The sequence below is a fragment of the Parazoarcus sp. PS-13 R2A genome (assembly GCF_057621855.1).
The window spans coordinates 57,106-113,399 of the sequence record NZ_JBYEXN010000001.1 but is presented as its reverse complement, the minus strand read 5'-3'; the positions used below and the strand labels follow the sequence as shown (position 1 = coordinate 113,399).

Annotated in this window: 54 protein-coding genes and 1 riboswitch (2 of these 55 only partly in view); of the genes, 25 read left to right on the top strand and 29 right to left on the bottom strand. The window is 65.0% G+C overall.

Features of this window, described 5'->3' with window-relative positions; genetic code table 11:
- From AC22G6_RS00525 to AC22G6_RS00510, 4 genes are all read left to right on the top strand, one after another.
- On the top strand, positions 1-447 hold the 3' portion of the coding sequence (locus AC22G6_RS00525; RefSeq protein ID WP_108950447.1) for an ABC transporter permease subunit. The gene continues 648 nt to the left of window position 1, outside the view; 447 of the gene's 1,095 nt are visible here — the last part of the coding sequence; the start codon falls outside the window, past its left edge; the stop codon is at positions 445-447.
- Positions 444-1,217, top strand: coding sequence for an ABC transporter ATP-binding protein (locus AC22G6_RS00520; RefSeq protein WP_108972366.1), 774 nt, complete (start codon positions 444-446; stop codon positions 1,215-1,217). Before AC22G6_RS00525 ends, AC22G6_RS00520 begins: the two co-directional genes overlap by 4 nt.
- Positions 1,207-1,941, top strand: coding sequence for an ABC transporter ATP-binding protein (locus tag AC22G6_RS00515; protein ID WP_108977068.1), 735 nt, complete (start codon positions 1,207-1,209; stop codon positions 1,939-1,941). Before AC22G6_RS00520 ends, AC22G6_RS00515 begins: the two co-directional genes overlap by 11 nt.
- Before the next feature lie 93 nt (positions 1,942-2,034).
- Positions 2,035-2,427 carry a rhodanese-like domain-containing protein gene (locus AC22G6_RS00510; RefSeq protein WP_108950445.1) on the top strand — a complete coding sequence of 131 codons (393 nt, stop codon included), beginning with the start codon at positions 2,035-2,037 and terminating at the stop codon, positions 2,425-2,427.
- Positions 2,428-2,461: 34 nt separating this feature from the next.
- Here AC22G6_RS00510 and AC22G6_RS00505 read toward each other — a convergent pair whose 3' ends face one another.
- Entirely contained in the window at positions 2,462-3,994 is a 1,533-nt protein-coding gene (locus AC22G6_RS00505) for a choice-of-anchor I family protein (RefSeq protein WP_487365157.1), read from the bottom strand.
- An 81-nt stretch (positions 3,995-4,075) separates the two neighbouring features.
- Complete coding sequence (locus AC22G6_RS00500) at positions 4,076-5,263, bottom strand: multidrug effflux MFS transporter (RefSeq protein ID WP_487365156.1); 1,188 nt, start codon at positions 5,261-5,263, stop codon at positions 4,076-4,078.
- 319 nt (positions 5,264-5,582) lie between these two features.
- Positions 5,583-5,682: riboswitch (guanidine-I (ykkC/yxkD leader) on the top strand.
- A 58-nt stretch (positions 5,683-5,740) separates the two neighbouring features.
- Between AC22G6_RS00500 and AC22G6_RS00495 the strand changes: the two genes are divergently transcribed.
- From AC22G6_RS00495 to atzF, 7 genes are all read left to right on the top strand, one after another.
- Positions 5,741-6,817, top strand: a complete 1,077-nt coding sequence (locus AC22G6_RS00495) for a putative urea ABC transporter substrate-binding protein (protein ID WP_487365155.1) — start codon at positions 5,741-5,743, stop codon at positions 6,815-6,817.
- Positions 6,818-6,906: 89 nt separating this feature from the next.
- Positions 6,907-7,722 carry an ABC transporter permease gene (locus tag AC22G6_RS00490; protein WP_108950441.1) on the top strand — a complete coding sequence of 272 codons (816 nt, stop codon included), beginning with the start codon at positions 6,907-6,909 and terminating at the stop codon, positions 7,720-7,722.
- The gene (locus AC22G6_RS00485; protein ID WP_487365154.1) at positions 7,719-8,507 is read left to right on the top strand and encodes an ABC transporter ATP-binding protein; all 789 of its coding nucleotides are present in this window, start codon (positions 7,719-7,721) and stop codon (positions 8,505-8,507) included. The genes AC22G6_RS00490 and AC22G6_RS00485 overlap by 4 nt, the downstream gene beginning before the upstream one ends.
- Positions 8,508-8,517: 10 nt before the next feature.
- Positions 8,518-9,249, top strand: a complete 732-nt coding sequence (locus tag AC22G6_RS00480) for an urea amidolyase associated protein UAAP1 (RefSeq protein WP_487365153.1) — start codon at positions 8,518-8,520, stop codon at positions 9,247-9,249.
- An 11-nt stretch (positions 9,250-9,260) separates the two neighbouring features.
- On the top strand, positions 9,261-9,899 hold the full coding sequence (locus AC22G6_RS00475) for an urea amidolyase associated protein UAAP2 (protein ID WP_487365152.1): 639 nt from the start codon (positions 9,261-9,263) through the stop codon (positions 9,897-9,899).
- Positions 9,900-9,986: 87 nt separating this feature from the next.
- Positions 9,987-13,589 (top strand): urea carboxylase, encoded by a 3,603-nt coding sequence (uca, locus tag AC22G6_RS00470; RefSeq protein ID WP_487365151.1) that lies wholly within the window; start codon positions 9,987-9,989, stop codon positions 13,587-13,589.
- On the top strand, positions 13,586-15,406 hold the full coding sequence (gene atzF / locus AC22G6_RS00465; RefSeq protein ID WP_487365150.1) for an allophanate hydrolase: 1,821 nt from the start codon (positions 13,586-13,588) through the stop codon (positions 15,404-15,406). Before uca ends, atzF begins: the two co-directional genes overlap by 4 nt.
- A 37-nt stretch (positions 15,407-15,443) precedes the next feature.
- Here the strand turns inward: atzF and AC22G6_RS00460 are convergent, their stop codons facing one another.
- Both AC22G6_RS00460 and AC22G6_RS00455 read right to left on the bottom strand, forming a co-directional pair.
- Positions 15,444-16,943 carry a YifB family Mg chelatase-like AAA ATPase gene (locus AC22G6_RS00460; protein ID WP_487365149.1) on the bottom strand — a complete coding sequence of 500 codons (1,500 nt, stop codon included), beginning with the start codon at positions 16,941-16,943 and terminating at the stop codon, positions 15,444-15,446.
- A gap of 88 nt (positions 16,944-17,031) precedes the next feature.
- Entirely contained in the window at positions 17,032-17,289 is a 258-nt protein-coding gene (locus tag AC22G6_RS00455; RefSeq protein WP_487365148.1) for an accessory factor UbiK family protein, read from the bottom strand.
- A gap of 289 nt (positions 17,290-17,578) precedes the next feature.
- Between AC22G6_RS00455 and AC22G6_RS00450 the strand changes: the two genes are divergently transcribed.
- From AC22G6_RS00450 to AC22G6_RS00440, 3 genes are all read left to right on the top strand, one after another.
- A complete protein-coding gene (locus AC22G6_RS00450; RefSeq protein ID WP_487365147.1) occupies positions 17,579-18,343 on the top strand; it encodes a TorF family putative porin in 765 nt (254 codons plus the stop codon).
- Positions 18,344-18,419: 76 nt separating this feature from the next.
- Positions 18,420-18,758, top strand: a complete 339-nt coding sequence (gene glnK / locus AC22G6_RS00445; protein ID WP_108950432.1) for a P-II family nitrogen regulator — start codon at positions 18,420-18,422, stop codon at positions 18,756-18,758.
- A 13-nt stretch (positions 18,759-18,771) separates the two neighbouring features.
- Positions 18,772-20,154, top strand: a complete 1,383-nt coding sequence (locus AC22G6_RS00440; protein ID WP_487365146.1) for an ammonium transporter — start codon at positions 18,772-18,774, stop codon at positions 20,152-20,154.
- Between the two features lie 148 nt (positions 20,155-20,302).
- On the opposite strand, the gene purU is transcribed toward AC22G6_RS00440, so the two are convergent.
- Entirely contained in the window at positions 20,303-21,178 is an 876-nt protein-coding gene (purU, locus tag AC22G6_RS00435; RefSeq protein ID WP_487365145.1) for a formyltetrahydrofolate deformylase, read from the bottom strand.
- 20 nt (positions 21,179-21,198) lie between these two features.
- On the bottom strand, positions 21,199-21,810 hold the full coding sequence (thrH, locus tag AC22G6_RS00430) for a bifunctional phosphoserine phosphatase/homoserine phosphotransferase ThrH (protein WP_487365144.1): 612 nt from the start codon (positions 21,808-21,810) through the stop codon (positions 21,199-21,201).
- A gap of 166 nt (positions 21,811-21,976) precedes the next feature.
- Between thrH and AC22G6_RS00425 the strand changes: the two genes are divergently transcribed.
- Both AC22G6_RS00425 and AC22G6_RS00420 read left to right on the top strand, forming a co-directional pair.
- Positions 21,977-23,179 (top strand): HD-GYP domain-containing protein, encoded by a 1,203-nt coding sequence (locus AC22G6_RS00425; RefSeq protein ID WP_487365143.1) that lies wholly within the window; start codon positions 21,977-21,979, stop codon positions 23,177-23,179.
- 80 nt (positions 23,180-23,259) lie between these two features.
- A complete protein-coding gene (locus AC22G6_RS00420) occupies positions 23,260-23,883 on the top strand; it encodes a hypothetical protein (protein ID WP_487365142.1) in 624 nt (207 codons plus the stop codon).
- 21 nt (positions 23,884-23,904) lie between these two features.
- Here AC22G6_RS00420 and AC22G6_RS00415 read toward each other — a convergent pair whose 3' ends face one another.
- From AC22G6_RS00415 to AC22G6_RS00395, 5 genes are all read right to left on the bottom strand, one after another.
- Positions 23,905-24,801: a DMT family transporter gene (locus AC22G6_RS00415; RefSeq protein ID WP_108950426.1), complete on the bottom strand. Its 897-nt coding sequence runs from the start codon at positions 24,799-24,801 to the stop codon at positions 23,905-23,907.
- Positions 24,802-24,968: 167 nt separating this feature from the next.
- On the bottom strand, positions 24,969-25,844 hold the full coding sequence (locus AC22G6_RS00410; protein ID WP_487365141.1) for a DUF6279 family lipoprotein: 876 nt from the start codon (positions 25,842-25,844) through the stop codon (positions 24,969-24,971).
- A gap of 61 nt (positions 25,845-25,905) precedes the next feature.
- Positions 25,906-26,958, bottom strand: a complete 1,053-nt coding sequence (locus tag AC22G6_RS00405; protein WP_487365140.1) for an FAD:protein FMN transferase — start codon at positions 26,956-26,958, stop codon at positions 25,906-25,908.
- The gene (gene gshB, locus AC22G6_RS00400) at positions 26,955-27,911 is read right to left on the bottom strand and encodes a glutathione synthase (RefSeq protein ID WP_487365139.1); all 957 of its coding nucleotides are present in this window, start codon (positions 27,909-27,911) and stop codon (positions 26,955-26,957) included. The genes AC22G6_RS00405 and gshB overlap by 4 nt, the downstream gene beginning before the upstream one ends.
- Before the next feature lie 228 nt (positions 27,912-28,139).
- Entirely contained in the window at positions 28,140-28,607 is a 468-nt protein-coding gene (locus AC22G6_RS00395) for an Lrp/AsnC ligand binding domain-containing protein (protein WP_487365138.1), read from the bottom strand.
- A gap of 181 nt (positions 28,608-28,788) precedes the next feature.
- On the opposite strand from AC22G6_RS00395, the gene putA reads away from it, so the two are divergent.
- The 7 genes from putA (at position 28,789) to AC22G6_RS00360 (ending at position 38,570) form a co-directional block, all read left to right on the top strand.
- Positions 28,789-32,457 (top strand): trifunctional transcriptional regulator/proline dehydrogenase/L-glutamate gamma-semialdehyde dehydrogenase, encoded by a 3,669-nt coding sequence (putA, locus tag AC22G6_RS00390; protein WP_487365137.1) that lies wholly within the window; start codon positions 28,789-28,791, stop codon positions 32,455-32,457.
- Between the two features lie 142 nt (positions 32,458-32,599).
- Positions 32,600-33,694: a branched-chain amino acid ABC transporter substrate-binding protein gene (locus AC22G6_RS00385; protein WP_108950420.1), complete on the top strand. Its 1,095-nt coding sequence runs from the start codon at positions 32,600-32,602 to the stop codon at positions 33,692-33,694.
- Between the two features lie 188 nt (positions 33,695-33,882).
- On the top strand, positions 33,883-34,797 hold the full coding sequence (locus AC22G6_RS00380) for an ABC transporter permease subunit (RefSeq protein ID WP_108951500.1): 915 nt from the start codon (positions 33,883-33,885) through the stop codon (positions 34,795-34,797).
- Positions 34,797-36,128, top strand: coding sequence for a high-affinity branched-chain amino acid ABC transporter permease LivM (gene livM / locus AC22G6_RS00375; protein WP_487365136.1), 1,332 nt, complete (start codon positions 34,797-34,799; stop codon positions 36,126-36,128). Before AC22G6_RS00380 ends, livM begins: the two co-directional genes overlap by 1 nt.
- Positions 36,125-36,949 (top strand): ABC transporter ATP-binding protein, encoded by an 825-nt coding sequence (locus AC22G6_RS00370; RefSeq protein WP_487365135.1) that lies wholly within the window; start codon positions 36,125-36,127, stop codon positions 36,947-36,949. Before livM ends, AC22G6_RS00370 begins: the two co-directional genes overlap by 4 nt.
- Positions 36,949-37,665 carry an ABC transporter ATP-binding protein gene (locus AC22G6_RS00365; RefSeq protein ID WP_108951499.1) on the top strand — a complete coding sequence of 239 codons (717 nt, stop codon included), beginning with the start codon at positions 36,949-36,951 and terminating at the stop codon, positions 37,663-37,665. Before AC22G6_RS00370 ends, AC22G6_RS00365 begins: the two co-directional genes overlap by 1 nt.
- Positions 37,662-38,570 (top strand): DMT family transporter, encoded by a 909-nt coding sequence (locus AC22G6_RS00360; RefSeq protein WP_487365134.1) that lies wholly within the window; start codon positions 37,662-37,664, stop codon positions 38,568-38,570. Before AC22G6_RS00365 ends, AC22G6_RS00360 begins: the two co-directional genes overlap by 4 nt.
- Here AC22G6_RS00360 and AC22G6_RS00355 read toward each other — a convergent pair whose 3' ends face one another.
- Entirely contained in the window at positions 38,571-38,876 is a 306-nt protein-coding gene (locus AC22G6_RS00355; RefSeq protein ID WP_487365133.1) for a hypothetical protein, read from the bottom strand.
- A gap of 184 nt (positions 38,877-39,060) precedes the next feature.
- Complete coding sequence (locus tag AC22G6_RS00350; protein ID WP_487365132.1) at positions 39,061-40,299, bottom strand: Eco57I restriction-modification methylase domain-containing protein; 1,239 nt, start codon at positions 40,297-40,299, stop codon at positions 39,061-39,063.
- Between the two features lie 229 nt (positions 40,300-40,528).
- Here AC22G6_RS00350 and AC22G6_RS00345 point away from each other — a divergent pair, with 229 nt between their 5' ends.
- Positions 40,529-41,047: an N-acetyltransferase family protein gene (locus AC22G6_RS00345; protein WP_487365131.1), complete on the top strand. Its 519-nt coding sequence runs from the start codon at positions 40,529-40,531 to the stop codon at positions 41,045-41,047.
- Positions 41,048-41,100: 53 nt separating this feature from the next.
- Here AC22G6_RS00345 and AC22G6_RS00340 read toward each other — a convergent pair whose 3' ends face one another.
- Positions 41,101-42,000: an LOG family protein gene (locus AC22G6_RS00340; protein ID WP_487365130.1), complete on the bottom strand. Its 900-nt coding sequence runs from the start codon at positions 41,998-42,000 to the stop codon at positions 41,101-41,103.
- Between the two features lie 246 nt (positions 42,001-42,246).
- Here AC22G6_RS00340 and AC22G6_RS00335 point away from each other — a divergent pair, with 246 nt between their 5' ends.
- Positions 42,247-43,128 carry a dienelactone hydrolase family protein gene (locus AC22G6_RS00335; protein WP_487365129.1) on the top strand — a complete coding sequence of 294 codons (882 nt, stop codon included), beginning with the start codon at positions 42,247-42,249 and terminating at the stop codon, positions 43,126-43,128.
- Here AC22G6_RS00335 and AC22G6_RS00330 read toward each other — a convergent pair.
- From AC22G6_RS00330 to AC22G6_RS00260, 15 genes are all read right to left on the bottom strand, one after another.
- Positions 43,116-43,319 (bottom strand): hypothetical protein, encoded by a 204-nt coding sequence (locus AC22G6_RS00330; protein WP_487365128.1) that lies wholly within the window; start codon positions 43,317-43,319, stop codon positions 43,116-43,118. The genes AC22G6_RS00335 and AC22G6_RS00330 overlap by 13 nt on opposite strands.
- A 52-nt stretch (positions 43,320-43,371) precedes the next feature.
- The gene (locus AC22G6_RS00325; RefSeq protein ID WP_199917150.1) at positions 43,372-43,920 is read right to left on the bottom strand and encodes a Gx transporter family protein; all 549 of its coding nucleotides are present in this window, start codon (positions 43,918-43,920) and stop codon (positions 43,372-43,374) included.
- On the bottom strand, positions 43,901-44,287 hold the full coding sequence (locus AC22G6_RS00320; protein ID WP_487365388.1) for a NusG domain II-containing protein: 387 nt from the start codon (positions 44,285-44,287) through the stop codon (positions 43,901-43,903). Before AC22G6_RS00320 ends, AC22G6_RS00325 begins: the two co-directional genes overlap by 20 nt.
- On the bottom strand, positions 44,287-45,159 hold the full coding sequence (rapZ, locus tag AC22G6_RS00315; RefSeq protein ID WP_487365127.1) for an RNase adapter RapZ: 873 nt from the start codon (positions 45,157-45,159) through the stop codon (positions 44,287-44,289). The genes AC22G6_RS00320 and rapZ overlap by 1 nt, the downstream gene beginning before the upstream one ends.
- 172 nt (positions 45,160-45,331) lie before the next feature.
- Positions 45,332-46,252, bottom strand: coding sequence for an MBL fold metallo-hydrolase (locus AC22G6_RS00310; RefSeq protein ID WP_487365126.1), 921 nt, complete (start codon positions 46,250-46,252; stop codon positions 45,332-45,334).
- Entirely contained in the window at positions 46,249-46,440 is a 192-nt protein-coding gene (locus AC22G6_RS00305) for a DUF1289 domain-containing protein (protein WP_487365125.1), read from the bottom strand. Before AC22G6_RS00305 ends, AC22G6_RS00310 begins: the two co-directional genes overlap by 4 nt.
- Complete coding sequence (locus AC22G6_RS00300) at positions 46,437-46,643, bottom strand: DUF1289 domain-containing protein (RefSeq protein ID WP_487365124.1); 207 nt, start codon at positions 46,641-46,643, stop codon at positions 46,437-46,439. Before AC22G6_RS00300 ends, AC22G6_RS00305 begins: the two co-directional genes overlap by 4 nt.
- A gap of 12 nt (positions 46,644-46,655) precedes the next feature.
- Positions 46,656-47,591 carry a hydroxymethylglutaryl-CoA lyase gene (locus tag AC22G6_RS00295; RefSeq protein ID WP_487365123.1) on the bottom strand — a complete coding sequence of 312 codons (936 nt, stop codon included), beginning with the start codon at positions 47,589-47,591 and terminating at the stop codon, positions 46,656-46,658.
- Positions 47,592-47,627: 36 nt separating this feature from the next.
- Positions 47,628-49,316: an AMP-binding protein gene (locus tag AC22G6_RS00290; protein WP_487365122.1), complete on the bottom strand. Its 1,689-nt coding sequence runs from the start codon at positions 49,314-49,316 to the stop codon at positions 47,628-47,630.
- A 64-nt stretch (positions 49,317-49,380) separates the two neighbouring features.
- Positions 49,381-51,387 (bottom strand): acetyl/propionyl/methylcrotonyl-CoA carboxylase subunit alpha, encoded by a 2,007-nt coding sequence (locus AC22G6_RS00285; RefSeq protein WP_487365121.1) that lies wholly within the window; start codon positions 51,385-51,387, stop codon positions 49,381-49,383.
- A gap of 130 nt (positions 51,388-51,517) precedes the next feature.
- On the bottom strand, positions 51,518-52,306 hold the full coding sequence (locus AC22G6_RS00280) for an enoyl-CoA hydratase/isomerase family protein (protein ID WP_487365120.1): 789 nt from the start codon (positions 52,304-52,306) through the stop codon (positions 51,518-51,520).
- 48 nt (positions 52,307-52,354) lie between these two features.
- Positions 52,355-53,962, bottom strand: coding sequence for a carboxyl transferase domain-containing protein (locus tag AC22G6_RS00275; RefSeq protein ID WP_487365119.1), 1,608 nt, complete (start codon positions 53,960-53,962; stop codon positions 52,355-52,357).
- A 385-nt stretch (positions 53,963-54,347) separates the two neighbouring features.
- Positions 54,348-54,605 (bottom strand): MoaD/ThiS family protein, encoded by a 258-nt coding sequence (locus AC22G6_RS00270; protein ID WP_487365118.1) that lies wholly within the window; start codon positions 54,603-54,605, stop codon positions 54,348-54,350.
- Positions 54,602-55,663, bottom strand: coding sequence for a WD40/YVTN/BNR-like repeat-containing protein (locus AC22G6_RS00265; protein WP_487365117.1), 1,062 nt, complete (start codon positions 55,661-55,663; stop codon positions 54,602-54,604). The genes AC22G6_RS00270 and AC22G6_RS00265 overlap by 4 nt, the downstream gene beginning before the upstream one ends.
- Positions 55,664-55,967: 304 nt before the next feature.
- Positions 55,968-56,294: the 3' portion of an isovaleryl-CoA dehydrogenase gene (locus AC22G6_RS00260; RefSeq protein ID WP_487365116.1), read on the bottom strand. Its footprint extends 855 nt past the window's final position; the window shows 327 of its 1,182 coding nt (coding positions 856-1,182); the start codon falls outside the window, past its right edge; it ends in the stop codon at positions 55,968-55,970.

Genomic DNA, 56,294 nt, shown 5'->3' with positions numbered 1-56,294 from the left:
GCCGCGATGCGCGATGACGAGCTCGCTGCCAAGGCCATCGGCATCAACACCCGCAACATGAAGCTGCTCGCCTTCTCGCTTGGCGCCACCTTCGGCGGCGTGGCCGGCTGCCTGTTCGGCGCCTTCCAGGGCTTTGTGTCGCCGGAGTCCTTCTCGCTGATGGAATCCATCGCGGTACTGACCATGGTGGTGTTCGGCGGCATGGGCAACATTGCCGGCGCCATCGTCGGCGCCTTCGCGCTTGCCCTGCTGCCCGAGATCCTGCGTGACGTCGCCGTGCCGCTGCAGCAGACGCTGTTCGGCCACGTCCTGCTCGACCCTGAAGTCCTTCGCATGCTGCTGCTTTCCCTTGCCATGATCCTGATGATGCTGCTGCGCCCGTCCGGTCTGATTCCGGCCCGCGCACGTTACGCCCACCCCGAAAACCTGCACCGGGACACCCAATGATTACGCTGCTAGACGCCCGCAATGTGGGCAAGCGCTTTGGCGGTCTGCAGGCGCTCACCGATGTTTCGCTGACCATCCGCAAGGGTGAGGTCTACGGCCTGATCGGCCCCAACGGTGCGGGCAAGACCACCTTCTTCAACGTGCTGACCGGCTCCTACATTCCCGATGGCGGCGAATTCGTGTTCAACGGCAGCGAACTGCCTTCGGGCAAGCCGCACAAGATCGTCGGCCGCGGCATTGCCCGCACCTTTCAGAACATTCGCCTGTTCCGCGATCTCACCGCACTCGAGAACGTCATGGCCGGCCACCACATCCGCACCAAGGCGGGCGTGTGGGGCATCCTGACGCAGAACCGCTTCACCCGCGAGGAAGAGCGCCTCACCACCGAGCGTGCCTACGAGATGCTCAAGTACGTCGGCATTGAGCGCTTTTCGCAAACCGTGTCAAAGAACCTCTCCTACGGCGACCAGCGCCGACTCGAGATTGCCCGCGCCCTGGCCACCGAGCCGCAACTGCTGGCGCTGGACGAACCCGCTGCAGGCATGAACGCCACCGAAACCGCGCAGCTCAAGGTGCTGATCGAGCAGATCCGCCATGACGGGGTCACCGTGATGCTGATCGAACACGACGTGAAGCTGGTGATGGGGCTGTGCGACCGTGTCGCGGTGCTCGACTTCGGACGCAAGATCGCCGAAGACGTGCCTGCCGAAGTACAAAGGAACGAAGCCGTGATCAACGCCTACCTGGGGGGTGGCAAGCATGCAGCATAAGCCCTCCTCACCCCTGCTCCAGCTGAAGAACCTGCAGATTGCCTACGGCGGAATTCACGCGGTAAAAGGCATCGATCTCGAGCTGGCCAAGGGCGAACTGGTGTGCCTGATTGGTGCCAACGGCGCCGGCAAGACCACCACCCTGAACGCAATCGCCGGTCTGCTCCCGCTTGAAGGCGGCGACATCCTGTACAACGACGCGTCAATCAATTCCCTGCCGGCACACAAGCGCCTGCGCCAGGGCATCGCGCTGGTGCCCGAGGGCCGTGGCATCTTCACCCGCCTGACGGTGGAAGAAAACCTGCGCATGGGCGCCTACAGCCGCAAGGACAACGACGGCATCGAGGCCGACCTGGAAAAGGTCTACACCATGCTGCCGCGGGTCAAGGAGCGCCTGGAGCAAGTCGCGGGCACGCTGTCCGGTGGCGAGCAGCAGATGGTGGCCATTGGCCGCGCCCTGCTGTCGCGCCCCAAACTGCTGCTGCTCGACGAACCCTCGATGGGTCTCGCGCCGCTGGTGGTGGAAAAGATTTTCGAAGTCGTGCAGTCGGTCGCCAAGGAAGGCGTCACCATCCTGCTGGTGGAGCAGAACGCCAACCTGGCGCTCGAGTTTTCACAGCGCGGCTACGTGATGGAATCGGGCAAGATCACCCTTACCGGCAGCGGTGACGAACTGCTGGCCGACCCCAAGGTGCGCGCAGCCTATCTCGGCGAAGCCGCCTGACGGACGCAGCGGGACGTGCAGGACGCGTCCCGTTCGCCACCCGCTTCATTCGAACAACCGAATATAATTCTCCGCTAAAGGAGACAGATTCGAATGAAACACCTCAGCCCCAAAGAAGCCTTCGCCCTGCTGCAGGCCGACCCGCAAGCGCTGCTGATCGATGTGCGCAGCGAGATCGAATTCCTCTTCGTCGGTCATCCCGTGGGTGCCATCCATGTCTCGTGGAATGACGGCCCCGACTGGGAGATCAACCCGCACTTCGTCGGCGAGGTCAAGAAGCTTGCCGGACATGGCGGAGAACGCCCGGTCGTGCTGATCTGCCGCAGCGGAAACCGCTCGGAGGCGGCAGGCAACGCGCTGATCGAGGCGGGTTTTTCCAATGTATTCAATGTCAGCCACGGCTTTGAGGGCGAACTCGACGACAGCCATCACCGCAACGCGGTAAACGGCTGGCGTTTCGACGGCCTGCCCTGGCAGCAGTGCTGAGGGGGACGCGCCCCCTCCTTGCAGCGCGCAGGCTTCAGCGCTTGCGCCGAATCACCCCGAGCAGGCCCAGCGCAGTCAGCACCAGCGCGACGCCGCCCGGCTCCGGCACCAGGTTGATGCGGAACAGCGAGGTGGTATCCGAGCCTTCACTCGACACCGCCAGGAAATAGCCGCCATCGCGGCTGAAGGCGACCAGCCCTTCCGGCGCCAGATCGCCCGGACTGACGATGAAGTCGAGAAAGCTGGACTGCAGCGGGTCGGTGATGTCGTAGATCGCAATCACTGCGGTTGCCAGCTTTTCCAGCGTACGTTCAAAGCCGATGAAGGCCAGCATCCGGCCGCCCACATCCATCAGGGCCAGGCCCTCGGGCTCCGGGCCCTTGTTGTCGCTGCGACCATCGTCGAAGATGTCCGGAAAACGCTCGCCGAGCAGCCGCTCGAAATCGTCACCACTGTCGAACACCAGATCACCATTGGCGTCGCGGATCGAGAACGAGCGACTGCCGTATGAGTACAGCGCTTCATGCTCGCCGTTGGCGTTGAGTCCGTCGAACGGCGAGATGGTGAGTCGGCCGAGGTTCTCGTCCTTCTTCAGCTCGGCCGCATCCGGGAAGATGCTGGGGTCGAGCTTCACGCTCTTGTCCTTGATGCGCACCTCCTCGTCACGCGTGTCGCCTTCGTTCGCCGTAACCAGATAGGTCTGCCCGCCCGCGACATAGGTCGCAATGGTGTCGGGCATGTACATCCCCTTGACCGGCACGCTGCGCACGGCGACGCTGCCGTCCTTGTCGGAAGGGTCGATCCCCTGGCCCGGCAGGCTGTAATCCTTGGTGCCGAGGCTCTTGACCTCGGTGAAGGTGTTCGTTGCGAGATCGAGAATGCCCACCGCGTTGGCTTCCTGCAGGCTCACATAGGCCTTGCTGCCATCGGGCGAAACCGCGATGTATTCGGGCTCGAGATCGACGGCGGCCGTCTTGCCGGGAAACAGCCGCACGCTGTCGCTGCCAGCCACACCCGCGAAGCCCGCAGTGGCGACGACCGTGCGGCTGCTCATGTCGATGACGCTCACGCTGCCGGCCGGATCTGTCGAGCTCGGATCCGTCATCACCGCGCGCTCGCCTTCGTTGGCGACAAGCAGACGCGAACCGTCAGGCGTGAAGGTCACCATGTCGGGCAGCGCGCCGACCTGGATACGCTCGGCCGCGGCAAAGGTGTTGCTGTTGAAGAGCTGCACAACGCCGGGCTGGGTGTGATCCGGTGCGGCAATTGCGACCGCAGCCACGCCATTTCTGATCGCGACGCTATTGACGTCGCCCAGCGCGGACAGGTCGATGTGGCGAATCAGCGCGCCAGTGCGGGCATTGAGTACATCGACGCCAGCCACACCCGCCACCCACAAGGTATCGTTGAGCGGGTCGTAGGCAGGAATCTCGGCTTTCTGCCCTGCGGCATTGCCAGCCGCATGATCGTAGGACCAGACCTTTTCCCACAGTACCGCCGGCGCAGCCAGCGCGGGCATGGACACGAGGCCGGCGCACAGCAGCGCGGCACGAATTGTTGTACGCATTCGAATCTCCCTGTCGTTTCTGTCACCGCACTCGCAGTCAGCCTGCGAGTATCGTCACGGCGTATTACAGGGAGATAACAGTCACACCGGCAGTACCCGGCGGCGCCAGGTCAGAAAGCCGATCAGGGCCAGCGCCGCGAACATGCACATGCCGGCGGCAAGGGTGACCGGCGACTTCCACAGCAGCGGCCCAATCACCCCTGCGGTGCACGCATTCATGCCCACCTGCACGAAGCTCTGGCAACTGGAGGCCATACCCCGGCGTTGCGGAAAGAGGTCGAGCGCAAGAATGCTCATGCTGGGCATCGCCAGCGCCATGCCCACGCCATAGATCGAAATGGGAAGAACCAGCAGCAGGCGCTGCGCGGGCTCGCTCGCGGCAAGCAGCACGCTGCCCGCAGCCGCACCGAGCATGATGGCGAAACCGACCGCAATCGCGCGCGTGGGAGACCAGTGCCCGGCCACCCGGCCGGACAGGCCGGAACCGAACATCATCCCGGCCACCACGGGCACGAAGAGCCAGGCGAAATCCTGCGGCCCGAGCCCGAGGTGCGTCATCACGAACACCGGCGCCGACAGCACGTAGATGAAGAAACCGTTGAACATCAGCGCCACCGAAAACACCAGCAGCAGGAAGTCAGGGTTGCTCAGTACGCCACGATAGGCGCGCACGAGCGAAGCCGGATGAAGCGGCTGTCGCGCCTCCTCGGACAGGGTCTCGGGCAGGTAGCGCCAGGTCAGCGCACTCAGGGCCACGCCGAAGAAGCCGAGGAAGACGAAGATGGCACGCCAGTCGGCCACCGCGAGCAGGAGACCACCAATCAATGGTGCGATTGCGGGCGCGATGCCAAAGATCATCATCACCCGCGACATCAGCCGCTGTGCCTGCGGGCCTTCGTGAATATCGCGAATCACCGCCCGCCCCACGACCATGCCGGCACCACCGCACAGGCCCTGCACCGCACGTCCCACCCACAGCCATTCGATGCTCGGCGCCACGGCACACAGCATCGACGCGACCGCAAACAGGGCGGTCGCCCAGATCAGCACCCGCCGCCGCCCGAAGCGGTCCGCGAGCGCACCGTGCCACAACACCATGAAGGCAAAGGTCGCCATGTAGGCGGTCAGCGTCTGCTGCACTGCGACCTGCGTCGCGCCGAGCGACGCCTCCATCTGCGGAAACGCCGGAAGGTAGGTGTCGATGGCAAACGGGCCGATCGCGGCAAGCGCGGCCAGTACCCAGGCCAGCCAGGGAGAGCTTGAAGGCATGAAGGTTGTCGTTATTCGATGATCGGCCGATCGCAGGGCCCAGGGCAGGCAGAACGGAACGCCTGCGCAACGCCCTTTCAGCACACGGGGGCACCGTACGGGAAGGCGTCATGATACGCGGGGACTACCCTCTTCGCGCCACTCAGTTCCGCACCATTCCAGTGCATGAATCCCAAAGCTGGTGCGCAGAATCGACCTCATAGAACCAGAACGCCTTCAATGTTCCTTGAGATCGCGCCATATGCAGGTGGCACGGTTCTGGCTTTATTGTTTTTGTGCAGGAGCGGTTCGATTCACCGAACTTCACGCGCCACAATTTGAAATAGATGACTAGGGTTCCGGCCTGCGCGAGCAGGTGTCTGGTCCGAGAGTTATCGACCTCTTTCGAGGTTACACGGCGGGACAAAAGCCCGGGAGAACGAAGCATCTCGTGATGCGCCGCTCCCGCCCGAACCGTTAACCGAACAGGAGGTTTTCATGCGCAAGTCCCGCCTTTTCTCTGCCGCCGCAGCAGCCCTGCTCTCCCTCACGATGGCGGTCTCCGCCCCGGTCCAGGCTGCGCCCAAGAAAGACTTCAAGGTGTGCTGGACCATCTACGCCGGCTGGATGCCATGGGAGTACGCCGCGTCGTCCGGCATCATGGAAAAGTGGGCGAAGAAGTACGACATCAAGGTCGATGTCGTGCAGGTCAATGACTACATCGAGTCGATCAACCAATACACCGCAGGCAGTTTCGACGGCTGCGCCATGACCAACATGGATGCGCTGACGATCCCCGCAGCAGGCGGCGTCGATACCACCGCACTGATCATCGGCGACTTTTCCAACGGCAACGACGGCATCGTCATCAAGGGCAAGGGCAAGACCGTTGCCAGCCTCAAGGGCAAGCCGGTCAACCTGGTCGAACTCTCCGTATCCCATTACCTGCTGGCACGCGCCCTGGAAACGGCGAGCATGAGCGAGCGCGACACCAAGGTGGTCAACACCTCGGACGCCGACCTCGTCGCCGCCTTCGCCACCTCCGGCGTGGATGCCGTCGTCACCTGGAACCCGCTGCTCGCCGAAGTGGCTGCCACGCCGAACGTCACCAAGGTGTTCGACTCAAGCAAGATTCCCGGCGAGATCATCGACCTGATGGTGGTCAACAGCAAGACGCTGGCCGAGAACCCCGCGCTCGGCAAGGCGCTGACCGGCGCCTGGTACGAAGTGATGTCGGTAATGAGCGCCGACACCCCGGCAGGCAAGGCCGCGCGTGAGCACATGGCGGCAGCCTCGGGCACCGACCTCGCAGGTTACGAAGCGCAACTGGCGGCAACCAAGATGTTCTATACCGCACCGGAAGCCGTCGCCTTCGCCACCAGCAAGTCCCTGCCGACCACCATGACCAAGGTTGCACAGTTCAGCTTCAAGCATGGCTTGCTCGGCGAAGGCGCACGCAGCGCAGACGCCATCGGCATGAGTTTCGCCACCGGCACGACCGGCGACGCGAAGAACATGAAACTGCGCTTCGACCCCAGCTTCATGAAGATGGCCGCCGACGGCAAGCTGAACTAAGCACAGCCGACGCCCTGCCTCGCGTTCGCCCACACGGCCACCGCCGTGGGTGCGAACGCCGGCACCCAGCCCTATCCGGAACCCTCAAGATGCGCCTCATCAATCGACGCCCCGGTCGCAGCTGGCGAGTGAGTCTGGCGATCCTGCCATTCGCACTGCTGCTGATCGCCTATCTCGCCGGCTCGGCCACCCGACTGGCGGAGAATCCGCAGGACAAGCTCTTGCCCAGCGTGGTGCAGATGGCCGCCGCAGTGGACCGCATGGCCCTGACCGAAGACGTGCGCACAGGCCGCTACCTGTTGTGGGACGACACCGCTTCCAGCCTCAAGCGCCTGGGCATGGGCCTCGCGATTGCCGCAACGCTCGGGCTCTGCCTCGGCGTGCTGTCGGGCACGCTGCCAATGTTCGGCATCTCGCTGTCACCGCTGCTCACGGTGCTGTCGATGATTCCACCACTGGCCATCCTGCCGGTGCTGTTCATCGTCTTCGGCCTCGATGAGTTCTCCAAGGTCATGCTCATCGTGATCGGCATCACCCCGGTCATTGCCCGCGACATCGAACAGCGCGCCCGCGAGATTCCGGTCGAACTGCTGATCAAGGCGCAGACCCTGGGCGCCAACACCTGGACGCTGATCCTGCGCGTGGTCCTGCCGCAGCTGCTGCCGCGCCTGCTGATCGCACTGCAACTGGTGCTTGGCTCGGCCTGGCTGTTCCTGATTGCGGCCGAAGCCATCGCCTCGACCGATGGTCTGGGCTACCGCATCTTCCTCGTCCGGCGCTACCTGGCCATGGATGTGATCCTGCCCTACGTGGCCTGGATCACGCTGCTCGCCTGGCTGATGGATTTCGGCCTGAAGCGCCTCACCCGCGCCGCCTTCCCCTGGTACGAAGGAGGTCGGGCATGAGCTACATCCAGGTACGCAATCTGTGGCAGACCTACGGCAATCAGGTCGTGCTGGAAAACCTGCGGGTGGACATCGAAGAGGGCGAGTTCTGCGCGCTGGTGGGCGCATCGGGCTGCGGCAAATCGACCTTCCTGCGCATGCTGCTCGGCCAGGAGGCGCCCAGTCGCGGCACGATCCTGCTCGACGGCAAGCCACTGGCCACCGAGCCCGACGCCAGCCGCGGCATCGTGTTCCAGCGCTATTCGGTGCTGCCGCACCTGAGCGTGCTCGACAACGTCGCCCTCGGGCTGGAGCTGCCGCGCGCGCCCTTCCTCGGTCGCCTGTTCGGCCGCGCCAAGGCCGAAGCCCGCGAGCAGGCCGCAACCCTGCTCAAGCGGGTCGGACTGGGCCATTCGCTGGACAAGTATCCGAGCCAGCTTTCCGGCGGCATGCAGCAGCGCCTCGCGATTGCCCAGGCGCTGATCATGAAGCCGCGCATGCTGCTGCTCGACGAGCCCTTCGGCGCGCTCGACCCCGGCATCCGCAAGGACATGCATGCGCTGCTGCTGGAGCTGTGGCAGGAAACCCGGCTCACGGTGCTGATGGTGACCCACGACCTGTCCGAGGGCTTCACGCTGGGCACCCGCCTGCTGGTGTTCGACAAGGTTCGCCACGACCCGCACGAGCCCGGTGCCTACGGCGCCCGCATCACCTACGACATTCCCCTGAATCTCGACCGCCACGCCACCCGCGAGGCCGTCGCCGCGCTGCCGGAGCATGTCACCGGCGCGCTCAAGACTGCATGAAGAGGACACCATGACCACACACGCCTCCCCCCTGCCTTACCCCGCGCTCGCCGAAGAGCTGCTGCCCGGCGGCGGCCACCGCTCCTTCGTGCTGCGTCGCGGACGCCTGCTGCGTGTCACCGACATCGAAGGCGGCGCCAACGTCAGCCTGCTGCTGTTCAACGCCCACGAGAAGACCGAGCGCCTCAACCTGCCCGACTCGCTCAAGTGCCAGCACACCGCCAAACTCAGCCGCGGTCACTGTCTGTACTCCGACATGGGCCGGGTGCTCGCGGCGATCACCGAGGACACCGCAGGCTGGAGCGACAGCCTGGGCGGCGTGCTCGATGCCGCCGAGGTGAAAGCGAAGTACGGCGATGGCCCGTACCAGACCCTGCGCAACGCGTGCCACCGCAACGGCACCGACAATCTGCTGGTCGAGCTCGGCAAGTGGGGCATGGGCGTGGAAGACCTGCTGATGGTGCTCAACCTGTTCTCCAAGGTCACCGTCGATGCCGCAGGCGGCATGCACTTCGTGCCCGGTAACAGCAAGGCCGGCGACGTCATCGAGCTCTATGCGCCGATGGACACCCTGGTGGTGATGACCGCCCTGCAGCATCCGATGGACCCGTCGCCCGTGTATGCACCCAAGCCGGTGGAGCTGACCTGGATGCAGGCCGAAGCCAGCGTCGCCGAGCACTGCCGCAGCTCCCGCCCGGAAAACGAGCGCGGCTTCATCAACACCGAAAACCTCTATCTGTGAGGCGACCCGACATGAGCACCCTGACCTCCAGCACACTGAATCCCGAAGCTGCCGTCGCCCGCCACATCATCCCGGCAGGCGAACCCTGGGTGGGCGAAGTCAAGGCCGGCCAGACCGTCCGCCTGCTCGACCTCGAAGGCAACCAGGCGGTCGACACCCTGTTCTACGGCGTCGCCAACCCCAAGGAGCGCTACGACCCGCAACGCACCCTGCGCCGCCAGGCCAATGTCTATCTGACCACCGGCAGCGTGCTGTACTCCAATCTCGGACGCCCGATGCTCACCATCGTGGCCGACACCTGCGGTCGCCATGACACCCTGGGCGGCGCCTGCGCGCAGGAGAGCAACACCGTGCGCTATGCGCTCGACAAGCTGCACATGCACGCCTGCCGCGACAACTTTCTGTGCGGCTGCCTGCACGACGGCCGCCTGGCCAAGGGCGACATCGGCGCCAACATCAACTTCTTCATGAACGTGCCGGTCACGCCCGAGGGCGGCCTCACCTTCGAGGACGGCATCTCGGGCGCCGGCAAGTATGTGGAGCTGCGCGCCGAGATGGACGTGATCGTGCTGATCTCCAACTGCCCCCAGCTCAACAACCCCTGCAACGGCTACAACCCGACCCCGGCCGAAGTGCTGATCTGGGACTGAGCCAACGAATCACCCGGAGGACGACCTCCGCGGTTCCGATCTCCGGCGGGACGACCCGCCACAGCTCGACAAGAATCGGGTGAGACCATGTTCAACAAAGTCCTGATCGCCAACCGCGGCGCCATCGCCTGCCGCATCCTGCGCACGCTGCGCCAACTCGGCACCGGCGGCGTGGCCGTCTACTCGGAAGCGGACGCCGCCAGCCGCCACATCATCGAAGCCGACGAAGCCCACAGCCTGGGTGAAGGCGCCGCCGCCAGCACCTATCTGGCGGTGGACAAGATCCTCGCCGTCGCCCGCGACACCGGTGCCGGCGCCATCCACCCCGGCTACGGCTTCCTGTCCGAGAACGCGGCCTTTGCCGAGCGCTGCGAAGCCGCCGGCATTGCCTTCATCGGCCCCACGCCCGAGCAGCTGCGCGTGTTCGGCCTCAAGCACACCGCACGCGCGCTGGCCAAGGCGCACGGCGTGCCGATGCTCGAAGGCACCGAACTGCTTGACTCGGTGGATGACGCCCTCGCTGCCGCCGACACCGTGGGCTACCCGGTGATGCTCAAGAGCACTGCCGGCGGCGGCGGCATCGGCATGCGCGTGTGCCGCAGCGCCGAAGAACTGGCACAGCAGTTCGAGGCCGTGCGCCGATTGGGCGAAAACAACTTCTCCGACTCGGGCGTGTTCATCGAGAAATACATCCAGCGCGCACGCCACCTGGAAGTGCAGATCTTCGGCGACGGTGCGGGCGAGGTCATCGCGCTCGGCGTGCGCGACTGCTCGGTGCAGCGCCGCAACCAGAAGGTGCTCGAAGAGACCCCGGCGCCGAACCTGCCTGCGGGCATGGCCGAAGCGCTGTGCGAGGCGGCGGTCCGTCTCGGTCGCGCGGTCAGTTACCGCTCTGCCGGCACCGTAGAATTCGTCTATGACAGCGAGGCCGGCGCCTTCTACTTCCTCGAAGTGAATACCCGGCTGCAGGTCGAGCACGGTGTCACCGAACAGGTGTGGGGCGTGGACCTGGTCGAGTGGATGGTAAAGCTGGCCGCGGGCGACATGCCGCCGCTCGCCGCGCTCGCCGCCACACTCAAGCCTCAGGGCCACGCCATCCAGGCCCGGCTCTACGCGGAAGACCCCGGCCGCGACTTTCAGCCCTGCCCCGGCCTGCTGACCTCGGTGAGCTTTCCGGCGGCAGACGGACGCGCGCTGCGCATCGACACCTGGGTCGAGGCCGGCTGCGAGATTCCGCCGTATTTCGATCCGATGATCGCCAAGCTGATCGCCCATGCCTCCGACCGCGACGCGGCGATTGCCGGTCTCGATACGGCCCTGGCGGAGAGCTGGCTCTACGGTGTGGAAACCAACCGCGACTACCTGCGCCAGATTCTGGCCGACACGCCTTTCGCCTGCGGCCAGCCCTGGACACGCTGCCTCGAGGGCCTGCGCTACCGCAGCCACAGCATGGAGTTCATCACCGCCGGCACGCAGACTACGGTGCAGGACTGGCCCGCCCGCCTCGGTTACTGGGCCGTCGGCGTGCCGCCGTCGGGGCCGATGGACGACCGCGCGCTGCGCCTGGGTAACAGCCTGCTAGGCAACGACCAGGGCGCAGCCGGGCTCGAGATCACCATGAGCGGCCCCATCATCCGCTTCAACTGCGATGCGGTGGTTGCCGTCACCGGCGCCGACATTGCGCTCAGCCTCGACGACACACCGCAACCGATGAACACCGCGATCTTCGTACCCGCGGACGGCCGGCTGGTGTTCGGCACCATCGCCGGCGCGGGTGCGCGCAGCTATCTGTGCGTGCGCGGCGGCGTCGATGTTCCCGATTACCTCGGCAGCAAGAGCACCTTCACCCTCGGCCAGTTCGGCGGCCATGGCGGACGCGCGCTGCGCGGTGGCGACGTGCTGCACCTGTTCCCGCTCGCCGACGCCGCGGCCGGCGCCAGCCTGCCTGCCGCGCTCACGCCGCCGCTGCAGCCCGCACGCGAGCTGCGCGTCATTTACGGCCCGCACGGCGCACCCGAGTATTTCCGCCAGGAATATATCGAGCGCTTCTTCGCCACCGACTGGGAGGTGCATTTCAATTCCAGCCGCACCGGCGTGCGCCTGATCGGCCCCAAACCGGACTGGGCACGCGACAGCGGCGGCGAGGCCGGCCTGCATCCGTCCAACATCCACGACAACCCGTATGCGGTCGGCGCGGTGGACTTCACCGGCGACATGCCGGTCATCCTCGGCCCGGATGGCCCCAGCCTGGGCGGTTTCGTGTGCCCGGTGACGGTGATCGAAGCCGACCTGTGGCAACTCGGTCAGCTGAAAGCCGGCGACAAGGTGCGCTTCATTCCGGTCAGTCTGGAAACGGCTCGCACACTGGCGCAGGCACGCGACACCGAAGCCGCCGGCCTGGCGCAGCCCTGCCCGGCCAGCTCGGACGCGATCGCGTTGGCCTCGCCCATCGTGCTCGACATCGGCAGCGACGACACCCGGCTGGTCGCGCGTGTCTCGGGCGACACCCATGTGCTGCTCGAAGTCGGCCCACCCGAACTCGACCTGGTGCTGCGCTTCCGCGCCCATGCGCTGATGCAGGCCATCGAGGCGCTGGCGCTCGACAGCCTCATCGACCTGACCCCGGGCATCCGCTCGCTGCAGCTGCACTACCGCCCGGAGACCCTGCCGCTGGCCACCCTGCTCAAGCGCGTGGCGGCACTGTGGACCGCAGTGTGCGAACGCGACGATCTCGAAGTGCCGTCGCGCGTCGTGCATCTGCCGCTGTCGTGGGACGACCCCGCCTGCCAGCTGGCGATCGAGAAGTACATGACCACGGTGCGCAAGGACGCGCCATGGTGCCCGAGCAACCTCGAGTTCATCCGCCGCATCAACGATCTGCCCAACCTTGAAGCCGTGCAGCGCACCGTGTTCGAGGCCAGCTACCTGGTGATGGGGCTGGGCGACGTGTATCTGGGCGCGCCGGTGGCCACACCGCTCGACCCGCGCCATCGCCTGGTCACCACCAAGTACAACCCGGCGCGCACGTGGACCGCGGAGAACTCGGTGGGCATCGGCGGCGCCTACATGTGCATCTACGGCATGGAAGGCCCCGGCGGCTATCAGTTCGTCGGCCGCACGCTGCAGATGTGGAACCGCTACCGCGCGGTCGATGCCTTCGACGGCAAGCCCTGGCTGCTGCGTTTCTTCGATCAGGTGCGCTTCTTCCCCGTCGCCGCCGACGAGTTGCTGCGCATCCGCCGCGACTTCCCCCTCGGACGCTACCCGGTGCAGATCGAGCACACCACGCTGAAGCTGGCCGACTACCAGGACTTCCTCGCCCGCGAAGCCGAGGGCATCGCCGACTTCCGTACCCAGCAGCGCGCCGCCTTCGATGCCGAGCGCGAACGCTGGATCGCGACCGGCCAGGCGCATTTCGACGCAGAGGAAGTCGCCCCCGACATCGGCGAAGACGCGCCGCTGGGCGAAGGCGAACATGCGATCGAAAGCCATATCGCCGGCAACCTGTGGCAGGTCAAGGTCGAGGCCGGCGAGCGCGTGTCCGAGGGCGACACCCTGGTCATTCTCGAATCGATGAAGATGGAGATCCCGCTCACCGCGCCGCGCGACGGCATCGTCAAGGAAGTCCGGGTGCAGCCCGGCTCACCGGTGCGCGCCGGCCAGCGCGTCCTGATCCTGGAGGAAGCATGAACACCCTGTTGCCCAAACACCCGTACGACTTGCGCATCGATGCGCTGCTGGCCGCCTATCGCGACGGTAGTCTCAAGCCGCGCGACCTCATTGCAGCACTCCGTGCGCGCTCGGCCGAGCTGAATCCGGAATACAGGCTCTTCATCCACCTGCTCGACGAGACCGAGCTCGAACCTTACCTCGCCGCGCTCGACGAGCACTCGCCGGTGGACCTGCCGCTGTACGGCATTCCCTTCGCGATCAAGGACAACATCGACCTCGCCGGCGTCCCCACCACCGCGGCCTGCCCGGCCTTCGCCTGCACGCCGTCACGCTCGGCGACGCTGGTCGAACGCCTGATCGCGCTCGGTGCGATCCCGCTCGGCAAAACCAACCTCGACCAGTTCGCCACCGGGCTCAACGGTACCCGCTCACCATACGGCGCTTGCCGCAACTCGGTGCTGCCCGGCTATCCGTCGGGCGGATCGAGTGCAGGCTCGTCACTGGCGGTGGCGCTGGGTGTCACCAGCTTCTCGCTTGGCACCGATACCGCCGGTTCGGGCCGGGTGCCGGCGGCGCTCAACAATCTGGTCGGCACCAAACCCACCCGCGGCCTGCTGTCGGCGGCGGGCGTGGTGCCGGCCTGCCGCACGCTGGACTGCGTCACCTACTTCACCGCGACGGCCCGCGAGGCCTCGCTGCTGATGGCGCTGACCTCGGTGCCCGACGCGCGGGACAGCTACAGCCGCAGCAACCCGTCGTGGAACCATGGCAGCGCGTTCGGCAGCCCGCGGCCGTTCCGGTTTGGCGTGCCCCGTGACGAGGATCTGGTCTTTTTCGGGTGCTCGGAAGGGCCCGCACTCTTCGCGGACGCGATCGCGCAGCTTGAAGCCATCGGCGGCGAGCGGGTCGAAATGGACTTTTCGCCCTTTCTGGAGGCCGCCCGTCTGCTCTACGAAGGGCCGTGGGTCGCCGAGCGCTATGCGGTCGCCGGCGCGCTGATCGAGCGCGATCCCGATGCCGTCCTGAAAGTGATCCGCGATGTACTGGCAAAGGCGCCCGGCGCGACCGCGGTCGACACCTTCACCGCACAGTACAGGCTGCAGGATCTCAAGGCCGTGTGCGACAGCGTGCTGGCGGGCCTCGACTGCGTGCTGACGCCCACCATCGGGCGTCCGGTCACCCTCGCCGAACTCGAAGTTGAACCCGTACTGCGCAACAGCGAGCTCGGCTATTACACGAATTTCATGAACCTGCTCGACTATGCAGCGGTTGCCGTACCGACCGGCTTCATGCGCAACGGCCTGCCCTGGGGCGTAACCCTCTTCGGCCGCGCCTTCACCGATCAGTACCTGCTCAGCCTCGCCGACGCGGTACAGCGCAATCATGCTCTGCCGCTGGCTGGCGGACACGACAGCGCCTTGCCGGCGCTGGCTTCGGTCGCGCAGCACGACCGCCTGCGTGTCGTCGTGTGCGGCGCCCACCTGAAAGGACTTCCGCTCAACCACCAGCTCACCTCGCGTGGTGCCCAGTTGATCGAGCGCACCGTCAGCAGCCCGCATTACAAGCTCTATGCACTCGCCGGCGGCCCGCCGTTCCGGCCCGGCATGGTGCGGGTTGCGCAAGGGGGCGCCGCCATCGAAGTCGAAGTCTGGGAACTGCCAGCTGCCGAACTGGGCACCTTCCTGGCGGGCATCCCCGCCCCGCTCGGACTGGGCAAGGTCACGCTCGCCGATGGCCGTCAGGAAACCGGCTTCATCTGTGAGCCGAGCGGTATCGAGGGCGCAACCGACATCAGCCATTTCGGCAGCTGGCGCCGATATCTGGAGAACCGATAGACGCCGGGACCTGAGCCCCGACGGACACTCCGTACGCTCAGTGCGAAGCCAGCCCCCGCCGGTACTGAATGGCTTCTGCCATGTGCGCGGCGCCGGGCTGTGCGACTTCATTCAGGTCGGCGAGCGTGCGCGCAACCCGCAGCACCCGGTGATAGGCTCGCGCCGACAGATTGAGGCGGCTCATGGCCTGTGCCAGCAAGGCCGCCCCCGCCGCGTCAGGCACGCAGCAGGCATCCACCTGCGCCGGCGCGAGCGCGGCGTTCGGCATGCCCTGACGCTCGACCTGCAACGCTCGCGCCCGAAGCACCCGGGCGCGGACAGCTGCACTCGACTCGCCGCGGGACGCTTCGGCAAGGTCCTCGTAGGACACCGCCGGCACTTCGACCACCAGATCGATACGATCGAGCAGCGGACCGGAAAGGCGCGCACGGTAGCGGGAGATCTGCGTCGGCGTGCACGTGCACGCCCGGGTCGGATGACCTGAATAACCGCAGGGGCAGGGGTTCATTGCCGCGACGAGCTGGAATCGTGCGGGAAACTCGGCCCGCCGGCGCGCGCGCGAGACCGTGACATGACCGGTTTCAAGCGGCTCGCGCAGCGACTCCAGCACCCTGCGGTCGAACTCGGGCAATTCATCGAGAAACAGGACACCGTGATGGGCCAGGGACACCTCGCCCGGTTGCGGGATCGCCCCGCCGCCCACCAGTGCCGCAGCCGATGCCGAGTGATGCGGGGCGCGAAAGGTGCGCCGCCCCCAGTTGGCGGCGTCGAACCGGCCTGTGAGTGAATGCACGGCTGCACTCTCGAGTGCCTCGGCTTCGGTCAGTGGCGGCATCAACCCCGGCAGGCGCTGTGCCAGCATCGACTTGCCGGTACCGGGCGAGCCATACATGAGCAGCGAATGCCCGCCGGCTGCAGCGACTTCCAGCACCCTGCGAGCCTGGAACTGCCCCCTGACATCGGCCAGATCGGGCGCAAGCGCGAAACCGTCGCCCACCGCGGGGGGCGGGTGCGCAGACAAGGACTCGAGCCCGTTCAGATGCGCGCACACGGCCAGCAGGGATGTGGCGGGCAGCACATTGACACCGCGCGCCAGCGCCGCCTCGTCGGCATTCTCGAGCGGCAGCACCAGCGCGCGCTGGTGGCGCCCGGCAGCCAGCGCGGCTGCAAGCGCCCCGCGAATTCCGCGCAGACTGCCATCGAGCGAGAGCTCGCCACAGAATTCGTGCGCATCCAGCCCGGTGCCCTTGACCTGCCCCGACGCGACCAGGATGCCGAGCGCAATCGGCAGATCGAAGCGCCCGCCCTCCTTCGGAAGGTCGGCCGGCGCGAGGTTTACCGTGATCCGTCGCTGTGGGAACTCAAACTGGGAGGTGATGATGGCCGCACGCACCCTGTCGCGGGCCTCGCGCACTTCGGTGTCGGCCAGGCCGACCAGCGTGAACGCGGGCAATCCATTCGAAAGGTGCACTTCGACCGTGACTTCGGGTGCATTGAGCCCGTCAACGGCGCGGGTGCGCACGAGCGCGATAGACATCCGGACCTCCAAAACTGACCGGGCGTCAGTCTAGCGGAGATCCCGATAATGACAATAGAATTAATTCGGCAGCTGGCGCTTCGGCTGATCAGTCCGGTGTGCTGTCCCGCTCGACTGCGTCCGCTTCGAGCACGGCAACCCGCGCCTCGAGTTCTGCCAGACGCTGACGCGCGTGGGCAAGCATCTCGCGCTGGACCTCGAACTCCTCACGCGTCACGAGATCGAGCTTGCCGAAAGCACCGGAGAGCACCGCCTTCAGATTCTTCTCGATATCGCGCGCCGGACTGTTAGCTGCGAGTTCGGAGAGTTTGGACCCGATTTCATCGAAGATACGTGGATTTGCCATGGAGATCACCGCCTTTATTACGAACAGAACATCAGTCTAGCACGCGCGCCGGACGGTGCTTTTGCAGCCGATGCGCGAAAGTGGCGCACGATTACTTGCCACAACGCACCAATATGGTGCATAAAGTGATTCCATGCCTCATTTGTGCACATTCCTCCACTGAGTCATAACGGATACAGTCAGTAGAAACGGTCCAAAGCCCAACAACAGAAAGGGATTCAGCAAACTGGCACGGTGTGTGCATTGGTTGGCTCACCAAAACACAACCCTACTCCTTCAGGAGCGAACCATGCGCAAGAGCCTCATCGCAACCGCCGTTCTGGCTTCCCTCACCTTCGTCGGTGCTGTGCACGCCGAAGAAGAAAGCCCGTTCAGCGGCAACATCTCGCTGACGACGGATTACGTCTTCCGCGGCATCAGCCAAACTCAGGGCAACCCGGCCCTGCAGGGCGGTTTCGACTACGCGCACTCCAGTGGTTTCTATGTCGGCACCTGGGCGTCGAACGTCGGCTGGGTCGACGATGTCGCCAAGTCGCAGAACAGCATGGAATGGGACCTGTATTTCGGTTTCGCCAATGAAGTCGGTCAGCTCTCCTACGACGTGGGCGCAGTGCGCTACTTCTACCCGGGCAGCGGGATCAGCGGCGTGTCCTCGCCGGACACGACCGAAGTCTATCTGTCGCTGGGCTGGAACATCCTCGAGCTCAAGTACTCGCACGGCGTGTCGAAGACGCTGTTCGGCTGGAATGGCACCAATACCACCAGCACCCGCAACAGCAACTACCTCGAGCTGAACGCAGAGTACGAGTTCGCCGAAGGCTGGGCGGCATCGGCTCACGTCGGTCGCCAGATCATCAAGAACAACGGCGCCGCCTCCTACATGGACTGGGGCGTCGGTGTGAGCAAGGACGTTGGCTTCGGCACGTTCGCAGTCAACTACGCCGGTTCCGATGCGGATGGCAGCTGCTCCAAGGGCGAAGCCTACTGTTTCGGCTCAAACGGCAAGAACGCAGCGGGTGACCGTTTCTACGCATCGTTCAGCAAGGAATTCTGAGCGCGATTCGGGTGTTCGGGCCCCGAGAGACAGGGGCCCGGATGAATGAGATCTCAGCAATAAAGGTGGAGCAATCATGAAATTCATCAGTGCCATCATCAAGCCGTTCAAGCTCGACGAAGTGCGTGAAGCACTGTCGGCGATCGGTGTTCAGGGCATCACGGTGACCGAGGTCAAAGGCTTCGGTCGTCAGAAGGGCCACACCGAGCTTTACCGCGGCGCGGAATACGTCGTCGACTTTCTGCCCAAGGTAAAGATCGAAGCGGCCATCCGCGCTGACATCCTTGATCAGGCCATCGAGGCCATCGAGAAGTCTGCGTCCACCGGCAAGATCGGTGACGGCAAGATCTTCGTCTTCGAACTGGAACAGGCTATCCGCATTCGCACCGGTGAAACCGGATCCGATGCCCTGTAAGGGAGATTGAGAAATGAAAAAACTATTTGCAATCCTGCTGGCGGCTGTGACCGTCGGCTTTGCTGGCGGCGTTTACGCCCAGGAATCGACGGCCCCCGTTGTCGAAGCAGTTGTTGAAGCAGCCGCAGCCGTGGCTGAAGCACCGGCCGAAATGGCCGCAGAACCCACGGTCAACAAGGGCGACGTCGCCTGGATCATGACTGCCACCCTCCTCGTTCTGTTCATGGCCCTGCCCGGCCTGGCGCTGTTCTACGGCGGCCTCGTCCGCTCCAAGAACATGCTGTCGGTGCTGATGCAGGTGATGGTGGTGTTCTCGCTGATCTCCGTGCTGTGGGCCTTCTACGGCTACAGCCTGGCGTTCACCGAGGCCAGCCCCTTCATCGGCTCGCTCGACAAGCTGTTCCTGTCCGGCGTGAGCATCGATACCCTCGCAGACACCTTCACCGACGAAGCCAAGCTGCCTGAGTATGCGTTCATCGCCTTCCAGGCCACCTTCGCCGGCATCACCTGCGCACTCATCGTCGGCGCCTTCGCCGAGCGCATGAAGTTCTCCGCAGTGCTGCTGTTCTCGGTGATCTGGTTCACCTTCTGCTACCTGCCGATCTGCCACATGGTCTGGGGCCCGGGCGGCTACCTGCTGGGCGACGGCGCACTCGACTTCGCTGGCGGTACCGTGGTGCACATCAACGCCGGTGTTGCCGGTCTGGTTGGTGCCTACATGGTTGGCAAGCGTATCGGCTACGGTCGTGAATCCATGGCTCCGCATTCGCTGACGCTGACCATGGTCGGTGCCTCGATGCTGTGGGTGGGCTGGTTCGGCTTCAACGCCGGTTCCAACCTGGAAGCCACTTCGGGCGCAGCGCTGGCCTTCATCAACACCCTGTTCGCCACTGCCGCTGCAGTGCTGGCCTGGTGCGTCGGTGAAGCCATGTTCAAGGGCAAGCCCTCCATGCTGGGTGCTGCATCCGGTGCGGTTGCCGGTCTCGTGGCCATCACCCCGGCCTGCGGCTCGGTTGGCCCGATGGGCGCCATCGTGATCGGCCTGCTGGCTGGCTTCATCTGCCTGTGGGGCGTGAATGGCCTCAAGCGCATGCTCGGCGCGGATGACTCGCTCGACGTGTTCGGCGTGCATGGCCTCGGCGGCATCATCGGTGCCATCCTGACCGGTGTATTCACCGCACCGTCCCTGGGCGGCACGGGCGGCGACGACTTCTCGATCGCCAGCCAGGTGTGGATCCAGACCTACTCGGTGATCATCACCATCGTATGGTCGGCAGTGGTTGCTTTCGTCGCCTTCAAGATCGCCGACATGTTCGTCGGTCTGCGGGTCCCGGAAGAAGAAGAGCGCGAAGGCCTGGACATCACGTCCCACGGCGAAACCGCTTACCACTACTAAGCATCAAAAAGGGTCGAACCGACCTCCTCCGGTTCTTCCCATTCTGGGCGCCCTGCGGGGCGCCCTTTTTTGTCCACGCGCAGACGACGGACGTAAGAAAGGCGCCCCGAAAGGCGCCTTGATCACGGCAGCACCGCGGCCTTCCGGCCTAGCGGAACACCACGGTCTTGTTTCCATGCACCAGCACCCGATCTTCAAGGTGATAGCGCAGACCACGTGCCAGCACGGTTTTCTCGATGTCCTTGCCGTAACGCACCATGTCTTCGGCCGCGTCGGAGTGATCAATACGAATCACGTCCTGCTCGATGATCGGCCCCTGGTCCAGATCGGCGGTCACATAGTGGCAGGTCGCGCCGATCAGCTTCACGCCCTTGGCGTAGGCCTGATGATAGGGGCGCGCGCCAACGAAACTGGGCAGGAAGCTGTGGTGAATATTGATGATGCGCCCCGGGTAGGTGGCACACAGCGTTGGTGACAGGATCTGCATGTAGCGGGCCAGCACCATGGTGTCGCCGCGCACCTCTTCGAACAGGCGCCCCACCTCGGCATACGCGCTCGACTTGTTGTCGGGCGTGACCGGCACGTGGTGGAAGGGAATGCCGTGCCACTCGACGAAGCCGCGCAGCGTATCGTGATTGGAAATCACGCACGGGATCTCGATATCGAGCTCCTTCGACTTCCATCGCGCCAGCAGATCGTACAGGCAGTGCTCCTGCTTGCTCACCAGCATGACCACCCGCTTCTTCACTGCGGAATCGGTGATCTTCCACTCCATCTCCAGCTCTTCGGCCAGCGGCCGGAAACGCTCGCGCAACTCGCTGAGGTGAAACGGCAGCGAATCGGCACGGATCTCGATGCGCATGAAATAGCGCCCGATGTCCTCACCATCACGCGGCGGCTCCGCATGCAGCGAGGTTTCGAGAATCCATCCCTGGTGTTCGGCGATGAAGCCCGAGACGCGGGCGACGATGCCGACACGGTCGGGACAGGAGGCTGACAGGGTGAAAAAGCGTTCGCGATGCATGGCGGCTCGGGTCTGGGGGTTCAGGCGGTACGGGCAAAAGCCTTGTCGATTTCGGCGCGCAGGCCGGCGTAATCGCGCACAACCGGGTATTGCGGAAACTCGCGGATGACGTTTTCCGGCGGATGGAACAGGATGCCGCCGTGGGCCTCGCCCAGCATGGCGGTGTCGTTGTACGAGTCGCCCGCGGCCACCACCTTGAAGTTGAGCTCCTTGAAACGCTGCACTGCTTCACGCTTCTGGTCGGGCATGCGCAGATGGTAGTTGACCAGAATGCCTTCGGCATTGGCTTCAAGACTGTGACAGAACAGCGTCGGCAGACCGAGCTGCTGCATCAGCGGCTTGGCGAACTCGTAGAAGGTGTCGGACAGGATGATGACCTGGTAGGTCTCGCGCAGATCGTCCAGAAACTCGCGTGCGCCGGCCATCGGCCCCATGCTGGCGATCACCGCCTGAATATCGGGCAGGCCGAGATTGTGCCTGGCCAGGATATCGAGGCGGTACTTCATCAGGGTGTCGTAATTCGGCTCGTCGCGCGTGGTACGCCGCAACTCGGGGATGCCGGTACGCTCGGCGAATTCGATCCAGATTTCCGGAACCAGCACACCTTCTAGGTCTAGACAGACGATTCGCACCGGGCGCTCCTGTAGGCAGAATTTGACGGAAGGCGGATTCTATCATCGACACGTTCCCGACTTCTCTTGACCACGGCGAGGAGAAATGCGCACCGGCACGATTATTCCACTGGAAGCAAACCGGTGCTCGGCACATACTATGCGGAAAAGTTCATATGCCAGCCCAATGATCAAACTCATCCCGGTCGAGAAGCTCCAACCCGGCATGTTCATCCACGACCTCAACTGCGGCTGGATGGAACATAACTTCGTACGTAACCGCTTCGCGGTCGATGACTCTGCGACGGTGGAGAAGGTGCTGGCACTGGGCACGCACGAAATCTACATCGACACCGGGCGCGGGCTGGATGTCATCGACGCCCCCACGCTGGAAGAAGCGGCACACAAGGTCGATGAGCAGATCGAGGCCATCGCCACCAGCGCCGCGATGCCCATCGAACCGGTCTCGCTTGCCGACGAAGTGCACCGTGCGAAGACGCTTCATCGCGAGGCCAACGTCATCGTGCGCAACATGATGGGCGACATCCGCCTGGGCAAGCAGATCGAGCTCGAAAAGATCGAACCCCTGGTGAGCCAGATCGTAGACTCGATCTTCCGCCAGCAGGACGCCCTGCTGCCGCTGTCCCTGCTCAAGAGTCACGACGAATACACCTTCCAGCACTCGGTATCGGTGTGCACGCTGATGACCTCCTTCGCCCGCGCGCTCGAACTGCCGCGCGAGATCATCCACGAGATCGCGATCGGTGCCCTCCTGCATGACGTGGGCAAGGCAAAGGTGCCGGACGAGATTCTCAACAAACCGGCCAAGCTGACCGACGCCGAGTTCGACAAGATGAAGTCGCATGTGGTGCAGAGCAAGCTCATCCTCATGGGCACGCCCGGCATCAGCGAAATCGCCCTCGATGTCGCGGCACAGCACCACGAGCGCTTCGACGGCACGGGCTACCCGAACAAGCTGAAGGGCGAACAGATCAGCCTCTACGGCCAGATGGGCGCAATCGTCGACGTCTACGACGCGCTGACCTCCAACCGCTGCTACCACAAGGGCCGGCCGCCCACCGAGGCGCTGCGCAAGCTGCTCGAGTGGAGCAAGTTCCACTTCAAGCCCGAACTCGTGCAGGCCTTCATCCGCACCATCGGCATTTACCCCTCGGGCTCACTGGTACGTCTCGAGAGCGGTCGTCTCGCGGTGGTGCAGGAACAGCACACCGACAAGCTGATGCAGCCGTCAGTGAAGGTGATGTTCCATACCAAGGGCCACTACCTGACCCCGGAACTCGTGGACCTGCGCCACTCCCAGGACCGCATCGTCGCGCACGAATCGTTCGAAGACTGGAAGATCGACCCTGCACAATGGCAGCCTGCCTGACAGCACGATCACGTTTGGAAACGCGCCAACGGGGATAAAGGCGCTATCCTACGCATCCCGTCACGCGACCCTGTTCTCGCATGCCCATCAGCCCGACTTTCCGTATTGCCGCCAGCACGCTGCTGCTGTGCCTCCTCACCCCGCTCTCGCAGGCCGCCGACTCGAGCGCAGCGGACGAAGTGCGCGCCAGCCGCCTGAAGGATGAGGCCGCACAACTGCGCGACCAGGCCGAAGCCACCTACCAGGCCACCGAACCGCAGTGTTACGAGCGCTTCCTGGTCAATCGCTGCATCGACGCCGCCAAGCAGGCACGACTCGACGACATCCACCGCGCCCGCGCACTCGAATCCGAAGCACGCAAGCTGGAGCTTGCCGCGCGTCAGCGCGCAGCCGACGAAGCCATGCGCAACAATCCTGGCGCGCCCCAGCAGGCACCGGCCACCTCGCCCGCGGCCGACCCGACGATTCGTGCAACACCCGAAGCCGAGCGCATGCGCAGCGAACGCAGCAAGGCGGCCGCAGAGGCGGAGCGCGAAGCGGTGAAAGCGCGTGCTGCACAGGACGCCGAACGTGCTGCCGAGCGCAGCAAGGCGCAGGAGGCGGCCGCGCAGCGTGCGGAACAGGCCGCCCGCGAACGTGAGCGCTACGACGAGCGCATTCGCGAATACGAAGAGAAGAAGGCGCGCGACGCCTCCGGGCGCTGACTCCCTGCCGAGCGGGCAGCCTCAGGCGGTCCGCGCCGGGCGGTTGGCAACCCAGATACCGAGTGCAACCATCCCCAGTGCCATGAAGACAGCCGGCGTCGGCGTTTCGCCAAGCAGAACGCTGCCGGCTACCACGCCCATCACGGGGGTGAGGAAGGAAAACGAGGACAGGCGGGTGATCGGGTAGTTGCGAATGAGCCAGAACCAGCCGATGTAGCTCGCGGTTGCGACCACCAGGATCTGAAAGGCGAGACTCGCCCACACCATCGGCGATGGCGCGAAGACGCCCGCTTCGCCAAAAGCGAGCGCCAGAATCGGCAGCACGACGGCCGAGACCGCCAGCTGGTAGAGCAGCATCTTTTCCGGCGCTGCACGCGCCAGCGTCGACACCTTGATCGTCAGCGTGGTCCCGGCCCAGAACACGGCGGCAGCGAACATCATCAGGTCACCCACCCAGGTGCTCTCCGCGGGCAGCAGCAGGCTCTCGCCGAACAGGGCCAGCACGCCGACGAAAGCCATCATCATGCCGGCCCACTGCGCCGGCCGCATGTGTTCCTGCGGCAGCAGCCAGACCGCGCCCATCGCAACCATGAAGGGCGCGGTATACAGAAAGATCACGCCCCGCGATGCCGTGGTGTATTCGAGCGCCCAGTAGAGCAGACCGAACTCGAGCGAGAACAGCAGTCCGGCGAGCAGGCCGGGCAACAGGGTGCGATCACGCTCGAACAGACGCACCCCGCGCAGCACCGACCACAGCATCACCAGCACAACCGCCCCGATCGAACGCAGCCCCGCCTGCCACACCGGCGAGATTCCGGCGTTGGCATACTTGATCACCACTTGCTGGCTGCCCCATACGGTGCAGAAAATCACCATCAGAACAATGGCGAAACGGTCTAACTGGATCTTGGGTGGCATGCCTTGTCTGCGAATCCGTATGCTTGTCCGGGCCGGCAAGTATAGGGGTTACGGACATGACAAACGTAGCGTCCGAAAAAAATGCACCAGACTGGGGCGAAGTCCGCGATGCACAGGCCCGGCAGCGGCGTCACGCGCCGCATTACCGCAGGCACGTGTCAGCGGCCCTAGATCGATGCGGTTCGCAGCGGCGTATCCGTGCAGGCAAGCTGCTCGAACTGCGCCGCCCAGCCCGCGATCTCGTTGACCAGATGGGTACGCTGCGCCGGGCTCGCCATGTTGAAGATGTCAGCCAGCAGGTCGAGCGTCTGTTTGCGGTTGCGGGCGACATCCGCCCGGTAGTCTGCCGCCCACAGCGAGTCCGGCTCCAGCAGCAGCGCGCCCACGCGGGACTCGAAATCTGGCGCATGCCGCTGCGCCAGCACCTCGATCAGAGCCCCCTGCCAACGCGCACGGTGTTGCAGCCAGGCTTCGGTCGTGGGCGCCAGTCCGGCGCTCCAGGCCGCGACCCGGCTGCGCTGTGCCGCACTGAGCGGGCCGAACCAGGTACGCAGACGCTTTTCCATGCGCTCGATCTGGCGCGCGCGCAGCGCATCCGGCGTGCCCTCGAGGAATTCCTCGCGGGTCTCGTCGTTCCGTCGCGCAAACGCCTCGCCGAGTTCCTTCACCTGAGCATCGCTCAAGGCGGCGAGCAGGACGCCGGCGTCCGGGGTGACCTCCTTCATCAGCACCCGCCAGAACGCCTCGCCACGCTGCAGATAGACGTCCAGGATCGGCGCCCCCACGACCTCATTGCCGCGCAGATCGCGCTCGACCTCGCGCAGCAGGCCCGAGTAGGCGGTCAGCTGACTGCTGCAATGCCAGGCCAGGCGCGCTTCGAGGCGTGCATCGAGGAGCCGCTTCTGCGTCCGGTCCAGACTGACGTAATCACCCACGTACCAGGGCAGCAGCCAGTCGAGCTGCGAATAGGCGAAGCGCAGCCCGCAGCCGCCCAGCAGCAAGGCGCAAAATGACAGAACGAGGAGTCGCAGACGAACGGACATGAGGTCTGAGAGCACATGGCGCGCTCAAGGTTCGCGCCAGCAGCGCGTTTTCGAGGCGCGTCTAGTCGACCACCACGGCATCCACCGGCGCCGGAAACTGCAGCCGTGCGCGCAAGGCACGGGTGACCTCGACATTGCCCGCTGCATCGACGCGCAAGGCATGATCGATACCGAAATGACGCGTCTGCTCGCGCCAGCCTTCATTGGCCAGATAAGCGGGCTTGCTTGCCGCATCCGACAGCGTGCCGGCGGCCTCACGCGGCGTGATCAGCACGGTGAGCGACTGCGTACCGTGGGCAGGCTGTCCGGTGCGCGGGTCGAGCAGGTGCGCATAGCGCTCGCCGTCGAGTTCGAAATAGCGCTGGTAGTCGCCCGACGTGCCGACCGCCTCGCCGTCGTACAGCGGCATGGTCGCGAGCGGCGCCGGGGCGCGCGGATGCTGGATGCCGATACGCCAGGGCTGATCGCCCTTCTTCCCGAGCGCCATCACATTGCCACCGATGTTGATCAGCGCGTTGGTGATGCCCTGTTCGCGCAGCAGGGTCGCCGCACGGTCCAGCGCATAGCCTTTGGCATAACCACCCAGATCAAGCTGCACCGCCGGATTGCGGCTGCTGACGCGGCGGCCGTCGATGTCGAGGTCGCTCATCCGGGGCCGCGCTGCGACCAGTGCGGCGAGCTTCTCCGGATCGGGGCGCACAGGCACGAAGGTGTCCGTGTGAAAGCCCCACAGTGCGATCAGGCTGCCAAGCGCCGGATCGAAGAGTTCGTCACCTGTTGCGGCCATGCGCTGCGCGTCGCGCAGCATCGTTGCCAGCTCTTCCGACACCTCCAGCGACTCGCCCCGCGCGATCGCCTCGTTCAGCGCGGTAAGTTCGGAGGGCTCCCAGGCATGATAGGCACGGTGAAGGCGGTCGAACTCGCGAAGCACCAGCGCGCTTGCGGCGTCGGCCTGGGCCTTGTCATCCCCGTACACCGCGACATCGACGCGGGTACCAAAGACGTAGGATTCCTGATGAAAGACCTGCGGCCGCGCGCAGCCGCCCAGCAGCAGCGCGCACGCGAGCACGAACAGGGCCGCCCGCAGGCGGCCGAAACCTGCGGCAAGACTCATCCGGCGCAGGCCTCTTCCAGCGTGTCGATCACCAGCCCTGCCACGTCAAAGCCCTGCTGATCTGCGATCTCGACCATGCAGGTCGGGCTGGTGACGTTGATCTCGGTCAGGTGACCGCCGATCACGTCGAGCCCCACGATCAGTAGTCCGCGTGCCCACAGGATGGGCGCCAGGTACTCGGCAATCTCGCGCTCGCGCGCGGTCAGTTCCATGGCCACGCCACGGCCACCCGCAGCGAGGTTGCCGCGCGTTTCGCCCTGCTTCGGAATGCGCGCCAGCGAATACGGCACGACCTTGCCGCCGATGATCAGCACGCGCTTGTCGCCTTCGGCGATCTCGGGCAGGTAGCGCTGCGCCATGATGGTGCGGCTGCCTTCATGGGTCAGGGTTTCGACGATCACGTTGCGGTTGGGGTCGTCGGCACGCACACGGAAGATCTGGCTGCCGCCCATGCCGTCGAGCGGCTTGAGGATGACGTCACCGAGTTCGTCGATGAAGGCATGCACATCCGCCGGGTCGCGCGCCACCATCGTAGTGGCGGTGAATTGAGCGAACTCGGTGATTGCGATCTTCTCGGAGTGGTCGCGAATCGAGCGCGGGTCGTTGAAGACCCGTACGCCGGCCTGCGCGGCACGCTCGAGCAGCCAGGTGGCGGTCACGTATTCGAAATCGAAGGGCGGGTCCTGACGCATCAGCACCGCATCGAAGGCAGACAGCGGCATCGCCAGCGCCTCGCCGGCGGTGTACCAGTCGTAATTGTCGGCGCGCACCGTGAGCGGCACGCTGCTGGCCACCACCACGCCCTCGCGCCAGGTCAGGGCTTCACGCCGGATCGCCCACACCTCGTGACCGCGCGCGGTGGCTGCGCGCATCATCGCCACGCTGGAGTCCTTGTACGGCTTGAGCCCTTCGATCGGATCCAGGATGAAGGCAAGCTTGAGCGGACGGGTCATTATCAGGGTTCCTAAAGCGGGCGGTTTGCATCACGGGGATTCATCGATGATGTCCGCCCCACCGGGCGCACACAGCGCTCGCCGCCAACATGGACGCGGAACATCACCCCGTCCGGACAGCGCCCCGAGGCGGCCGGACGGGCCAGCCGGAATGTTACACCAAGGGCCCGCCCCTTCCCGCCCTGCGTGGCGCCCGCAACAGGCCCGAACGGCCCGTCGCCCCCACCCTCAGGCGTCCACCCGGCTCAACGGCAGGCAGCGCTCATCCTTCACCACCTCCATCACCACATAGGTATGGGTCTGCTTGACACAGGGCAGCTCGGAAATGCGCTCCCCCATCACCTTGCGGTACTCAGCGATATCGCGCGTCCGGACCTTCAGCAGGTAGTCAAAGTCACCCGCGATCATGTGACAGGACTCGATCTCGGGAATGGTCTTGACACCCTCGTTGAAGCGCTTCAGATCATGCGCCGTGGTGCTCGACAGCAGCACCTGCACCACGACGATGTGCGCCGCGCCCACGGCCTCGGCGTCGAGCGCCGCGTGATAGCCACGGATCACCCCCTGCTTCTCAAGCCGCCGCAGGCGTTCGGCGCACGGCGTCTTGCTCAGGCCCACACGCCGGGAGAGCTCCACCATCGAGATGCGGGCATCGGCCTGCAATTCACCCAGAATCTTCAAATCGATTCGATCCATTGCACCGCAGCAGACTTTTCGACTGCCGACCAAATGAAAAGAAGTCATTTTGCCCGTATTAATTCCATCTTTGGAGCCATTAACTATTCTTAATCAAGAACAATTCGACTTCGGACATGCATACGCAACCATCCCTTCGCAGCAGCGACAACCTTGAACCGTGACACCAGGAGTACGCGTCGTGACCCAGCCCGAGTTCCAGCCTGAAACCGCAGCCTTGCCAGTCGAGCCGCGCTCCGCCCTGCGCAAGCGCATCGACACCGCATGGCGCACGCCGGAACCCGAGTGCATGCCGGAGCGGATCTCCGAGGCACGGATGGAAGCGGGGTTGCAGACACGTACCCACGACATGGCACATCAACTCGTGGCTGGCCTGCGCAACAAGCGCAGCCGCTCGAGCGGCGTCGACGCCCTGATGAAGGAGTTCTCGCTGTCGAGCCAGGAAGGCGTGGCATTGATGTGTCTCGCCGAAGCCCTGCTGCGAGTGCCGGACAAGGCCACCGCCGACCGCCTGATTCGCGACAAGCTGGCGAAAGGCAACTGGCGCGCCCACATCGGCAACAGCCCCTCCCTGTTCGTCAATGCCGCGACCTGGGGCCTGCTCATCACTGGCAGACTGGTGTCGACCAGCAGCGAGAAGAACCTGTCGACCGCGCTCAACCGCATGCTCAGCCGCGGCGGCGAACCGCTGATCCGCAAGGGCATGGACCTGGCGATGCGCATGCTGGGCGAGCAGTTCGTCACCGGGCGCGACATCGATGAGGCGCTGGAGCGCGGCCGCGCGACCGAAAAGCGCGGCTACCGCTACTCCTTCGACATGCTGGGCGAAGCGGCGATGACGGCAGACGACGCACAGCGCTACCTTAGCGCGTACGAAACCGCCATTCACGCCATCGGCAAGGCCGCCGCAGGGCGCGGCGTGGTCGACGGCAACGGCATCTCGGTCAAGCTCTCGGCGCTGCATCCGCGCTACGTCTGGTCGCAGCGCGAGCGCACGCTGGCCGAGTTGCTGCCGCGACTGAAGTCGCTGTGCATGCTGGCGCGCAAGTACGACATCGGCCTCAACATCGATGCAGAGGAAGCCGACCGCCTCGACCTGTCGCTCGACCTGCTCGAAGCCCTGGCCCTGGATCCCGAGCTGGGTGACTGGCAGGGGCTCGGCTTTGTCGTGCAGGCCTACCAGAAACGCGCGCCCTTCGTGCTCGACTGGATCATCGAACTTGCCCGTCGCAGCGGTCGGCGCATGATGGTGCGCCTGGTCAAGGGCGCCTACTGGGATGCCGAGATCAAGCGCGCCCAGATCGACGGCATGGATGGCTATCCGGTCTACACCCGCAAGGTCTACACCGACGTCGCCTACCTCGCCTGCGCCAAACGCCTGCTTGCCGCCCGCGATGTGATCTACCCGCAGTTCGCCACCCACAACGCACACACGCTGGCGGCGATCTTCAACCTTGCCGGACCCGACTACCAGACCGGCAACTACGAGTTCCAGTGCCTGCACGGCATGGGTGAGCCGCTGTACGACCAGATCGTCGGCAACCCGGATCGCCGTCGCCTGGTGCGCATCTACGCCCCGGTCGGCAGCCACGAGACCCTGCTCGCCTACCTCGTCCGCCGGCTGCTCGAAAACGGCGCCAACACCAGCTTCGTCAATCGCATCGTGGACGAGAACGTGCCGATCGAGGAACTGATCGCAGATCCGGTCGAAGAGGCGGAGCGCCTTGGCGGCGCCCCTCACCCCCGCATTCCGCTGCCGGCCGAGCTTTACGGCGCCTGCAGGCCCAACGCCGCTGGCGTCGACCTGGCGAGCGAACCCGTGCGCGAACGGATCGCTGCCGCACTGGTGGCAAGCCGCAGCGAGCCTCACTTCGCCGCCCCGATGGTGGCAGGCGCCCCCGCCGCAATCGCGACCGGCGCGACGGTGCGAAATCCTGCGGATCACGCCGATGTCGTCGGCCATGTCATCGAAGCCGGCAAGGACGATATCGAAGCCGCACTCGCCGCTGCAGCCGAGGGTGCCACGGCCTGGGCAACCCTCGCCCCCGGCGAACGTGCGGACTGCCTGGTACGCGCTGCGGCGCTGCTGGAACGCGATGCCAGCGCGCTGCTGGCGCTGACCGTGCGGGAAGCCGGCAAATCCTGGTCCAACGCGGTGGCAGAACTGCGCGAAGCAGTCGATTTCTGCCGCTACTACGCCGAAGAGGCGCGCAAGTTCGACAACGGCACCCATGCGGCACTCGGTCCGGTGCTGTGCATCAGCCCGTGGAACTTCCCGCTGGCCATCTTCAGCGGCCAGGTTTCGGCTGCGCTGGCTGCAGGCAACCCGGTGCTGGCCAAGCCTGCCGAGCAGACGCCACTGATTGCCGCCGCCGCCGTGCGCCTCTTCCACGAAGCCGGCATCCCCACTTCGGCGCTGCAGCTGCTGCCGGGGCGCGGCGAAACCGTTGGTGCCGCGCTGGTATCAGATCCGCGCGTGCGCGCCGTGATGTTCACCGGCTCGACCGAGGTGGCACGCCTGATCAAGCGCAACCTCGCCGCACGGGGCGGGAACATCCCGCTGATCGCGGAAACCGGCGGACAGAACGCGATGATCGTGGACTCCACCGCGCTTGCCGAGCAGGTGGTGGTCGATATCCTCGCCTCCAGCTTCGATTCGGCCGGCCAGCGCTGCTCCGCACTGCGCGTGCTGTGTGTGCAGGAGGACGTCGCCGACGGCATTCTCAACATGCTGCAGGGCGCGCTGCGCGAACTCAGCATCGGCGATCCGGCCGATGTCCGCACCGATATCGGCCCGGTGATCGATGCCGAGGCCCGCGAAGGACTCGAGCGCCACGTCAGCGCCATGCAGCTCGCAGGCGCGCGCATCACCCGGCTCGCGCTGCCGGACGCCTGCAGCAAGGGCAGTTTCGTCGCCCCGACCATCATTGAGATCGGCAGCATGGGCGAACTCGGACGCGAGCAGTTCGGCCCCATTCTGCATGTGCTGCGTTACCGCGCCGCCGACTTCGACCGTCTGATCGACGCCATCAACGCCAGCGGCTACGGCCTGACCATGGGTGTGCATTCGCGCATCGACGAAACCATCGCGCGCGTCGCAGAGCGTGCCCATGTCGGCAACCTCTATGTGAACCGCAACATCATCGGCGCCGTGGTCGGCGTGCAGCCTTTTGGTGGCGAAGGTCTGTCGGGTACCGGCCCCAAGGCGGGCGGCCCGCTGTACCTGCATCGCCTGTTGCGACGCAGCCCCGGACCGATGCTTGAGGGCGCTGGCCAGACGGCCGACAGCGAGGCCTTCCGCAGTTTTGTGGACTGGCTCGAAGGCGATGCACGCGCACTGATCGAAGGCGACGACATCGCCGTGCTGCGCGACCGCGCGGATGCCTACCGGGAACGCCGGCTGGCGGGCCTGCGCCTGGTGCTTCCCGGCCCCACGGGCGAGGACAACAGTCTGCGCTTCGAGCCCCGCGGCCTGCTCGCGGGTGCGGCTGAGAGCTGTGCCGGCTACCTGCATCAGATTCTTGCCGCCGTTGCGACCGGCAACCGCATCGTGTTCGCCAACAGCCCCTTGATCGGGCGCCTGCAGCAATGCCTGCCCCCTGCGGTTGCCAGCCAGGTGAGCGTGGACGAGAAGTGGCTCGAAGCCCCCTTCGGCGCATTGCTGTTCGACGGCACCGAACCGGAAGCCGACACCTGGCGCAAACGCCTGTCCGAGCGTGACGGTCCGCTGGTGGCACTGGTGCAGCCGGAACCGGAGTACGACCCGAGCACGCTCGTCCATGAACGCACGCTCAGCATCAACACGGCTGCAGCCGGCGGCAATGCCAGTCTCATGGCAATGGGCGCATGACGAACCTGAAGAACTAGGGCAGACACGGATTGTTTTAATCCGCGCCTGACTTAACTTACGGGTCCTGCGCGGGCGATGGTGCCCGCACAAGTCCTGTAACCACGCAGTACCAGTAGAACCACTGCAAAAGAGGAGATCACCCATGAAAAAAACCCTGCTCGCCACTGCCTGCATCGCCTTCGGCGCCCTGTCCACTCCTGCGCTGGCCGACCTGACCGTCGCCATCGCCGGCCCGATGTCCGGCCAGTACGCGTCGGCCGGCGACCAGATCCGCAAGGGTGCGGAAATGGCCATTGCCGACATCAACGCCCGCGGCGGTGTGCTCGGCGAGAAGCTGAAGCTGGAAGTCGGCGACGATGCTTGCGACCCGAAGCAGGCCGTCTCGGTGGCCAACACCATGGTCAATCGCAACATCGTCTTCATGCACGGTCACTGGTGCTCGAGCTCGACGATTCCGGCCTCCGATGTCTACAACGAATCCGACATCCTGATGGCGACCGTATCGACCAACCCGCAGGTCACCGAGCGCGGTCTCAAGAACGTGTTCCGCATCATGGGTCGTGACGACCAGCAGGGCCTCGTTGCCGGCGACTATCTGGCCACCAAGTTCAAGGGCAAGAAGATCGCCGTACTCGACGACAAGAGCGCCTACGGCAAGGGCCTCGCCGACGAGATCGCCAAGGCCATGACGGCCAAGGGTGCCAAGCCGGTGCTGCGCGAGTCGATCACCGCGGGCGAAAAGGACTACTCCGGCATCGTCACCAAGCTCAAGCAGGCCGGCGTCGAAGTGCTGGCCTACGGCGGCTACCACACCGAAGTGGCGCTGATCCTGCGTCAGGCCCAGCAGGTCGGTCTGCAGCTCACGGTGATGGGTGGCGACACCATGACCAACTCCGAGCTGGTCACCGCTGCAGGCCCCGCAGCAGACAACGTGATGTTCACGTTCTCGCCCGACCCGCGCAAGAACCCGGACGCCGCCCCGATCGTGGAGAAGTTCCGCGCCGCAAAGATCGAGCCTGAAGGCTACGTGATGTACGCCTATGCCGCGATGCAGCTGTTCGAGCAGACCGCAACCCAGGCCAAGAGCACCAAGTACTCGGCACTGGAAAAGACCATGCGCGGCGGCACCTTCAAGACCGTGATCGGCGACCTGTCCTTCGACGCCAAGGGTGACCAGAAGGCACCGGGCTTTGTCGTCTATCAGTGGAAAGACGGTAAGTACGACTACGCGAAGTAATCGCGATCCCGCCCACCGGGCGGTGCGTGACACCGGTCTTCGGGCCGGTGTCTCCGCCCTGTGACTGAAGCGCGGCAGCACGCATGTGCCGCCGCGTCGCAGACAGGGCGAACAAAATCACAAGCTGCGCACGGCAGCCGCATTCGAACGGCGGCAAGCCGTCGCGCAACGACACTCCCGGAGATACCGTGGCCTACGCACTGCAACAACTTATCAACGGCCTCACGCTCGGCTCGATGTACGGGCTGATCGCGATCGGCTACACGATGGTGTACGGCATCATCGGCATGATCAATTTCGCCCACGGCGACATTTTCATGGTCAGCGCCTTCATCGCCGTCACCGCGTTCACGCTGCTCGCGGCAGCCGACGTCACCTCGATTCCGCTCGCGCTGACCTTCGTCCTCATCGTGTCGATCTTCTTCACCTCGGCCTACGGCTGGGCGGTGGAGCGCATCGCCTATCGCCCGCTGCGCGGCTCGACCCGGCTGGCCCCGCTGATCTCGGCCATCGGTATGTCGATCTTCCTGCAGAACGCAGTACAGCTGACTCAGGGTGCGCGGGTCAAACCGATCCCGCCCGTCATCGAAGGCGGCTTCGAGGTGTGGTCCACCCCCGACTTCACCGTGCAGATCGGCTGGAGCCAGCTCATGATCATCGCGGTCACCGTGGTCATGATGGTCGCCTTTACCTGGCTCATCACCCAGACCCCCTTCGGCCGCCAGCAGCGCTCCTGCGAACAGGACCGCACCATGGCCTCGCTGCTCGGCATCAACGTCGATCGCACCATCTCCTTCACCTTCATGCTCGGCGCCTCGCTCGCCGCCGTGGCCGGGGTGATGGTGACGGTGTACTACGGCGTGATCGACTTCTACATCGGTTTTCTGGCCGGCATCAAGGCCTTCACCGCAGCGGTGCTGGGCGGCATCGGCTCGCTGCCGGGGGCGATGCTGGGCGGCTTGCTGATCGGACTCATCGAATCCTTCTGGTCGGCATACCTGTGGGCCGAGTACAAGGACGTGGCGACCTTCGCCATCCTGTGCCTGGTCCTGATGCTGCGCCCCTCTGGCCTGCTCGGCCGGCCTGAAGTGGAGAAGGTGTGATGAGTACAGTCGTCTTCGCCCGTCACCAGATCACCGCCACCGAGCGTTTTCGCGACGCCGGCTGGGTGGCCTTCGTTGCCCTCATCCTGGGCATCCCGCTCATCGGCCTGACCACGGTGGATGGTGGCGGTGCACTTGAGGTGAGTACCCGATTCGGCACCCTGGCCGTCTGCGTTGTCGTCGCCTTTGCCGGCCGCCTCGGCCTGCGCTGGATGATCGACACCATGGGCGCACGCAAGCTCGAACGCCAGCGAGAAGCCTCGGGCAAGTCCGCAGGCATCAGCCCGGTGAAGCTCGTCAATATCCTCGGCTGGATCGCCCTGGGTGCGTCCATAGCCCTGCCGATCATGTATTCGGACAACCGCTACGTGGTCGACACCGCCACCACGGTGCTGATCTACGTCATGCTGGGCTGGGGCCTGAACGTCGTGGTCGGCCTCGCGGGGCTGCTCGACCTCGGCTATGTCGCCTTCTATGCCGTCGGTGCATATTCGTATGCACTGCTGTCCACCCAGTACGGCTGGGGCTTCTGGGAGGCACTGCCGGTGTCGGGCGGCCTCGCCGCCACCTTCGGCATCCTGCTCGGCTACCCGATCCTGCGCCTGCGCGGCGACTACCTGGCCATCGTCACCCTGGGCTTCGGCGAGATCATCCGCATCATCCTGGTGAACTGGACCGAGTTCTCCAATGGCCCCAACGGCATCAGCTCGATTCCGCGTCCCAGCCTGTTCGGCCTTGATTTCACCCGCAGTCCGGCCGAAGGCGAACAGACCTTTGCCAGCTTTTTCGGCATCGAGTATTCGCCGATGCACCGCCTGATCTTTCTGTACTACCTGATCCTGGTGCTGGCCCTGCTCACCCATGCCTTCGTATCGCGCCTGCGCAAGCTGCCGATCGGACGCGCCTGGGAAGCGCTGCGCGAAGACGAGATCGCGTGCCAGGCAATGGGCATGAACACCACCAACATCAAGCTCTCGGCCTTTGCCATCGGTGCAATGCTGGGCGGCTTTGCGGGCGTGTTCTTCGCTGCACGGCAGGGCTTCATCTCGCCCGAGAGCTTCACCTTCACCGAGTCGGCCATCATCCTTGCCATCGTCGTGCTCGGCGGCATGGGCTCGCAGATGGGCGTGGTGCTGGCCGCCACCCTGCTGGTGCTGATCCCGGAGTTCGGGCGCAATTTCTCCGAGTACCGGATGTTGCTGTTCGGTGCCGCGATGGTGCTGATCATGGTGTGGAAACCGAGCGGGCTGCTGTCGCACCGCGAACCCACGCTGCGCCTGTCCACCGGCGGCGCAGCCAGCAAGGACGCTGTAAAGGAGACCGCACAATGAGCACGCTGCTATCCGTGCGCGAACTGACGATGCGCTTCGGCGGCCTGACCGCGATCGACCAGCTTTCGCTGGAAGTACCGGCGAACAAGATCACCGGCATCATCGGCCCCAATGGCGCCGGCAAGACGACCCTGTTCAACTGTCTGACCGGCTTCTACAAACCGACCACCGGCACCCTGCGCCTGAACCACCCGAGCCGCGGCGAGATCCGTCTGGAGTCCCTGCCCAGTCATCGCGTTGCGCGTAACGCCCAGGTGGTGAGGACCTTCCAGAACATTCGCCTGTTCCCCAAGATGACGGTGCTGGAGAACCTTATCGTCGCCCAGCACAACGTGCTGCAGCGCGCGTCGAAGTTTTCCATCGCCGGCATCTTCGCGCTGCCCGGCTATCGCAAGGCGGAAGGCGAGGCGATGGCGCGCGCCGAGACCTGGTTGCGTCGTCTCAAGCTCGAGCAGTTCGCAGACCACGCTGCCGGCGACCTGCCCTACGGCATCCAGCGCCGGATCGAGATCGCCCGCGCGCTGTGCGTCAATCCGGTGCTGTTGTGCCTGGACGAGCCGGCGGCCGGTCTCAACCCGCGCGAATCGGCCGAGCTCAACGAACTGCTGCTCTACCTCAGCGGTGAAATGGGCGTTGCCATTCTGCTGATCGAACACGACATGAGCGTGGTCATGAACGTTTCCGACCATATCTGCGTGATCAACTACGGCCGCAAGATCGCCGAGGGATCGCCCGAAAAGGTGCAGAACGACCCGCATGTGATCAAGGCCTACCTTGGCGAAGACGACGAGGACGAAGCGTCCGGAGGGATCGCAGCATGATGCTGACAATGGAAGGGGTTCACGCCCACTACGGCCACATCCACGCCCTGCACGGCATCGATGTGGAAGTGCAGGTGGGCGAGATCGTCACCCTGATCGGCGCCAACGGCGCCGGCAAATCGACGCTGATGATGAGCCTGTTTGGCAGGCCCCAGGCCTCGGCCGGGCGCATCGTGTTCGACGGCGAGGACATCACCCACCTGCACACGCACGACATTGCCCGCCGCGGCATTGCACTGGTACCTGAAGGGCGGCGCATCTTTCCGCGCATGACGGTGCTGGAGAACCTGCAGATCGGTGCAGCACAGGCCGACCCGGCCAACTACGAGGCCGACATCGCCCGCGTCTATGCGATGTTCCCCATCCTGCAGGAGCGCCTGTCGCAGCGTGCCGGCACGCTGTCGGGCGGCGAGCAGCAGATGCTCGCTATCGGCCGCGCGCTGATGAGCCGCCCCAAGCTGCTGCTGCTCGACGAACCCTCGCTCGGCCTGGCGCCGATCTACATTCGCCGCATCTTCCAGATCGTGCGCGAGCTCAACCAGGATCACGGCATGACCATCCTGCTGGTGGAGCAGAACGCCAACCAGGCGCTGAAGGTCGCGCATCGTGCCTACGTGCTGCAGCATGGCGAGATCACGCTGTCCGGCACCGGGGCCGAACTGCTCGCCAGCCCGGAAGTGCGTGCGGCCTACCTCGAAGGCGGAGGCCACGCTTGAGCGGCACCACGACGGCAGCACCGGCACGATGGCTGCCCTTCGTCGTGCTCGGCATCGGTCTGACGGCGATTTCCTTCGGGGCGGTGCTGGCGCGCCTGGCGCAGGCCGAGGGCGTGAGCTCGCTGGCTGTCGCCACCTGGCGCCTGGGTCTGGCGGCCATCATCGTGACCCCGATCGCGCTGATGCAGTCGCGGCAGGATCTGGCACGACTGAGCGGCCGTCAGATGCTGATGGCCGTCGCCGCAGGCTTCTTCCTGGCGCTGCATTTCGCCACCTGGATCAGCTCGCTGGAGTACACCTCGGTGGCCTCCAGCACGGCGCTGGTGACCACCAATCCGCTGTGGATCGGCATCGCCTCCTTCGTGCTGTTTCGCGAAAAACCGGGGCTGATGATGGTTGGCGGCATCGCGCTGTCGCTGGCGGGCAGCCTGTTCATTTTCTGGAGTGACAGCCAGAGCGTTGGCGTGGGCAGCGATCCGATGCTGGGCAACATGCTGGCGCTGGCCGGCAGCTGGTGCTTTTCCGCCTATCTGCTGATCGGGCGCCGGCTGCGCGCGGGGCTGGGCCTGTCGGCCTACATCTGGCTTGCCTACGGTGCGGCAGGGTTGTTCCTGTTTGCTGCCAGCAGCATCGGCGGCGTCAGCCTGTTCGCGCACTCGAGCATGGCCTGGCTGGTGCTGCTGGGCATGGCGCTCGGCCCGCAGTTGCTGGGGCACACGTCCTACAACTGGTCGCTGCGCTACGTCTCGGCCACCTTCATTGCGGTGGTGACGCTGGGCGAGCCGGTAGGGAGCGCAATCCTCGCCTTCATCGTCTTCGGCGAGGGTTTCGCGCCACTGCAGTTCGTCGGCTTCAGCCTGCTGCTGGTGGGAATCTACCTCGCGGCGCGGGGCGAGCAGCGCTGATCAGGCGAAAGACTGGTTGAGGTAACGCACTTCGTCCTGCGACAGGCGGAGCCCGACACGCTCGAGGCGGGCGAGCGTGTCTTCCAGCTCCCAGGGCGCGGCGATGCAGTACTTGCGCCCGTCCGTGGTCCGCATGTGCAGCCAGAAGGCATTCACATCGGACACACGGCGGAGATAGAGGCGTGCAACCCGGGCCGGCTCGGCTTCGGCGAGCGCGAGGCCATCGACCTTCTTGCGCATGCCGCGAAAATACGACGCGGCAAGGCCTGCAACCACCAGAACGACAACCCCAGTCACTTCAAGCATCCCGACACTCCTTATCCGTCTTGCTGCTGTTGCAGCCGACCCAGCGCATGTGTGCGGGGCCAACTGCGTTCAGTCACAATGTGGGACGAAGCGTAACGCAGAGCTTAGAACCGCAACCCGCGGTCCATTCGATATTCTTAGATCAAATATCTATAAAGAGCGCGCAAGGGACAACGCAGGACGCTCAGGGCAGGAAGGCAGAGAAGTTCGCCGGCAGCGGCGCATGCTCTAGGCTGCGCTGGGTGAACAGGAAGCGACCGTCGCAGACAAAACCGAGGTCGGCCCACGCCACCGCATTCAGCGCGTCGCGGAAGGCCTCGAGGTCTGCATCGGCGCGGCGCGGAAAGATTGCAAGCACCGCGCCGTCGTAATCCGTACACGGATGAAGGAAGAAGGGCCTTGCCACCCGGGTGCGTCCATTCACATACACGCGTGGCAGCGCGCTGCGGTAGTGCAGGCGCCCCCACATCCACCAGTTGGACTCATCGAAACGCGCCACCTTGCGCTGCAGCAGGCGCGCCTTGTGAGCATCGAGCACCGGCGGCGGCGGCTCGCCGGGCTCGGTCCAGATCATGCGCCGGGTCTCGCCGGTACTGACGGTGGACGAACAGACGAAGTCCCGGCTGCCATGCAGTGCATCGGCAAACAGTTCGTCGGCGCCCGACACCGCCCCGACCTTGACGAAGGCCACATCGGCCAGACGCAGCGGATAGTCCCCACGCGCGAACATCAGGTGCCCGCCCGCCTCGACGAAATGCCGGGTTTCCCACGCCGGCGCCCGCAGCGCAGCCCCGATGTCGTCGCCCGTGCCAAGCTCAAGGTAACGCATGCTGCGTTCGCGACAGCCCTTCTCGAAACGCCAGATCAGGCAGTTGGGCACGGCATCATCGAACACCCGCGCATCGCCGAGCTCGATGGCGTCGGTAATCGAGCCGGTCTCGTACAGCAGGCGGTTCAGATGCACCGCGGATGTTGCCTTAAGGAAATCGCGCGGCGTGATGAAGATCAGCTCGCCCCCCGGCACCAGATGGCGCACGCACTTTTCGATGAAGAACAGATAGAGATTGGAGCGCCCGTCGAAGCGCGCGTCCGGGCGGGTCGCAGTCAGGCGCTTGCGTGTGGCTTCGGGCACGTCCTGGAAGCGCACATAGGGCGGGTTGCCGATGATGGTGTCGAACTGCTCGCTGTCCGGATAGGCGAAGAAGTCGATGTTGAGCGCGCCCGGCGGACAATAGTCGGCATCGAACTCGATGCCGACCGCCCCCGGCAGATGCTGCAGAAACGCACCGTCGCCGCAGGATGGCTCGAGCACACGGCCGCTGTTGCGCCTGAGCGCGAGCATGGCGTGCACTATCGGCTGCGGGGTGAAGATCTGCCCCATTGCAGCCACATCACGCAGCCCGAGTCCGAGTTGGGCGCTCATGCGCAGTCCCACCACAATGGCGACGCCGGGCGCTTGCAGGGCGGCCGGGCGGAACGGTGAAGGACACTCATCATCGAAGCAGTCGAAACGCAGAAGGGATGCGACGATAACCCCGCCCGCCGGCACATGCAAACCCTGTGTTCACGGGCACATGAAAGGTGCATCGACGCGGAGCGTCGGTTACAGTCTCGCCACGTCGAAGCCCCCCACCGCTCACACCCAACACACCATGCAACTTGTCGACTGCAGCCCCGAACGCCACGCCGGTGCCATCCTCGATCTGCTCAACGATGCGATCCTGCATTCGACCGCATTGTACGAATACACCCCGCGCCCGCCACAGAGCATGGACGCATGGTTTGCCGGCAAGCGCCAGGGCGGCTTTCCGGTGATCGGGCTGGAACACGAGGGGCGGCTCGCAGGCTTTGCCAGCTATGGCAGCTTTCGTGCCTACCCTGCGTTCAAGTACTCGGTTGAGCATTCGGTGTATGTGCACGCCGATTATCGCGGTCGCGGTGTTGGGCGGACGCTGCTGCAGGCGCTGATCGAGCGCGCGCGCCAGCACCAGCGCCACCTGCTGGTCGGCGCCATCGACGCCGGCAACGCGGCGAGCATTGCCCTTCACACCGGGCTCGGCTTCGTGCACGCGGGCACCCTGCCGCAGGCCGGCTTCAAGTTCGGGCGCTGGCTCGATCTCGCCTTCTACCAGCTCACGCTCGATACGCCCGAGACCCCTGTAGACGGCTGAGTGCCTCAGGCACCGACACCGCACACCTGAAGCACACATCCCGCATCGCTTTATCAGGCTGCGCGGTTCTGCCTGGCGGTCAGCTCCGGATCATCATCCCGGTAGGTACGCTTGATGATGTCCCAGGCCTCCTCGGCGGTCTCCGCATAGTGGATCAGGCCGAGATCGGCGTGACTGATCACGCCCTCGTCCGCCAGGGCCTCGAAATTGACCACGCGGTCCCAGAACGCACGGCCGAACAGCACGATCGGACGACGGCGGATCTTGCGCGTCTGCGCCAGTGTCAGCACCTCGAACAGCTCGTCCATGGTGCCAAAGCCGCCCGGAAAACTGACCAGCGCCACGGCCCGCATCAGGAAGTGCATCTTGCGGATGGCGAAGTAGTGGAACTGGAAACACAGTTCGGGCGTGATGTAGGGGTTGGGATCTTCCTCGAACGGCAGGTGGATGCTCATGCCCATGCTGCGGCCGCCGGCGTCGTACGCGCCGCGGTTGCCCGCCTCCATGATGCCGGGGCCGCCACCGGTGGTGATGATCACCGGCTCGCCCAGCGCATCGGCATCGCGGGTGACGAGCTCGGCAAAGCGTCGCGCCTCCTCGTAGTAGCGCACATTGGCCACCATGCGTTCGGCGTGGCGGATCGCATCCGGATGCCCGGCAGCCTGCGCGGACTCCAGCATGGCCTCGGCCTCTTCACGCGCCTTGAAGCGCGCGCTGCCGAAGATGACGATGGTGGACTCCACACCCTGGTCCTGCTGGATCAGTTCGGGTTTCATCAGCTCGAGCTGCATGCGTACCGGACGCAACTCTTCACGCAACAGGAACTCGGTATCCGCATAGGCCATGCCGTAGGAACTGCCAGGCCCTGCATAGCGGGAAGGCAGGCGCACAGTGGCCGCCTCGTCCTGAGCCGAGGGGAAGTTGCGCGCCTTGAGGGGATTCTTCTTGTCCATGATGATTCTCCGATGCACGAGGATCTCGCGCGGTTATTGTTGCACTGCAACATTTCCAATTGCAAGCAGATTCGTCACTGCTCCGCACCCTGCATCCGGCAGCACCCACACGGGCGAAAACGGGTAATCTTCAATGACAGACACAAGCGGGAACTCTTTAGGTGGCAACAGATCCATTACGACGCCATCCATGATTCAGTCGCTTTTCATTGTCCACGCCACACCAAAATCCAACAGGAGATGCGCATGTCCCGAGACACGAATGCAAAGACCGCCGAGTTCGACAGCCTGCTGCCTTCGGCACAGCTCAACCGCCGCGCCTTCATCACCACGCTGACTGCTGCGGGCTTTGCGCTTGCGGTACAGCCGGTGCAGGCCAGCACCGTGATCAACACTGACAGCGCAGGGCTGGATACCGGCAATGCGACGGTCAACACGGCCACGGGCGAACTCCCGCTGTATTTTGCACGACCGGCAGGCGGAAAGAATCTGCCGACGGTGCTGGTGGTGCAGGAAATTTTCGGTGTGCATGAACACATCCGCGATGTGTGCCGGCGACTCGCCAAGCTGGGTTACCTCGCCATCGCACCCGAACTGTATTTCCGCCAGGGCGATCCGACCAAGATGGACAACGTCGGCGCCATCCTCGAAGGCATCGTTTCCAAGGTCCCCGACGCACAGGTCATGAGCGATCTCGACGCCTGCGCAGCCTGGGCGCCCGAGCACGGCGGCGACGCTGCACGTCTGGCGATTACCGGCTTCTGCTGGGGTGGCCGCATCACCTGGCTGTATGCCGCGCACAATCCGAAACTACGCGCAGCCGTGGCCTGGTACGGACGCATCGACGGCGCGCCCTCCGATCTCATGCCCAAGCATCCGATCGACATTGCCGGCAGCCTGCACGCACCGGTGCTGGGCCTGTACGGCGGCAAGGACCAGGGCATCCCCGTGGCCGATGTCGACGCGATGCGCGACGCGCTGAAGAAGGCGGGCAAGCCCGGGGAACTGGTTGTCTATCCCGACGCCCCGCATGCATTCAATGCGGACTACCGCCCAAGCTATCGCCCGACCGAGGCGGCAGACGGCTGGAAGCGGATGCAGGACTGGTTCAAGCGCTACATGATGTAATTACGCTCGCCGGCCTTTTCCATGTACCCGCGCATCGCAGGCGGGGGTACATGGCGCTGATGCACAATGCTGGCGGCCTTCGGGGCATTCTGCCCCGCGCGCACGAGTTCGACACCTGCAAAGAGACCGAACGCCAGGCCGCAGACAACTGCCACCAGTGCGGCTATCCAGCGCCAGAATCCCTTTTGCATCTCGTCTCTCCCGCGCCCGTTCGGAACATAGTCAGGATGCGGGTTGGACGACTCAATCGGGCTCGCGTTCCGTAGCGGCATCTGCCGCGTCGAGTTCCTGCAGCAGTCGCCCGGCCACGAGGCCATTGACCGTTCCGAAGATCACCGCGGCAGCCGCGAACACCGGCACCAGGTAGAACACACCGTCGTGCGGCACCAGCCATATCCGGGCGACCACGAGTTGTGCGCCGATGTGGGCGAAGGCAGCCAGAATGCTGTGGCTGACCGGCCCGAACCAGCGCCGCGGCAAGTGCATCGCCACCCCGAGTGCGAGCAGGCTGGCAAGCGCGCCCGACAGGCTGAGAAAGAAGCCCGGTGCCAGAAACTGTCCCAGCAGCAGGCTGCCCGCCAGCACCCGCAGCAAGGCCACCCACACCGCTTCACGCCAGCCCCAGCGCGCCAGCACCACCAGCGTGACGATGTTCGCCAGACCCGGCTTCACGCCGGGCAGCGGCAGCGGGATCACCGCCTCTGCCACGGTAAGCACGATCGCGGCCGCGGCATGGCGGGCGATGCGACGGTCCTTGACCGTGGGGACGAGTTCAATAGTTGAGGGAGTCATAGTCGCTGCCGCGCCCGGTGAGGGTCAGGCTGACCTGGTTGGGGGCACAGATGGCCACTGCGCCGGCGCGGCTCAGCCAGCCCTGGCGCACGCAGTACTGGCGCGGACCGGGGTCGGACGCAACCCGCGCACGTCCGGGTTCGATCTCGATCAGCGTGGTGCCGAGTGGCCCTTCGACTTCAATCTTGCGCGCACGCGACAGGTCGGCCTCGGCCACGACCTTGCCGGCCGCCCTGACGATGATGCCGTCCGGCGCGCCGCCGGTCCAGAAGCCAAGCGCCGAGTACACACACAGCGCAAACCCGGCGCACACGACCAGCCAGTCTCCCGGCCGCAGCAGGGCACGCCAGTCTGCGGCCAGGCGGATCACTTGCCTGCTGCAGCGCGATCGGCATCGCGCCGCGCGGCGGAGCGATGACGCACCAGCACCTGAGCACTGTCCTTGAAGCGCCGCGCCAGCCATTCGGCGATATAGACCGAGCGATGCTGGCCGCCGGTACAGCCGACGGCGACAGTGAGATAGCTGCGGTTGTCACGCAGATAGCTCGGCAGCCAGTTGGCGACAAAGCGCCGGATGTCCTCGGCCATGCGCCCGACCTCGGGGACCTTTTCGAGGAAGTCGATCACCGGCTTGTCGCGCCCGGTGAGCGGCCTCAGCATCGGGTCGTAGTGCGGGTTGGGCAGGCAGCGCACATCGAACACCAGATCGGCATCCATCGGAATGCCGTACTTGAAGCCGAAGGACTGGAACATCAGCGTCATGCCCGATTCCGCTTCGACATTGATGAAATCCTTGATCCACGTGCGCAGCGTGTTGGCGTGCATGTCGCTGGTGTCGATACGGTGTCCCAGCTCCGCGATCTGGGCAAGGGCATCGCGTTCCTGGTGGATGGCCTCACCCAGCGACACCCCGCCTTCGGCCAGCGGATGGCGACGCCGCGTTTCGGAAAAACGGGCAATCAGGGTGTCATCACGCGCTTCCAGAAAGACGAAGCGCACGTCGCGCACGATGCCGCGCACCGCCTGAAGCTGCTGCGGCAGTGCAGCGATGCTGCCACCCGAGCGCACATCCACCGCCACCGCCACGCGCTGGTAGCCGCTGCCACGCAGGGTCGCCACCAGCTGCGGCAACAGCGTTGCCGGCAGGTTATCGACGACGAAATAGCCCGCATCTTCGAGCACGTTGAGCGCAATGCTCTTGCCCGAGCCTGAAAGGCCACTGATCAGCACAATCTGCATGACAGGAATCTGAGTTGACGATGAATCACTATAGCGGATGCACGCTGCGAAAACTTTAAGCCCGGCTGGCGATGATTGAGACAGCAAGACCACGCTTTCTATCCGTGAGCGGGCGCGCGCCGACATTGTATGCCCGCGCGCAGCCGCCGCAAGAATGCGGCGGGGCGTGGTCTCAGCTGGCCACCAGGTCTTTCCCCTCGCGGTGCGCCACGCCGGCGCGCTCGAGTTCCGAGATCAGCCAGGCGGCAAGCGCATCCGCGCCGAGACCGAGAAATCGCGCATTGGCCTCCCGGTACAGGGGGGTTTCGGCAAGATACTGCGGCAGCACATCGAGGGACATGCGCCGCGCATCGAGCAGGGCAAAGGTCACGCAGGCCCGGATCGCGTTGCGCGCCATGCGTGCGCCATCGTCCTCGAACGCACGCAGCCGGGCGAAAGCGCGTTCGAGCGCCTCGTCGAAATCGGAAAAAGGCGCACCGTGCCCGGGTATCACCGCATCCACCGCGAGGCGGCCAATGGACTCCAGCGTACGCCGCGCTTCGCCGAGGCCGTCACCGGTGCCCAGCACTTCGGCAAACAGGATGCCGAATCCGTCGCGCCACAGTGCATCACCCGAGATCAGGATGCGGCGCTCGGCGTTGTAGTAGGCGAGCGCATCCATGTCGTGACCCGGTACGGCGATTGCCTGCCATTCGAGCTCGCCGGCGACAAAGCGGTCGCCCGCTTCCAGCAGCCCGGTGGCGGCAAAACGCTCGCCTTTCTGTGCGGCCGTGCGCAGCAGCAGCGCATCTTCGTCCCAGTTGGCAACCGCATCGGCCATGCCCGCCGGAATCGTGATCGAGCAGCCAAAGCTGCGCTGTACCGCGGCATTGCCACCGATGTGATCGGAGTGCGAATGGGTGTTGATCAGACGGCGCAGCTTCCGCCCGTCCAGCCCCCGGCGCACGAGCTCGACGGTCTGCCCCGCATGGCTAAAGTAGCCCGAGTCGATCAGCGTGGCCTCATCGCCATCGGCAAGCAGGATGTTGTTGGCTGACAGCCAGCCGCGCTCGAAAACCTGCAGGCTGGCCGGAAAATGCAGTGCTGCGCTCAATCGCTGCCCTCGCCCACCTGTGCGGCGACATTGGCCGGCAGGGGCGCGGGTGCGGCGGGTTTCAGATCCGCCGGCGGAGGCGGAATGGGCACACCGTTGATTTCATCGACCGTGCGCCCGCAGCCTATGCAGATGCCCTCGTCGTAATCGATCATGCACACGCCGACGCATTCGTCATCGTCCGTCATGCGCCCGCTCCTTCAGGCTGCACCAGGGGCGCGAGGCCGAGCAGCTCGCGCCGGTCAGCCACGGCGACCAGAATCTGGCGCCGCTCGGTGTCCGTTGCCCGGCTCCAGCGCGTAATCTCGTCGATGCTGCGCTGACAGCCCTCGCACCATCCGGTGTCCGGGCTCATGTGGCAGATATTGATGCAGGGTGATGCAACGCTCATGAAAGTTCCGATTCAGTTTGCCTGTGCCGCCTGCGCACGTTTCGCCATCACGGCGCGGGCGACCCGCGAGGCTGGCGCACGTCCGAGTTCGGCGCTGATCCAGGCAGCGGTATCGACCAGCGCATCAAAGTCGATGCCGGTATCGATGCCCATGCCCTTCAGCAACCAGACCACGTCTTCCGTGGCAACGTTCCCCGACGCGCCTGCCGCATACGGACATCCTCCGAGACCGCCGACCGACGCGTCGAACACCGCCACCCCCATCTGCAGGGAAGCAAAGATGTTGGCCACTGCCATGCCGTAGGTGTCGTGATAATGCCCTGCAAGCTGCGTCACCGGAACCCGCCGCATCACTGCGTCGAGCATGCGCTGCACCGTGACCGGATTGCCACTGCCGATGGTATCGCCGAGCGAGACTTCATAACACCCCATCGAAACCAGGGTCTCTGCAACCTCGGCCACCTTCTGTGGTGCGATCTCGCCCTCGTAGGGGCAGCCGACCACACAGGACACATAGCCCCGCACCTTCACGCCGGCGGCCTGCGCCGCTTCGGTCACCGGACGGAAGCGCGCCAGCGATTCGGCGATCGAGCAGTTGATGTTCTTCTGGCTGAAGGACTCGGACGCTGCGCCGAACACGGCGACCTCTTTCGCCCCGGCAGCGAGCGCCGCCTCGAAGCCCTTCAGGTTGGGGGTCAGCACCGGGTAGTCGACGCCGGGCGCGGCAGCAGCCAGCACCCGCGTCAGCACCTCGGTGTTGTCGCCCATCTGCGGCACCCACTTGGGGGAGACGAACGATGTCGCCTCGATGGCCTTCAGCCCGGCCTCCGCGAGACGGCGAATGAGTTCGAGCTTGGTGTCGGCAGGCACGACCTGCTTCTCGTTCTGCAGTCCGTCGCGCGGACCGACTTCAACGATACGGACGTGCTGCGGCAGGGAAATCGACATTGATGTTGCTCCGTGGAGTGGGCGGTGACGCGTGACTCAGGCCGTGCTGGCCTCTTCCAGACCGAGCTCGGTCTTCATCTGCTGCCGGATCAGAAACTTCTGGATCTTGCCGGTCACGGTCATCGGGAAGCTGTCGACGAAACGGATGTAACGCGGCACCTTGTAGTGGGCAATCTGCCCCTGACAGAAAGCGCGCACATCGGCCTCGCTGAGCGAACCCTCTTCGCGCAGGATGATCCAGGCACACAGTTCCTCGCCGTACTTTTCGTCCGGCACGCCCACCACCTGCACGTCGAGCACCTTGGGGTGGCGGTAGAGGAACTCCTCGATCTCGCGCGGATAGATGTTCTCGCCGCCACGGATGACCATGTCCTTGATGCGGCCGACGATCTTGCAATAGCCCTCTTCGTCGAGGGTGGCGAGGTCGCCGGTGTGCATCCAGCCTGCAGCATCGATGGCCTCGGCGGTCTTCTTCTCGTCGCCCCAGTAACCGAGCATCACCGAATAGCCCCGGGTGCACAGCTCGCCCGGCGTGCCGCGCGGCACGATACGGCCTTCGTTGTCGACGATCTTGACCTCGCAATGCGGCTGGATGCGACCCACGGTGGAGACGCGGCGGTCGAGCGGATCGTCGGTGCCGCTCTGAAAGCTCACCGGCGAGGTTTCGGTCATGCCGTAGGCGATGGTGACCTCGCGCATGTTCATCTTGTCGACCACGCGCTTCATGACTTCGGTCGGACACGGGCTGCCCGCCATGATGCCGGTGCGCAGCGACGACACGTCGAACTCGGCAAAGCGCGGGTGGTCGAGCATCGCGATGAACATCGTCGGCACGCCATACAGACCGGCGCACGACTCGGTCGAGACGGCCTCGAGCACCGCCAGCGGCTCGAAAGCCTCGGCCGGATACACCATCGTTGCGCCATGCGTGAGACAGCCGAGATTGCCCATCACCATGCCGAAGCAATGGTAGAGCGGTACCGGGATGCACAGCCGGTCGCCTGCGGTGAGCCCGATTGCCTCGCCCACGAAATAGCCGTTGTTGAGGATGTTGTGGTGCGACAGCGTCGCGCCCTTGGGGTGACCGGTCGTACCCGAGGTGAACTGGATATTGATCGGATCGTCGAACTGCAGCTGCTCGCTCAGCAGGGCCAGCGCGGTCAGCTCCTCGCGCGACGGCGGCTTCAGCAGGTCGTCGAAATTGAGCATGCCGGGGCTGCGCTCGCCGCCCATGCGAATCACGAACTCGAGCTTCGGCAGCACATGGCTGCGCAGCAGGCCGGGTTCGCAATGTCCCAGCTCAGGCGCCAGCTCAGCCAGCATGCCCAGGTAGTTGCTGCTCTTGAACGCCGGCGACACCACCAGCGCCCGACAGTCGACCTTGTTGAGCGCGTACTCGAGTTCCGACAGCCTGTAGGCCGGGTTGATGTTGACCAGCACCAGCCCCGCCTTGGCGCTGGCAAACTGGATCAGCGCCCACTCGAGATTGTTCTGCGACCAGATGCCGATACGCTCGCCCGGCTGCAAGCCCAGACGCATCAGGCCGCAGGCCAGCGCATCCACCTTCTGCTTCAGCCCGGCATAGCTCAGCCGCACGCCTTGGTGGCACACCACCAGCGCATCGCGCTCGGCGTGACGCGCGCAGGCCTCGTCAAAAAAACGACCGATGGTCTGGCCGATCAGTGCCTTCTCCGAGGCTCCATGTACATAGCTGACATTGCTCATTTCGGAACTGTCTCCTCTCACCCGGTAATCTTCACGACGGGCAGCGAGCCCGTCGTTGTGCAGATCACGCCGCCGCAGCGACTTCGAACTCGACCAGTTCGGCACCGTCACCGACCTGATCACCCACCGCAAAGCGGAAGGCTTTTACCGTGCCGGCGGCCGGCGCGTTGATGGTGTGCTCCATCTTCATTGCCTCCAGAATCAGCAGCGGCGCGCCCTTCTCCACCTTGGCACCTTCGGCGGCCACCAGTGCAATCACCTTGCCCGGCATCGGCGCCAGCAGACCACCTTCCGAGCCGCCGCCCTCGCCGCTGTGATGCAGCGGATCAATGGCTGCCAGTTGCCAGGCACGGCCCTGAACGAAGACGTGGCGACGACCGGCCGCCGCGATCACGGTGGCATCCAGCCTCATGCCGTCGAGATCGACCCGCAGCAGACCGCGCGGATTGAGTTCGCCACGCGCAACCACACTGCGACCATTGCACTCCAGACGATAGGCGCCAGGCAGATAGGACACGTTGACGCTGTGCTCGGCCTCGCCGTGGCGGAACATCAGCGCGCGCTGGGCAGTGGCGTTGACGCGCCAGCCATCGCGCGCATGCCAGGGCGAGCGCGGGTCGGGGTCGCGCACCGCAGTCTTGGCCGCACGCTCGGTTTCGCGCAGCAACTCGGCCAGCGCGGCGACCTGGAACACCTCGTCGGGGACCACTTCGCCCTCGGGGAAGAGGTAGCTCTTCTCGCGTTCGATCAGACCGGTATCCAGATCGGCGGTTGAGAACGCCGGGCAGGCGGTGAGGCGCGACAGAAACTCGATGTTGTTCGACACCCCGACCACACGGTAATCGGCCAGCGCCTGCAGCATGCGCGCCAGCGCGCGGTCGCGGTTGACGTCCCACACGATGAGCTTAGCGATCATCGGATCGTAGTGCGGGCTGATCTCGTCGCCCTCTTCCACGCCGGTGTCGACCCGCACATGCAGGCCCTCGGCCGGCGGCGCCAGATGCACCAGCTTGCCGGTCGAGGGCAGGAAGCCCTTGTCCGGGTCTTCGGCGTAGATGCGCGCTTCGAGCGCATGACCGCGGATCTGCAGCTGCTCCTGGGCCAGCGGCAGCTTTTCACCAGAGGCCACGCGCAGCTGCCACTCGACCAGATCGAGGCCGGTGATCATCTCGGTCACCGGATGCTCGACCTGCAGCCGGGTGTTCATTTCCATGAAGTAGAAGCTGCCGTCCTGGTTGGCGATGAACTCCACCGTACCGGCGCCGACATAGCCCACCGCCTTGGCCGCATCGACCGCAGCCTTGCCCATCGCAGCCCGACGCTCGGGCGTCATGCCCGGCGCCGGCGCTTCCTCGAGCACTTTCTGGTGACGACGCTGCACCGAGCAGTCGCGCTCGAACAGGTACACGCAGTTGCCGTGGCTGTCGCCAAACACCTGGATTTCGATATGGCGCGGACGGGTGATGTACTTCTCGACCAGCACATGGTCGTCACCGAAGCTGGAGATGGCTTCACGCTTGCACGAGGCCAGCAAATCGATGAAGTCTTCCGAGCGCTCGACCAGGCGCATGCCCTTGCCACCACCGCCGGCTGCGGCCTTGATCAGCACCGGATAGCCGATGTCGTTGGCCTGCTGGTGCAGGTGGGCCGGGTCCTGCTCGTCACCGTGGTAGCCCGGGGTCAGCGGCACGCCGGCTGCGCCCATGATCTTCTTGGCTTCGGACTTCGAGCCCATGGCGTGAATCGCCTCGACCGGCGGTCCGATGAAGACGATGCCGGCCTCGTCGCAGGCGTGGCAGAAGGCCTCGTTCTCGGACAGGAAACCGTAGCCGGGGTGAATGGCCTGGGCGCCGGTCTGCTTCGCTGCGGCGATGATCTTGTCGATCACCAGATAGCTTTCCTTGACGGCCGGCGGGCCAATCAGCACCGCCTCGTCAGCCATGCGTACATGGCGCGCGTTCGCGTCGGCCTCGGAATACACCGCCACCGTCCTGATGCCCATGCGACGTGCGGTCTTGATCACGCGGCAAGCGATTTCACCGCGGTTCGCGATCAGTATCTTTTCAAACATGGTGTGCCTCCGCGGTGAAACCGCCTGAGCATGCTGCGCATGCAAGGCAATGTGACTTCGTCGCTGCGGCGCTGTGCGCCTGGTCACCGCGGTTTGCGATCAGAATCTTTTCAAACATGGTCTCGCTCCCTTATGCCTTCGGTACCCAGCTCGCCAAACGCTTGGAAAGGAAGGCATCCAGCCCTTCCTTTGCCTCGGGCGTGGCACGCAGACTGGAGATGCGACGGGCGGTGTCTTCCACCACCTCGTCGCTGACGGGCCGGTTGGCCACTGCACGGATCAGGTCCTTTGCCGCTGCCTGAGCACTGGGGCCGCCCTGCAGCAGTGCGGCGACGATCTCGGCGACGCGGGCGTCGAGCTCTTCGCTGGCAACCACTTCGTGGGCCAGACCCAGCTCACCGGCGCGCTCCGCGCTGATGCGCTCGGCGGTCTGAAAGTAGCGGTAAGCCTGGCGTTCGCCGATGGCGCGCAGCACATAGGGGCTGATCGCCGACGGGATGATCCCGAACTTGACCTCGGAGGTGGCGAACACCGCCTTTTCCGCTGCCACGCAGATGTCGCAGGCCGACGCCAGTCCCATGCCGCCACCCAGCGCGGCGCCATGCACGCGGGCGATGGTCGGCTTGTTCATTTCCGCCAGCGTGCGCAGCATGCCGGCCAGACGACGCCCGTCGGCGAGATTCTCTTCCACGCTGGCGTTGGCCGCAGCCTTCATCCAGTTGAGGTCGGCCCCGGCAGAAAAGCTCTTGCCGCGGCCGCCCAGCACCACCACGCGCACGCTGTCGTCGGCGTCGAGCTGACGGCAGGCGGCGGTGATGTCGGCAATCAGTTGCGCGTTGAAGGCGTTGTGCACATCGGGGCGGTTCATCCACACCGTCGCCACGCCATTGTTCAATTCGATTTCAAGTGTTTCGTACATCGTGTCTCCTCGCCTCGGGGGGCGCTGCAATCAGGATCCGCGGCCGGATTACATCCGGAACACACCGAACTTGGTCGGCGCGATCGGTGCATTGAGCGCGGCGGAAAGCGACAGGCCGAGCGTGCGCCGGGTCTGGGCCGGATCGATCACGCCGTCGTCCCACATGCGGGCGGTGGCGAAGTAGGGATGGCCCTGGGCTTCGTACTGATCGCGGATCGGCGATTTGAAAGCCTCTTCTTCGTCCTTGCTCCACGCTCCGCCCTTGGCCTCGATCCCGTCACGACGCACGGTGGCGAGCACGCTGGCCGCCTGTTCGCCGCCCATCACCGAAATGCGGCTGTTGGGCCACATCCACAGGAAACGCGGGGAGTAGGCACGGCCGCACATGCCGTAGTTGCCGGCGCCGAAGGAGCCGCCGATCAGCGTGGTGATCTTGGGCACCTGCACAGTGGCGACCGCGGTCACCATCTTGGCGCCGTCCTTGGCGATACCGGCGTTCTCGTACTTGCGCCCCACCATGAAGCCGGTGATGTTCTGCAGGAAAAGCAGCGGGATGCCGCGCTGGCCGCACAGCTCGATGAAGTGCGCGCCCTTCTGCGCCGATTCGCCGAACAGGATGCCGTTGTTGGCAACGATGCCCACCGGGTAGCCGTAAAGCTGGGCGAAGCCGCACACCAGCGTGGTGCCGTAGCGCGCCTTGAACTCGTCGAAGCGCGAACCGTCGACCACGCGGGCGATGATCTCGCGCACATCGAAAGGCTTGCGGGTGTCGCTGGGGATGATGCCGTAGATCTCCGACGGATCGTAGGCGGGCTCTTCGCCACCACCGAGCGCCATGCCCATCGGCTTGACCCGATTCAGGTTGGAGACGATGCGGCGCGCCAGATAGAGCGCATGGGCGTCGTTTTCGGCGAGGTGGTCGGCCACGCCCGACAGGCGGGTGTGCACATCGCCGCCGCCGAGGTCTTCCGCCGTCACCACTTCACCGGTGGCTGCCTTCACCAGCGGCGGGCCGCCGAGGAAGATGGTGCCCTGGTTCTTGACGATGATGGTCTCGTCCGACATCGCCGGCACATAGGCGCCACCGGCAGTACATGAGCCCATCACCACCGCGATCTGCGGAATGCCCTTGGCCGACATGTTGGCCTGGTTGTAGAAGATGCGGCCGAAGTGGTCGCGATCCGGAAACACTTCGTCCTGCTTGGGCAGGAAGGCGCCACCGGAATCGACCAGATAGACGCAGGGCAGATTGTTCTGCTCGGCGATCTCCTGCGCCCGCAGGTGCTTCTTGACCGTCATCGGATAGTAGGTGCCGCCCTTCACCGTGGCGTCGTTGGCCACAATCATGCATTCCACACCCTGCACGCGGCCGATGCCGGTAATGACACCGGCCGAGGGCGCATCATTGTCGTACATGCCGAAGGCCGCCATCTGGCCGACTTCGAGGAAGGGCGTGCCCGGATCGAGCAGATGCCCCACCCGGTCGCGCGGCAGCAACTTGCCGCGCGCGGTGTGCTTGGCCCGCGCCGACTCGCCGCCGCCGAGGCTGACCTCGGCGGCTTTCGCGCGCAAGTCGTCCACCATGCCGCGCAGCGACTTGGCGTTAGCCTGAAACTCTTCGCTGCGGGTGTTGATTGCAGATTTGATGATGCTCATGTCTCCTCGTCCTCGTTTATTGTCCGGCGCAGCACGTATGCAGAAAATGCTGTCGGCGCCGTGACCTTGAGTTTGTCGCACACGTCATGCTCTCACCCTTCGGTCCCGCCAGCGGGCTCATTGCGAAAGCCTAATGCCTGAAGCTGAGCCACGAGTGCCAACATGGTCGCATTTCGTGCCATCCTGAAACAGGTTCTGCGGGCATGACTGCCGACCACCGAGCTCCCGCCAGTACGCCCAAAGCCAGGCTGCATGCAGGAATACGCCAGTTCGCCCGTGCGTCCCAGACTGTGTCATGGGAATGGATTGTGCAGCACAGGGCGAAATTTTCCCGCTTCTGGCGACACTCCCCGACACGCGGCACCAGTACGGGCCCGAACAGGGCTCAGCCGCCGCTCAGTGCCTGCACGATTGCAAGCTCGTCGGTATCCGCGAGCGCCACGCCGAGGTCGTGCACCGCGCGGCCATTGACGAAGAAGCGCATGTGAGCGCGCATCCTGCCCTGCTCGTCAATCATCCGAAAGCGGATACCGGGAAAATGGAGGTCAAGCTCGGTCAGCACGTCGCGCAAGGTCGCCCCGTGCGCCACAACCTGACGCTCCCCGGTGTAGTCCCGCAGCGGCGTGGGAATGAGTACATTCATCGCCCGGCGCCCCCAACGCCGGGGGTGGCCACCTCGAGCGCGTAGATCTCGGGCAGGTGGCCGGCGATGCAGCGCCACGCACGACCTTCGTCGGCACTCATCCACAACTCGCCGCTGGTCGTGCCGAAGTACAACCCGACCGGATCGCACCCATCTGCCGTCATGCCCTGGCGCTTCACCGTCCACCACGCCTGTTCGCCAGGCAAGCCGTCATCAAGGCGCTGCCAGCTGTCACCACCATCGCGGGTGCCGTAGACGGCGGGCTGTCCGTTCGGACTGGTGCGCGGCCACACCGTACCGCCATCCATTGGAAACACCCATGCACAGTCCGGGTCACGAGGATGCACCACCATTGGAAAGCCGATATCGCCGACTTCTGACGGCATGGCGCGGCCAATACGCACCCAGGTGTCACCCGGACGATCCAGGCGGTAGATGCCGCAGTGGTTCTGCTGGTACAGGCGGTCCGGATTCGCAGGAGAGAGGCGCACACAGTGCGGATCATGAAAGGTCGGATCAGCGACATCGAAGCCTTCGACCACCTCCAGCCCCCCGAGCAGCGGGGTGAAGCTGCTGCCACCATCGCACGATTCATGTACGCCGCCGCCTGACATGGCAAAGTAAAGATGACGTGGATCGCGCGGATCGACAATGATCGAATGCAGCTTCGGACCGTCAGGGGTGCCGTCCTGCACAGTGCCCATCCAGCGCAGATAATCAGGGTTGTCGTTGATGATCGAAAACGGCGCCCACGTATCGCCTCCATCCTCGGAGCGGAACAGCCCTTGCGGCGAGGTACCGGCATACCAGCAAGCGGGTTCGGACGGGTGGGCAGGACTGAGCCAGAAGGTGTGCCCAACGGCACGGCCCTTGCCATCCGGGCTGCTGGCGAAGGCCGGCGGGCGCGTCGCCTCGGTCCAGTTTGCGCCAAGATCGGTGGATCGGAAGAGGGTCGGCCCCAGATGGCCCGTCGCAGTGGCGGCAAGCAGCGTTCGCCCGTCTCGCGGATCGAGCACCAGGTGACTGACGATGTGACCCAGGAAATGCGGTCCGTCCACACGCCATCTGCTGCGCCCGGCATCCCCATGAAGAAGCCATGCTCCCTTGCGCGTCGCAACAAGAATGACCAGAGGCAAATCTTCAGGCTGAGCAGACTGGGCTGACATGATGCGCTCCTATTCGGCGAGCCCCCGCGAGGATCTGACACGGGGGCAAGCATGGTGGACAGCTTGATTCAGAATAGTCGACACCATGAGGAAGCAGGAGGCCGGCACGGCAATGGCCGGGAGCGGATTGCTGAAGGACCAGACGCTGGAAGCGTCACCCCGCCACCGTCCGGCCCCCGTTGCAATCGGGCACGCCTCAGCGTGTTTCGCTGAACAGTTCGCGACCGATCAGCATGCGGCGGATTTCGCTGGTGCCGGCACCGATCTCGTACAGTTTGGCGTCGCGCCACAGGCGGCCGACGGCGTATTCATTGGTGTAGCCCACGCCGCCCAGGGTCTGGATCGCCTCGCCCGCCATCCACGTCGCCTTCTCGGCGGTGTAGAGGATTACGCCGGCGGCGTCCTTGCGCAGGGTGCGCGCGTGGTCGGTGCGGTCGCAGGCCTGACCGACGGCATAGGCGTAGGCGCGGCAGGCACTCCAGGTGGAATAGAGATCGGCGACCTTGCCCTGCATGAGCTGGAA

What these genes read in the sequence shown, in the direction of transcription:
- AC22G6_RS00475 (WP_487365152.1), top strand. Translation starts at nt 9,261, where the DNA reads ATGAGCACCCTGACCTCCAGCACACTGAATCCCGAAGCTGCCGTCGCC.
- AC22G6_RS00300 (WP_487365124.1), bottom strand. Translation starts at nt 46,643, where the DNA reads ATGAGCGTTGCATCACCCTGCATCAATATCTGCCACATGAGCCCGGAC.
- livM (WP_487365136.1), top strand. Translation starts at nt 34,797, where the DNA reads ATGAGTACAGTCGTCTTCGCCCGTCACCAGATCACCGCCACCGAGCGT.
- AC22G6_RS00285 (WP_487365121.1), bottom strand. Translation starts at nt 51,387, where the DNA reads ATGTTTGAAAAGATACTGATCGCGAACCGCGGTGAAATCGCTTGCCGC.
- AC22G6_RS00325 (WP_199917150.1), bottom strand. Translation starts at nt 43,920, where the DNA reads ATGACTCCCTCAACTATTGAACTCGTCCCCACGGTCAAGGACCGTCGC.
- AC22G6_RS00405 (WP_487365140.1), bottom strand. Translation starts at nt 26,958, where the DNA reads ATGAGTCTTGCCGCAGGTTTCGGCCGCCTGCGGGCGGCCCTGTTCGTG.
- AC22G6_RS00305 (WP_487365125.1), bottom strand. Translation starts at nt 46,440, where the DNA reads ATGACGGACGATGACGAATGCGTCGGCGTGTGCATGATCGATTACGAC.
- uca (WP_487365151.1), top strand. Translation starts at nt 9,987, where the DNA reads ATGTTCAACAAAGTCCTGATCGCCAACCGCGGCGCCATCGCCTGCCGC.
- AC22G6_RS00495 (WP_487365155.1), top strand. Translation starts at nt 5,741, where the DNA reads ATGCGCAAGTCCCGCCTTTTCTCTGCCGCCGCAGCAGCCCTGCTCTCC.
- AC22G6_RS00290 (WP_487365122.1), bottom strand. Translation starts at nt 49,316, where the DNA reads ATGAGCAATGTCAGCTATGTACATGGAGCCTCGGAGAAGGCACTGATC.
- AC22G6_RS00345 (WP_487365131.1), top strand. Translation starts at nt 40,529, where the DNA reads ATGCAACTTGTCGACTGCAGCCCCGAACGCCACGCCGGTGCCATCCTC.
- AC22G6_RS00385 (WP_108950420.1), top strand. Translation starts at nt 32,600, where the DNA reads ATGAAAAAAACCCTGCTCGCCACTGCCTGCATCGCCTTCGGCGCCCTG.
- AC22G6_RS00395 (WP_487365138.1), bottom strand. Translation starts at nt 28,607, where the DNA reads ATGGATCGAATCGATTTGAAGATTCTGGGTGAATTGCAGGCCGATGCC.
- gshB (WP_487365139.1), bottom strand. Translation starts at nt 27,911, where the DNA reads ATGACCCGTCCGCTCAAGCTTGCCTTCATCCTGGATCCGATCGAAGGG.
- AC22G6_RS00365 (WP_108951499.1), top strand. Translation starts at nt 36,949, where the DNA reads ATGCTGACAATGGAAGGGGTTCACGCCCACTACGGCCACATCCACGCC.
- AC22G6_RS00410 (WP_487365141.1), bottom strand. Translation starts at nt 25,844, where the DNA reads ATGTCCGTTCGTCTGCGACTCCTCGTTCTGTCATTTTGCGCCTTGCTG.
- AC22G6_RS00415 (WP_108950426.1), bottom strand. Translation starts at nt 24,801, where the DNA reads ATGCCACCCAAGATCCAGTTAGACCGTTTCGCCATTGTTCTGATGGTG.
- AC22G6_RS00490 (WP_108950441.1), top strand. Translation starts at nt 6,907, where the DNA reads ATGCGCCTCATCAATCGACGCCCCGGTCGCAGCTGGCGAGTGAGTCTG.
- AC22G6_RS00340 (WP_487365130.1), bottom strand. Translation starts at nt 42,000, where the DNA reads ATGGACAAGAAGAATCCCCTCAAGGCGCGCAACTTCCCCTCGGCTCAG.
- AC22G6_RS00335 (WP_487365129.1), top strand. Translation starts at nt 42,247, where the DNA reads ATGTCCCGAGACACGAATGCAAAGACCGCCGAGTTCGACAGCCTGCTG.
- AC22G6_RS00485 (WP_487365154.1), top strand. Translation starts at nt 7,719, where the DNA reads ATGAGCTACATCCAGGTACGCAATCTGTGGCAGACCTACGGCAATCAG.
- AC22G6_RS00500 (WP_487365156.1), bottom strand. Translation starts at nt 5,263, where the DNA reads ATGCCTTCAAGCTCTCCCTGGCTGGCCTGGGTACTGGCCGCGCTTGCC.
- AC22G6_RS00505 (WP_487365157.1), bottom strand. Translation starts at nt 3,994, where the DNA reads ATGCGTACAACAATTCGTGCCGCGCTGCTGTGCGCCGGCCTCGTGTCC.
- glnK (WP_108950432.1), top strand. Translation starts at nt 18,420, where the DNA reads ATGAAATTCATCAGTGCCATCATCAAGCCGTTCAAGCTCGACGAAGTG.
- AC22G6_RS00460 (WP_487365149.1), bottom strand. Translation starts at nt 16,943, where the DNA reads ATGTCTATCGCGCTCGTGCGCACCCGCGCCGTTGACGGGCTCAATGCA.
- purU (WP_487365145.1), bottom strand. Translation starts at nt 21,178, where the DNA reads ATGCATCGCGAACGCTTTTTCACCCTGTCAGCCTCCTGTCCCGACCGT.
- AC22G6_RS00295 (WP_487365123.1), bottom strand. Translation starts at nt 47,591, where the DNA reads ATGTCGATTTCCCTGCCGCAGCACGTCCGTATCGTTGAAGTCGGTCCG.
- AC22G6_RS00330 (WP_487365128.1), bottom strand. Translation starts at nt 43,319, where the DNA reads ATGCAAAAGGGATTCTGGCGCTGGATAGCCGCACTGGTGGCAGTTGTC.
- AC22G6_RS00355 (WP_487365133.1), bottom strand. Translation starts at nt 38,876, where the DNA reads ATGCTTGAAGTGACTGGGGTTGTCGTTCTGGTGGTTGCAGGCCTTGCC.
- AC22G6_RS00510 (WP_108950445.1), top strand. Translation starts at nt 2,035, where the DNA reads ATGAAACACCTCAGCCCCAAAGAAGCCTTCGCCCTGCTGCAGGCCGAC.
- AC22G6_RS00480 (WP_487365153.1), top strand. Translation starts at nt 8,518, where the DNA reads ATGACCACACACGCCTCCCCCCTGCCTTACCCCGCGCTCGCCGAAGAG.
- AC22G6_RS00280 (WP_487365120.1), bottom strand. Translation starts at nt 52,306, where the DNA reads ATGTACGAAACACTTGAAATCGAATTGAACAATGGCGTGGCGACGGTG.
- AC22G6_RS00420 (WP_487365142.1), top strand. Translation starts at nt 23,260, where the DNA reads ATGCCCATCAGCCCGACTTTCCGTATTGCCGCCAGCACGCTGCTGCTG.
- AC22G6_RS00275 (WP_487365119.1), bottom strand. Translation starts at nt 53,962, where the DNA reads ATGAGCATCATCAAATCTGCAATCAACACCCGCAGCGAAGAGTTTCAG.
- AC22G6_RS00425 (WP_487365143.1), top strand. Translation starts at nt 21,977, where the DNA reads ATGATCAAACTCATCCCGGTCGAGAAGCTCCAACCCGGCATGTTCATC.
- atzF (WP_487365150.1), top strand. Translation starts at nt 13,586, where the DNA reads ATGAACACCCTGTTGCCCAAACACCCGTACGACTTGCGCATCGATGCG.
- AC22G6_RS00515 (WP_108977068.1), top strand. Translation starts at nt 1,207, where the DNA reads ATGCAGCATAAGCCCTCCTCACCCCTGCTCCAGCTGAAGAACCTGCAG.
- AC22G6_RS00270 (WP_487365118.1), bottom strand. Translation starts at nt 54,605, where the DNA reads ATGAATGTACTCATTCCCACGCCGCTGCGGGACTACACCGGGGAGCGT.
- AC22G6_RS00450 (WP_487365147.1), top strand. Translation starts at nt 17,579, where the DNA reads ATGCGCAAGAGCCTCATCGCAACCGCCGTTCTGGCTTCCCTCACCTTC.
- rapZ (WP_487365127.1), bottom strand. Translation starts at nt 45,159, where the DNA reads ATGCAGATTGTGCTGATCAGTGGCCTTTCAGGCTCGGGCAAGAGCATT.
- AC22G6_RS00520 (WP_108972366.1), top strand. Translation starts at nt 444, where the DNA reads ATGATTACGCTGCTAGACGCCCGCAATGTGGGCAAGCGCTTTGGCGGT.
- AC22G6_RS00455 (WP_487365148.1), bottom strand. Translation starts at nt 17,289, where the DNA reads ATGGCAAATCCACGTATCTTCGATGAAATCGGGTCCAAACTCTCCGAA.
- AC22G6_RS00350 (WP_487365132.1), bottom strand. Translation starts at nt 40,299, where the DNA reads ATGAGCGCCCAACTCGGACTCGGGCTGCGTGATGTGGCTGCAATGGGG.
- AC22G6_RS00370 (WP_487365135.1), top strand. Translation starts at nt 36,125, where the DNA reads ATGAGCACGCTGCTATCCGTGCGCGAACTGACGATGCGCTTCGGCGGC.
- AC22G6_RS00440 (WP_487365146.1), top strand. Translation starts at nt 18,772, where the DNA reads ATGAAAAAACTATTTGCAATCCTGCTGGCGGCTGTGACCGTCGGCTTT.